General features: G+C 53.6%; 57 protein-coding genes. 50 read left to right on the top strand and 7 right to left on the bottom strand.

Annotation, left to right across the window (positions count from 1 at the left end; all coding sequences use genetic code 11):
- The first annotated feature begins 322 nt into the window (after positions 1–322).
- Genes CO251_RS02135 through CO251_RS02125 form a run of 3 tightly spaced genes read left to right on the top strand, consistent with a single transcriptional unit; the run spans position 323 to position 4,958 of the window.
- Positions 323–1,354: a lysylphosphatidylglycerol synthase transmembrane domain-containing protein gene (locus CO251_RS02135; RefSeq protein ID WP_103374161.1), complete on the top strand. Its 1,032-nt coding sequence runs from the start codon at positions 323–325 to the stop codon at positions 1,352–1,354.
- Between the two features lie 14 nt (positions 1,355–1,368).
- Positions 1,369–2,400, top strand: coding sequence for a glycosyltransferase family 2 protein (locus CO251_RS02130; protein ID WP_103374160.1), 1,032 nt, complete (start codon positions 1,369–1,371; stop codon positions 2,398–2,400).
- Positions 2,397–4,958, top strand: coding sequence for a hypothetical protein (locus CO251_RS02125; protein WP_103374159.1), 2,562 nt, complete (start codon positions 2,397–2,399; stop codon positions 4,956–4,958). Before CO251_RS02130 ends, CO251_RS02125 begins: the two co-directional genes overlap by 4 nt.
- A gap of 13 nt (positions 4,959–4,971) precedes the next feature.
- Here the strand turns inward: CO251_RS02125 and CO251_RS02120 are convergent, their stop codons facing one another.
- Complete coding sequence (locus CO251_RS02120) at positions 4,972–5,865, bottom strand: NAD(P)-dependent oxidoreductase (protein WP_207654601.1); 894 nt, start codon at positions 5,863–5,865, stop codon at positions 4,972–4,974.
- A gap of 98 nt (positions 5,866–5,963) precedes the next feature.
- Positions 5,964–7,064: a DUF763 domain-containing protein gene (locus CO251_RS02115; protein ID WP_103374157.1), complete on the bottom strand. Its 1,101-nt coding sequence runs from the start codon at positions 7,062–7,064 to the stop codon at positions 5,964–5,966.
- A gap of 146 nt (positions 7,065–7,210) precedes the next feature.
- Between CO251_RS02115 and CO251_RS02110 the strand changes: the two genes are divergently transcribed.
- Positions 7,211–7,843, top strand: a complete 633-nt coding sequence (locus CO251_RS02110) for a DNA-3-methyladenine glycosylase (protein WP_369825225.1) — start codon at positions 7,211–7,213, stop codon at positions 7,841–7,843.
- Here CO251_RS02110 and serA read toward each other — a convergent pair.
- The gene (serA, locus tag CO251_RS02105) at positions 7,840–9,399 is read right to left on the bottom strand and encodes a phosphoglycerate dehydrogenase (protein ID WP_103374155.1); all 1,560 of its coding nucleotides are present in this window, start codon (positions 9,397–9,399) and stop codon (positions 7,840–7,842) included. The genes CO251_RS02110 and serA overlap by 4 nt on opposite strands.
- On the bottom strand, positions 9,399–10,550 hold the full coding sequence (locus CO251_RS02100; RefSeq protein ID WP_103374154.1) for an alanine--glyoxylate aminotransferase family protein: 1,152 nt from the start codon (positions 10,548–10,550) through the stop codon (positions 9,399–9,401). Before CO251_RS02100 ends, serA begins: the two co-directional genes overlap by 1 nt.
- A 450-nt stretch (positions 10,551–11,000) precedes the next feature.
- Here CO251_RS02100 and CO251_RS02095 point away from each other — a divergent pair, with 450 nt between their 5' ends.
- The 13 genes from CO251_RS02095 to CO251_RS02035 all read left to right on the top strand — a co-directional run bounded on the left by CO251_RS02095 (position 11,001) and on the right by CO251_RS02035 (position 22,484).
- Positions 11,001–11,531, top strand: coding sequence for a sulfocyanin-like copper-binding protein (locus CO251_RS02095; RefSeq protein WP_103374153.1), 531 nt, complete (start codon positions 11,001–11,003; stop codon positions 11,529–11,531).
- Positions 11,528–13,558 (top strand): molybdopterin-dependent oxidoreductase, encoded by a 2,031-nt coding sequence (locus CO251_RS02090; protein WP_158246128.1) that lies wholly within the window; start codon positions 11,528–11,530, stop codon positions 13,556–13,558. The genes CO251_RS02095 and CO251_RS02090 overlap by 4 nt, the downstream gene beginning before the upstream one ends.
- Before the next feature lies 1 nt (position 13,559).
- Positions 13,560–14,474, top strand: a complete 915-nt coding sequence (gene ftcD, locus CO251_RS02085; RefSeq protein WP_103374152.1) for a glutamate formimidoyltransferase — start codon at positions 13,560–13,562, stop codon at positions 14,472–14,474.
- A 16-nt stretch (positions 14,475–14,490) separates the two neighbouring features.
- Positions 14,491–14,889 carry a holo-ACP synthase gene (acpS, locus tag CO251_RS02080; protein WP_158246127.1) on the top strand — a complete coding sequence of 133 codons (399 nt, stop codon included), beginning with the start codon at positions 14,491–14,493 and terminating at the stop codon, positions 14,887–14,889.
- Complete coding sequence (locus CO251_RS02075) at positions 14,861–16,366, top strand: NAD(P)H-hydrate dehydratase (protein ID WP_158246126.1); 1,506 nt, start codon at positions 14,861–14,863, stop codon at positions 16,364–16,366. Before acpS ends, CO251_RS02075 begins: the two co-directional genes overlap by 29 nt.
- Positions 16,367–16,398: 32 nt before the next feature.
- Positions 16,399–17,505: an alanine racemase gene (gene alr / locus CO251_RS02070; RefSeq protein ID WP_103374149.1), complete on the top strand. Its 1,107-nt coding sequence runs from the start codon at positions 16,399–16,401 to the stop codon at positions 17,503–17,505.
- A 46-nt stretch (positions 17,506–17,551) separates the two neighbouring features.
- Entirely contained in the window at positions 17,552–17,806 is a 255-nt protein-coding gene (locus CO251_RS02065; protein WP_242968231.1) for a CopG family ribbon-helix-helix protein, read from the top strand.
- Positions 17,807–17,818: 12 nt separating this feature from the next.
- Complete coding sequence (locus tag CO251_RS02060) at positions 17,819–18,178, top strand: type II toxin-antitoxin system PemK/MazF family toxin (protein ID WP_242968238.1); 360 nt, start codon at positions 17,819–17,821, stop codon at positions 18,176–18,178.
- Between the two features lie 45 nt (positions 18,179–18,223).
- Positions 18,224–18,967 (top strand): gamma-glutamyl-gamma-aminobutyrate hydrolase family protein, encoded by a 744-nt coding sequence (locus CO251_RS02055; RefSeq protein ID WP_242968218.1) that lies wholly within the window; start codon positions 18,224–18,226, stop codon positions 18,965–18,967.
- Positions 18,960–19,976 (top strand): asparaginase, encoded by a 1,017-nt coding sequence (locus tag CO251_RS02050; protein WP_103374147.1) that lies wholly within the window; start codon positions 18,960–18,962, stop codon positions 19,974–19,976. The genes CO251_RS02055 and CO251_RS02050 overlap by 8 nt, the downstream gene beginning before the upstream one ends.
- 117 nt (positions 19,977–20,093) lie before the next feature.
- The gene (locus tag CO251_RS02045) at positions 20,094–20,516 is read left to right on the top strand and encodes a rubrerythrin family protein (protein ID WP_103374146.1); all 423 of its coding nucleotides are present in this window, start codon (positions 20,094–20,096) and stop codon (positions 20,514–20,516) included.
- A gap of 65 nt (positions 20,517–20,581) precedes the next feature.
- Positions 20,582–21,844: a heterodisulfide reductase-related iron-sulfur binding cluster gene (locus CO251_RS02040; protein WP_103374145.1), complete on the top strand. Its 1,263-nt coding sequence runs from the start codon at positions 20,582–20,584 to the stop codon at positions 21,842–21,844.
- Between the two features lie 64 nt (positions 21,845–21,908).
- Positions 21,909–22,484 carry a DUF3501 family protein gene (locus tag CO251_RS02035; RefSeq protein WP_103374144.1) on the top strand — a complete coding sequence of 192 codons (576 nt, stop codon included), beginning with the start codon at positions 21,909–21,911 and terminating at the stop codon, positions 22,482–22,484.
- A gap of 575 nt (positions 22,485–23,059) precedes the next feature.
- On the opposite strand, the gene CO251_RS02030 is transcribed toward CO251_RS02035, so the two are convergent.
- Positions 23,060–23,770 (bottom strand): alpha/beta fold hydrolase, encoded by a 711-nt coding sequence (locus CO251_RS02030; RefSeq protein WP_103374143.1) that lies wholly within the window; start codon positions 23,768–23,770, stop codon positions 23,060–23,062.
- Between the two features lie 173 nt (positions 23,771–23,943).
- Here CO251_RS02030 and thiL point away from each other — a divergent pair, with 173 nt between their 5' ends.
- The 4 genes from thiL to rimI are packed head-to-tail and all read left to right on the top strand — an operon-like array spanning position 23,944 to position 26,635.
- Positions 23,944–24,990 (top strand): thiamine-phosphate kinase, encoded by a 1,047-nt coding sequence (thiL, locus tag CO251_RS02025; protein ID WP_242968216.1) that lies wholly within the window; start codon positions 23,944–23,946, stop codon positions 24,988–24,990.
- Entirely contained in the window at positions 24,947–25,453 is a 507-nt protein-coding gene (gene tsaE / locus CO251_RS02020) for a tRNA (adenosine(37)-N6)-threonylcarbamoyltransferase complex ATPase subunit type 1 TsaE (protein ID WP_103374142.1), read from the top strand. The genes thiL and tsaE overlap by 44 nt, the downstream gene beginning before the upstream one ends.
- Positions 25,450–26,160 carry a tRNA (adenosine(37)-N6)-threonylcarbamoyltransferase complex dimerization subunit type 1 TsaB gene (gene tsaB, locus CO251_RS02015; protein ID WP_103374141.1) on the top strand — a complete coding sequence of 237 codons (711 nt, stop codon included), beginning with the start codon at positions 25,450–25,452 and terminating at the stop codon, positions 26,158–26,160. The genes tsaE and tsaB overlap by 4 nt, the downstream gene beginning before the upstream one ends.
- Entirely contained in the window at positions 26,144–26,635 is a 492-nt protein-coding gene (rimI, locus tag CO251_RS02010; RefSeq protein WP_369825224.1) for a ribosomal protein S18-alanine N-acetyltransferase, read from the top strand. The genes tsaB and rimI overlap by 17 nt, the downstream gene beginning before the upstream one ends.
- A 3-nt stretch (positions 26,636–26,638) precedes the next feature.
- On the opposite strand, the gene CO251_RS02005 is transcribed toward rimI, so the two are convergent.
- Positions 26,639–27,121, bottom strand: a complete 483-nt coding sequence (locus CO251_RS02005; protein WP_103374139.1) for a hypothetical protein — start codon at positions 27,119–27,121, stop codon at positions 26,639–26,641.
- A 91-nt stretch (positions 27,122–27,212) separates the two neighbouring features.
- On the opposite strand from CO251_RS02005, the gene tsaD reads away from it, so the two are divergent.
- The 8 genes from tsaD to CO251_RS01965 all read left to right on the top strand — a co-directional run bounded on the left by tsaD (position 27,213) and on the right by CO251_RS01965 (position 36,362).
- Complete coding sequence (gene tsaD, locus CO251_RS02000) at positions 27,213–28,205, top strand: tRNA (adenosine(37)-N6)-threonylcarbamoyltransferase complex transferase subunit TsaD (protein ID WP_103374138.1); 993 nt, start codon at positions 27,213–27,215, stop codon at positions 28,203–28,205.
- Between the two features lie 3 nt (positions 28,206–28,208).
- Complete coding sequence (locus CO251_RS01995) at positions 28,209–28,721, top strand: gamma carbonic anhydrase family protein (protein WP_103374137.1); 513 nt, start codon at positions 28,209–28,211, stop codon at positions 28,719–28,721.
- Between the two features lie 63 nt (positions 28,722–28,784).
- Positions 28,785–30,167 carry a UDP-N-acetylmuramate--L-alanine ligase gene (gene murC, locus CO251_RS01990; RefSeq protein ID WP_103374136.1) on the top strand — a complete coding sequence of 461 codons (1,383 nt, stop codon included), beginning with the start codon at positions 28,785–28,787 and terminating at the stop codon, positions 30,165–30,167.
- 64 nt (positions 30,168–30,231) lie between these two features.
- The gene (gene guaB / locus CO251_RS01985; RefSeq protein WP_103374135.1) at positions 30,232–31,698 is read left to right on the top strand and encodes an IMP dehydrogenase; all 1,467 of its coding nucleotides are present in this window, start codon (positions 30,232–30,234) and stop codon (positions 31,696–31,698) included.
- A gap of 30 nt (positions 31,699–31,728) precedes the next feature.
- Positions 31,729–32,991 carry a UDP-N-acetylglucosamine 1-carboxyvinyltransferase gene (murA, locus tag CO251_RS01980; RefSeq protein WP_103374134.1) on the top strand — a complete coding sequence of 421 codons (1,263 nt, stop codon included), beginning with the start codon at positions 31,729–31,731 and terminating at the stop codon, positions 32,989–32,991.
- A gap of 14 nt (positions 32,992–33,005) precedes the next feature.
- Entirely contained in the window at positions 33,006–34,187 is a 1,182-nt protein-coding gene (locus tag CO251_RS01975) for an acetyl-CoA C-acetyltransferase (RefSeq protein WP_103374133.1), read from the top strand.
- 12 nt (positions 34,188–34,199) lie between these two features.
- Positions 34,200–35,054, top strand: a complete 855-nt coding sequence (locus CO251_RS01970) for a 3-hydroxyacyl-CoA dehydrogenase family protein (RefSeq protein WP_173677055.1) — start codon at positions 34,200–34,202, stop codon at positions 35,052–35,054.
- 135 nt (positions 35,055–35,189) lie between these two features.
- Complete coding sequence (locus CO251_RS01965; protein WP_369825223.1) at positions 35,190–36,362, top strand: zinc ribbon domain-containing protein; 1,173 nt, start codon at positions 35,190–35,192, stop codon at positions 36,360–36,362.
- A 131-nt stretch (positions 36,363–36,493) separates the two neighbouring features.
- On the opposite strand, the gene CO251_RS01960 is transcribed toward CO251_RS01965, so the two are convergent.
- On the bottom strand, positions 36,494–37,201 hold the full coding sequence (locus CO251_RS01960) for a polysaccharide deacetylase family protein (protein ID WP_103374131.1): 708 nt from the start codon (positions 37,199–37,201) through the stop codon (positions 36,494–36,496).
- A gap of 128 nt (positions 37,202–37,329) precedes the next feature.
- On the opposite strand from CO251_RS01960, the gene CO251_RS01955 reads away from it, so the two are divergent.
- The 21 genes from CO251_RS01955 (at position 37,330) to CO251_RS01855 (ending at position 57,399) form a co-directional block, all read left to right on the top strand.
- Positions 37,330–38,484, top strand: a complete 1,155-nt coding sequence (locus tag CO251_RS01955; protein WP_173677051.1) for a M20 family metallopeptidase — start codon at positions 37,330–37,332, stop codon at positions 38,482–38,484.
- Between the two features lie 11 nt (positions 38,485–38,495).
- On the top strand, positions 38,496–39,005 hold the full coding sequence (gene moaC / locus CO251_RS01950) for a cyclic pyranopterin monophosphate synthase MoaC (RefSeq protein WP_103374130.1): 510 nt from the start codon (positions 38,496–38,498) through the stop codon (positions 39,003–39,005).
- Positions 38,977–39,456 (top strand): molybdenum cofactor biosynthesis protein B, encoded by a 480-nt coding sequence (locus tag CO251_RS01945; RefSeq protein ID WP_103374129.1) that lies wholly within the window; start codon positions 38,977–38,979, stop codon positions 39,454–39,456. Before moaC ends, CO251_RS01945 begins: the two co-directional genes overlap by 29 nt.
- A 193-nt stretch (positions 39,457–39,649) precedes the next feature.
- Positions 39,650–39,952, top strand: a complete 303-nt coding sequence (locus CO251_RS01940) for a co-chaperone GroES (RefSeq protein WP_103374128.1) — start codon at positions 39,650–39,652, stop codon at positions 39,950–39,952.
- A gap of 37 nt (positions 39,953–39,989) precedes the next feature.
- Positions 39,990–41,636, top strand: a complete 1,647-nt coding sequence (groL, locus tag CO251_RS01935) for a chaperonin GroEL (RefSeq protein WP_103374127.1) — start codon at positions 39,990–39,992, stop codon at positions 41,634–41,636.
- Between the two features lie 115 nt (positions 41,637–41,751).
- A complete protein-coding gene (gene plsY, locus CO251_RS01930) occupies positions 41,752–42,345 on the top strand; it encodes a glycerol-3-phosphate 1-O-acyltransferase PlsY (RefSeq protein ID WP_158246125.1) in 594 nt (197 codons plus the stop codon).
- Positions 42,346–42,435: 90 nt separating this feature from the next.
- On the top strand, positions 42,436–42,927 hold the full coding sequence (locus tag CO251_RS01925) for a hypothetical protein (RefSeq protein WP_103374125.1): 492 nt from the start codon (positions 42,436–42,438) through the stop codon (positions 42,925–42,927).
- A 136-nt stretch (positions 42,928–43,063) separates the two neighbouring features.
- Positions 43,064–43,498, top strand: coding sequence for a MerR family transcriptional regulator (locus CO251_RS01920; protein WP_103374124.1), 435 nt, complete (start codon positions 43,064–43,066; stop codon positions 43,496–43,498).
- Between the two features lie 3 nt (positions 43,499–43,501).
- Entirely contained in the window at positions 43,502–44,044 is a 543-nt protein-coding gene (gene hpt / locus CO251_RS01915; protein WP_103374123.1) for a hypoxanthine phosphoribosyltransferase, read from the top strand.
- Positions 44,041–45,564 (top strand): glutamine-hydrolyzing GMP synthase, encoded by a 1,524-nt coding sequence (guaA, locus tag CO251_RS01910; protein ID WP_103374122.1) that lies wholly within the window; start codon positions 44,041–44,043, stop codon positions 45,562–45,564. The genes hpt and guaA overlap by 4 nt, the downstream gene beginning before the upstream one ends.
- 155 nt (positions 45,565–45,719) lie before the next feature.
- Complete coding sequence (gene purB / locus CO251_RS01905; RefSeq protein WP_103374121.1) at positions 45,720–47,024, top strand: adenylosuccinate lyase; 1,305 nt, start codon at positions 45,720–45,722, stop codon at positions 47,022–47,024.
- A gap of 35 nt (positions 47,025–47,059) precedes the next feature.
- A complete protein-coding gene (purC, locus tag CO251_RS01900) occupies positions 47,060–47,764 on the top strand; it encodes a phosphoribosylaminoimidazolesuccinocarboxamide synthase (protein ID WP_146038955.1) in 705 nt (234 codons plus the stop codon).
- Positions 47,761–48,009 carry a phosphoribosylformylglycinamidine synthase subunit PurS gene (purS, locus tag CO251_RS01895; protein WP_103374119.1) on the top strand — a complete coding sequence of 83 codons (249 nt, stop codon included), beginning with the start codon at positions 47,761–47,763 and terminating at the stop codon, positions 48,007–48,009. The genes purC and purS overlap by 4 nt, the downstream gene beginning before the upstream one ends.
- Entirely contained in the window at positions 48,006–48,689 is a 684-nt protein-coding gene (gene purQ, locus CO251_RS01890) for a phosphoribosylformylglycinamidine synthase I (protein WP_103374118.1), read from the top strand. Before purS ends, purQ begins: the two co-directional genes overlap by 4 nt.
- Complete coding sequence (purL, locus tag CO251_RS01885) at positions 48,686–50,854, top strand: phosphoribosylformylglycinamidine synthase subunit PurL (RefSeq protein WP_103374117.1); 2,169 nt, start codon at positions 48,686–48,688, stop codon at positions 50,852–50,854. Before purQ ends, purL begins: the two co-directional genes overlap by 4 nt.
- A gap of 2 nt (positions 50,855–50,856) precedes the next feature.
- Complete coding sequence (gene purF / locus CO251_RS01880; protein ID WP_103374116.1) at positions 50,857–52,269, top strand: amidophosphoribosyltransferase; 1,413 nt, start codon at positions 50,857–50,859, stop codon at positions 52,267–52,269.
- Between the two features lie 2 nt (positions 52,270–52,271).
- Positions 52,272–53,297, top strand: a complete 1,026-nt coding sequence (purM, locus tag CO251_RS01875; RefSeq protein ID WP_242968213.1) for a phosphoribosylformylglycinamidine cyclo-ligase — start codon at positions 52,272–52,274, stop codon at positions 53,295–53,297.
- Entirely contained in the window at positions 53,294–53,905 is a 612-nt protein-coding gene (purN, locus tag CO251_RS01870) for a phosphoribosylglycinamide formyltransferase (RefSeq protein WP_103374115.1), read from the top strand. Before purM ends, purN begins: the two co-directional genes overlap by 4 nt.
- Positions 53,884–55,407: a bifunctional phosphoribosylaminoimidazolecarboxamide formyltransferase/IMP cyclohydrolase gene (gene purH, locus CO251_RS01865; RefSeq protein ID WP_103374114.1), complete on the top strand. Its 1,524-nt coding sequence runs from the start codon at positions 53,884–53,886 to the stop codon at positions 55,405–55,407. The genes purN and purH overlap by 22 nt, the downstream gene beginning before the upstream one ends.
- Positions 55,408–55,437: 30 nt before the next feature.
- On the top strand, positions 55,438–56,712 hold the full coding sequence (gene purD / locus CO251_RS01860) for a phosphoribosylamine--glycine ligase (RefSeq protein WP_242968210.1): 1,275 nt from the start codon (positions 55,438–55,440) through the stop codon (positions 56,710–56,712).
- A gap of 54 nt (positions 56,713–56,766) precedes the next feature.
- Positions 56,767–57,399, top strand: coding sequence for a hypothetical protein (locus CO251_RS01855; RefSeq protein ID WP_242968207.1), 633 nt, complete (start codon positions 56,767–56,769; stop codon positions 57,397–57,399).
- Positions 57,400–57,671: the final 272 nt, after the last annotated feature.

The following is a 57,671-nucleotide window of genomic DNA, read 5'->3' as shown; positions in this document are numbered from 1 at the left end:
TATGAGTGTATTATAACCTGTTTCCTAAAAAATGTTTGCGTAAATGGATACGTCATGATTGCAGTATGCCAACGTGAGCAAGGCGGGTGGAGGACCTTGGGATGTATGGTTGGGTACACTATGAGCGGGGAATTTATGGCTTGATTTTGGGTTTTTGGGAGAAAAAATTCGGTTGTCGCTTCCAAACGATGTCCTTTGGATTGTGGAAATTGAAAGTTCAGCTATGCTTCAGCTTGCTTTCGCAGGAATCAGATATGATAGGGATAGTGCGATCGGCAAGGGATTTGAGCCTTATTGGACATTAGGGTAAAGGAGGAACAGCATGCAGGCATGGAAGCAGCAAGGCGTGCGGATCAGCCGTTCCAAATGGTTGGGGGCGCTGATTGTGCTCTTGTTGACAGGAATGGCTGTGGTGCTGTTCTTTCACAAAATTCCTGTGCATGCCATTGAGGCAGCATGGGACCGTCTGTCCTGGCCGGTGCTCCTGTGGGCGCTTGGATGCCAGATCGTGTTTGTCGAATTGCGTACGTTGCGTTTTTCCAGGATGGCAGGGTCTTTGCAGGCCACAGCCCAAGAGGTGGCGGCGCGACCGTACCAGTGGTTTGGGCCCACCGCCGCTTATTCCATGACGTGTAGCGTGTTTCCCGGGGGCGTGGGGGAACTTCTGTTGCCGCTCTATTTGAAGCCCTATGGAGTGCCAGGAAGCGCCAGCCTAGGGCTGGCGGTGGGTGGACGGCTATTTGACGTGGGATGGTCGGTTATTCTCGCCTTCGTCTTTAGCCTGTGGCTGTTGCCCCAACATGGTTGGACAACCGTTCGGTTCTCTCTTATTGTAGGGGCCATCGCCATGCTTGCGGTGATTCTTTTGATCCGGTTGGTTAACGGGGAACGCATGATCCAACGAGTGGAACAGCGTCATTTGCCGCACTGGATGGGGAAAGTCATCACCGCGACGTTTCGCGCTCAAGCGGTGATGACGCGCTTATCGTGGATTGACATGGTGGTCTTGTCTTTAATCACGATCGGCATGAAGATATCGAGCACGTTGTTTTATCAAGTGATTGCCCATGGTTTGGGGTATTCTGTAGGGTTTTTCCATATTGGAGCTGCCATGATGTTTTTTTCTTTGTTCATGGTCTTTCCTTTGCAGGGCGTGGCGGGATTTGGCACCACCGAAGCGTGGTGGATGTTAGCATTAACGCTCGTGGGAACGCCGCTGAAAGAGTCTATAGTTTTAGCGCTAGCGTTTCATGTGCTAAATCTTCTTTACGTCTCAGGTCTAGGCGGCATTTATATGCTAGCGCGCTTGCGTCCTGCTGTGGGTATGATCCACAGGAATGCCAAAGTTAAATAGGAGGGTTTGTGGTTATGGTCGCTGTTCGGGTGGTCTTCGCAGCTTTTCTTGTGATGACGTTGGGGTTAATGGGATTTTTAGAGAATTGGCGCAGCAAAATTGGTTGGAGTTTGGCGGTCGTATTTGGTGTTATTGCGTTTGAACCGGCGTTAGTTGCCCCGATTGGGCGTCTTTTACGGAATCATAATCTCACCATTATTGATGGCGTCGCCATTTTGCTTGTGCTGATGGTGGTGTTGCTATTTGGAGCCTTGCGTGCGGCCAATGGGAAATCCGCCAAGTCTTTAAATATTATCAACCAGCTCGTAGACGAACAAGCGTTTGACGACTTTGATAAGGATTATGGCGCGGTTCAATTTAATCCCATTACCGTGGTCATACCGGCTTACTACGAGGCGGCGAATATTGGCAAGGTCCTCGAAAGTATTCCCCGTATGGTGCATAACACGGCGGTGTCTGTATTGGTTGTGGTCGATGGAAGTCCTGACGGGACAGATAAAATTGTCAAAGAACATGGAGATTTTGCGTCTTATGTACGGGTCAATCGGGGGCAGGGTGCAGCGTTGCGGGTGGGCTATCACCTGGCTATTGAACATGGCGCGCAATATATCGTGACTCTCGATGCCGACGGGCAGTATGATCCCGAAGAAATGCGCGACTTAGTCGAACCCGTGTTAAATGACGAAGCCGATTACGTGCAAGGCTCACGCCGTATGGGTAATTATGTAACAGATGATATGATTCGCGTGTTGGGAGTTTATTGGTTTAACTGGCTCATCGGCATATTGATTAAGCAAAAGATTACGGACTCGTCCAATGGATTTCGGGCCATTAAAGCGCAAGTGCTTAAAGATTTGTCGTTAAGCGAAGATCAGTACCATGCGGCCGAACTGCTCATTTTATCCATGCGTAAAAATTACCGAGTCATTGAGCGTCCAGCGTCTATGTATCCACGGACATCGGGTCATACCAAAAAAGGTCATAATTTGACCTATGCTTACCATTATGCGCGTGTCATTTTCAAAAGCTGGCTTCGCGCCATATGATATCAAGCCCCATTCGGTCCCAGCAGTGGGACCGTAAAGACATTTGGGCTTTGGCGTTCTTGGTAGGGTTTCCTATGTTGGTGGCCGTCGGTCTTGAGCCGGGACTTTTGACGCTACATGGGGACAACCTCATTCAAAACTATCCCTTGCGGACTTTGGTGGGTAAAATCCTCCGCGAAGGGCATTTGCCTTTGTGGGATCCATATATTTGGAGTGGCACGCCGCTTTTAGCGGGGTTTAATGCAGGCGCAGCGTATCCTTTGACGTGGCTTTTTGCGCTATTGTCTGGACCTTGGGCATGGACGTTGACCATTGGCATTAGTTACGCGGTCGCCAGCACCGGCTTTTACACGTTTTTGCGCGTACTCGGTCGCAGTGTGTGGGCCAGTTTGTTAGGGGCATGGGCTTTTGCGTTCGGGGGGTTTATGGCCGCCCAAATGGTGCATCTCGAAACCTTGCAAGGGGTCGGATGGTTGACCTGGGTGGCCGTGGCCTTATATCAAATAGCCCACGCCTCGACGCCTCGGATGAAATGGGCCTGGGTGTTAGCGTTAGGGGTGTTTGCGGGGGCTGTCATTTTGGCGGGCAGCCCCGAACCCATGGCTTATGGCGCAATTTTTTCTGCCATTTTGGCCGCGTTTTTTGTTACCAGCACGGCTTACAAGGGAGCGACGATGGCCGGATATGGTGTGGCCGCCGCCATTGCTTTATTGCTGGGGGCAGCCCAGTGGGTGCCTGGGGAGGCTTTTATTCATCTATCGCAGCGGTCCCACGCCAGTTTTCAATTTTTCGGGTCCATGTCCGTTCCTCCCGCTGATGCGGTGTTATTGTTCTTTCCCTATATTTTAGGTGGGTATCACCGTTTTCTTGCGATGATGTACTATGCTGGGCGGTTTAACTTGCCCGAGGTGTCCAGCTACGTGGGAATTTTGCCGCTGTATGCCGCGCTACGGATGTTTCCTGTATGGGCACCACCCGCGGTAAGACGTCTTGTGACCATGTTCTATACGCTCGCCATCGTGGGGGCTGTCCTAGCGCTGGGGAAATATACGCCCATGAGCCACCTCCTGTTTCATGTGCCCGTGTATAACGGGATTCGCGCCCAAAATCGCAATCTCTTTATGCTTGATTTTGCGCTGGCGGCTCTGTTTGCTTTTTGGATTGACAACGTCCGTAATACGGCTTTTGCGGCGGACCGCCAACGCCTGGCCAAAGTCTTTGGGGTGGTACTCGCCAGTGTTTTTGCGTGGGGCTTGTGGGAGGCGACGTCTCGCCTTTTTTCCTTCATGGTGCCGTATTTGATCGTGAGCGTATTGCTGGGCGCCGCCGCGGTGGCTGTGATAATAGGGTTGCCGCGCGTGCCCGAGCGTTGGCGGATTGGGATTTTGGCTCTGTTTACCGCTGTGGATTTGGGATTGTATGATGCAGGACAATATTGGCTCAATGTACCCAAACCGTCTGTCGCCACGGGGACCGGATATCTCGTGGCCAAAGCCCGGGCTGAAGTTCCGGTAAGGACCCGTTATGCTCTGTATAATCCGGACCTGAATGACTACCGGCAGGTTGATGCTATTGGGCAGCCTGACCTCAATATTTTAACGGGGCTGCCCAGTTTTCAGGGCTATGGGTCACTCGTATCCAGCCGTTATAACAATGCGACCGGAGCGCATTTGCAAGCGACGTTTTCGCCTACGGTTCTGAATCTGCCCCTTATCAATCAGTTGAATGTTAGTACGTTGTTTACGGTTCCGTCGTCGTTTATTCAGAGGGTACCTTTATCATGGCATCCCCGTACACACGTTGCAAAGCCCTTGGCAACCGCCGAGAAGCCATGGTTTTTTGGGAAAACGCTTGACGTGACGGCGCTGCACTTGGACATGGTAAAGCCCTTAACAGCGTCAAAAGGACGTTGGCGAGTGGGACTTTTGGTATCTGGGTCTGATAAAGAAAAGTGGCTGACACCGCAGGTACGGTTCTCAGGGCAAACCGTCACGTTGTCATGGCAAGCGACACCTATGGCCGGACTGGCGATTCATAGTCCTGGTCATCGACCGATTGATGGGGCCATGATTGTAACGTCCGAGGGCAAGGCCTACCGGATTACGGGGCCTCTACAGAATATGATAGCATTTCCCAAGTGGCGATTTGTGGGTACCATTGGGGCGTTTGGGGTGTTCCGCAATACAAAGACTCAGGGCATGGTGTGGCTTACAGGGCCAGGCAAGGCGGAAATCGTTCACCAAACGCTTCAAGCTCAAGATACTGTCGTAGTGTCTGCGCCGCGGGCGACGACGTTAATCCGTAGTGAAGCGTATCAGCCCGGTTGGACGGCGACCATCACGGGGCCCCATCTCGATAAAACAGAGCGTGTAGAGCCCGAAGGAGTGATTCAGGCCGTGGCGATACCAAAAGGCCGATACCAAGTCATCTTTCGGTATCGGCCCCGCAGTGTTCGTATAGGGCTATGGGGTTCTGGCGTGGGCATTGCGGTGGTCGTGCTAGGCGCTCTTACGCTATGGGCTACACGCCGCCGCAACATGTCACGTACGATGATATGACGCATAGTCTCGATTACGAAAAGGTTTGGAAGTCTTCCCACACGGCTTTGAGGCCCTCAGGTAAGTCTACTTGAGGTGCCATGCCTAAGCTTTTGAGACGAGCAGTATTGACGATTACCGCGGGCATTTCGCCAGGCATCGCGGCAATGTGGTCGACCTCAATAGGTCGTCCGACGGCTTCAGAGGCCAGTTCACACAAGGTGTTGACGCTGACGGAACGGCCAAAGCCCGTCGTCAACGGGCCTGTAATATTCTTGGTTAGGGCGTTGACAAAGACCTCAACCACGTCGCCTAAGTAAATATAGTCGCGTACTTGCTCACCATCTCCATAGATATGCACGGGGGTTTGTCCCAGCGCTGCGCGCATGAGGCGTGGGATCATACTGTCTTTGTGCATCATCCCGGTCCCATAAACATTGGTCAAACGTACGGCACACCCGTAAATACCGTAGGAAGCCGTGTAAGCCGAGATGAGCATTTCCGAGGCAGCTTTGGTGGCCCCATAGGGTGTTAGGGGCTGCAAAGGCATGTCCTCATTGATGAGGCGAGAGCCTACATTGCCAACCACGGCATTGGACGAGGCAAATACGAAATTCTTGACGCCAAGTTGACGGGAACGCTCTAGCAAGTCGGCCGTCATCTTTAGGTTTGTTTCATAGACTTGATATGGAATGGGGATGGACTTTAGCACGGAGGTAAACCCAGCCAAATGGATCACGGCGTCCGTCCCTGGGGTTAAACTTTGTTCGAGAATAGTGCGGTCAAGAAGGTCCCCTACGACTTGTTGCACGTTAGGGTGTCGGGATGGGACCAAATCCGCAACGACCACGTCCATCCCCATCGCCATAAGGCGGGCTACTAGAGCGTGCCCGATAAAACCTGAGCCACCAGTCACTAAAATGCGCAAATTTATCGCTCCTTTAACATAACAACCTTGCCTAGCACATTCGACGGGCGGATGCTAGGGAATAATACACGGCGAATCATAGCACAAGCCAGCGAATTTTACGATTCAGGGGTATTTAAAATGTCTAGCCGGGCGAGACGGCGCAAGCTGTCCATTTTCGTTCGATCCTCGACTTTTGCGCGAGAAATGGCTTGTTCGAGTACGGCCAGCGATGTCTCATAGTCATGGCGATCTACGGGGAAGGGAATACCGTCTTTCCCGCCATGCGCAAAACTGTAGCGCACGGGATCGTGATAGGTGAGGGGCGATCCGAAAACGACCTCGGAGACCATGGCTAATGCGCGCATGGTACTGGCGCCGACGCCAGGGATACGGAGAAGATCTTCGTAATTGTGCGGTGCGTGGTCATAAATTTGGTACAAAATTTTGTTGAGGTATGACGCAGACGGAATGTCGTGATGGGCAGGCATGACCAATTCGGCCTGTCCTTGTTCCCGGCGCAACTCGCGCAGTGCCAATAACACCTCTTCGGGATGCTGCGTCAATTCGACGCAATGCCCTTGTATCTCCTGGTTATGGCGGTCAGTCAAGTCCAGCACGTATGGCAGGCTTCGCCCCACAATGCCATGATGCGGCTCCACTGTGTAGGCCGTGACGGTTTGACTGAGCCAATGGTAACGGCGGGCCGTTTGATTGTCGGCGTTCATGCCTTGTTGGATGACAGTCCATTGGCCCGTCTTATCAAATAGCATGACATGATGATAGAGTTGATATCCATCTTGCACAAGCGCATTATCGACTTTCGCCACCATGCGGCTTACATCGGTTAATGGATGAATCGTAGTGGGGAGGCCTAACGCATCCCCAATCTGCTCAATTTCCTGGGGCGTGTTGCGCGACGCTTTACCTTTTCCCCCAACAACAAACAGTCCCAGGTCATGTTGTTTGGCGGCGAGCCCTTCCTTGAGCGCTCCAAGGCCGACGGTCGTGAGGCCCGATGAGTGCCAGTCAAACCCGATAACGCTGCCAAAGGCTTGAAACCAAACGGGATCTGCCATGCGCCGCAAGGCTTCGGCCGTACCAAATTCGTAGGCGACAGCTTCGATGATCGCGGCACTAAGCCGGGTCATTTTCTGGAATAACCAAGGGGGACAATGCCCACCGTGTAGCGGTGACATCGCTGTTCCCATTTTGGGCATGTGAAAAAACGCCTCCTTATTTTGATTGTAACAGGTAAGGCGGTGCTGGCAGCACGACGATTTTTTGTGATTGGCGTTGCAATATTTGGCATGGTTTTGGGCAAGTCATTACAATGAATTGAAGATGAAATGGACGTTGGAGGCGCATGATGCCCTTTCCTTGGCGAGGACCAGTGGATGTCTCATTCTTTTTACAGCCCACAAACGTGTTAGCGAAGGCGTTATTAGGAACGGTTTTGGTGCATGACACACCCGAAGGCCTAACGGCTGGACGCATTGTCGAAGTCGAAATGTATCAAGGGCCGTGGGATAAAGCGGCGCACAGCTATGGCGGACGGATGACCGAGCGCACTCGCATTATGTACGAAGACGCGGGGCATGCGTATGTCTACTTCATTTATGGCATGCACTATTGCTTAAACGTCGTGTCGGGGCCGCATGGCGCGCCTGAGGCGATTTTAATTCGGGCGTTGGAGCCATTGGAGGGATTAGAGCTGATGGCGCAGCGCCGCAGATTGGCTTGGCCGCGGAAAGGTCTTTGTGAGCTCACCAACGGACCTGGTAAATTGGCCCAAGCTATGGGAATTACCAAAAGACAATACGGATGGCATCTGGCTCATTCGGCTTTGCGCCTGTATCACGATCAGGACCCGTTGCCAGACAATCAGCTGGCAACGGGTCCGCGCATCAATGTGAATTATGCCGAGGAGGCTGCCCTCTATCCGTGGCGCTTTTGGGTGGCTGGGCATGCTTGCCTATCGGTTAAAAACCGCGCCTAGAAGACAAATACGTGGTGGATATCGGTAATTTGATTTAAATCCCGGACCAGGTCATCGGGGACCGTCTGGTCAAGCGATAAAATCATCAGGGCTTGGTGATTATTCTCCTGCCGGCCCAAATGCAAATTACCGATATTGATGCCGTACTGACCGACTAGGGTGCCTACTTTGCCGACTACGCCGGGCGCATCGTCATGCACCGTCATTAGGGCAATGTCTGGCCATGGCAGATCAACAGCCACCCCATTAATGCGCCGCAGACGGGGTACGTGATTTTCTAAAGACACTTCGGTCGTGGTTTCAGGATGGCCCTCGAGCCGGAGTGCCAACGTCGGCAATGCGTTTGCGTCGCGTTCTTCGACGAGCAGTTTGAGACCTTGTTCTTCAGCTTTGACGAGTGCGTTGACAGCGTTCACACGGTCGGCTAGCTGTTCGTTTAAAATTGCGGCCAAAACCGTTTGCTTGAGCCATGGCAACGCATTCTTGGGAATAGGGCCTTTTAAGCTCAAAACAATAGGCGCATGCAAGGTGCGATGCATTTGGGCAAAAATGCGGCCGACAATGCGAGCTCCCTCATCAAGCATGCCGAACTCATCGGGGGTTAAGGGAGGCACAGGCACATTGACGATATTGGGGGGGGTTAACCCTTGCAAGGCGGCGATAACCCCTTGCGCTGTCATCACGGCCACGCCAGTCATGGCTTCATGCGTGCTGCCTCCAAGGTGGGGCGTTAACACCGCCCGGGGATGACGGAATAGAGGAAAATCGGCGGGCGGCGGCTCTTGGCTGAACACATCCAACCCGACGCCAAGCAGGTGACCGGTGTCCATTAAGGTCGCTAAGGCTTCTTCATCAATCATTCCACCGCGCGCCACATTGATGACAATAGCGCCAGCGGGAAGAGTGGACAACAAGTCAAGGCCGATTTGAGGTCCTGACTTCGGGGTATGCAAGGTCAGGATATCGGAGACCGGCAGAAGCTCTTCGAGGGTTTCCATACGGGTAACATTGTGTGCTTGAAAAATCTCATCGGCGACAAAGGGGTCATAGGCATACACCTTCATGCGGAAACCATTGGCAATGCGAGCGGCTTCACGGCCAACCTTTCCAAATCCGATAATGCCTAAACGCCTTTCATGGAGCTCGCCTCCTAGAAATTTCTTTCGGCTCCACTCCCCGCTGCGAACATGAGCATCACCGAGGTGGACGTTGCGCAAGATGGCAAGCATGTGTGCGAAGGCCTGTTCGGCGGCCGCTACCGCGTTAGCGCCTGGGGCATTGATGACGGCAATGCCCAGTTCAGTGCAAGTCTTTAGATCCACGTTGTCGACACCCGAACCTGCCCGTGCGACGACTTTGAGCCGAGGATGACCGATTAGGGTCTCACGGGGGAGGCGATGTGCACTGCGCACAATCACGGCATCATAGTTGCCGATGATTTCGGGAAGCTGTTCTTTGGGGAGCAGGTCATAGGCATCGACATCGGCTACTTCGCGCAGGAGATCAATGCCTTCTTGACCAAGGGTTTCGGTAATTAAGATGCGGGGCCTCGTCATTATCGGTACGCCTCCTTTTGAATGGCCAGATTGTCGTGCCATACTTTCCAAGCTGCCTGCACCCCGTCAAGACCGCGGGGGAGAAGATGGGCTAGGGTGCTGAGTCCCTCAAACAATTGATTGGGCATCAGTGCGCCTACGTGGCCGATACGCACCATTTCATGATGCCATGGACCCATGCCACCGGCGATTTGTAGACCTAATACGGCTGTCTGATTCCGGAATTCTTGAGGCTCAAAGCCTTCTGCAACGTGCAGTGCTGTCACGGTGGGAGACGCGACTGCGGGGTCTACGGCGGGCTCCATGCCAGCGGCCGCACCAAAAGCATGGGTCATCTGCGCCATAAGGCGGTGCCGCGCGAGACGGGCCTCGACGCCTTCTTGTTCGAGCAGATTAAGGGCCTCTTCGAGGCCGTTCCACAATGAGACGGCGGGAGTGTAGGGGAATTGCCCGGCCAAATATGGTTGCAGGTCAAAGAATAGCCGACCCGGCCGGTCTTTTAACACGTGCTCACGAGCCCGAGCTGAGAGCGCTAAGATGCCGAGACCGGGAGGGCACATAAAGCCTTTTTGAGAGGCGGCGACAATGACGTCCACATCGTCTTGCTCAATCGTCAGGGGCACCGATGGCACACCACTGATGCTATCGACAATTAATAACGGGCGATTGGGGTGGTGTTTGAGCAGTTCGGCTAATTGTGTCACGGGATTCAACACGCCCGTCGAGGTTTCATTATGCGTCACGAGGATCCCTTTGATGTGGTGTTCTTCGTCAAGCGTTTCGATAACATGCTGGGGGTCAAACGCTTGCCCATAGGGCACGCGGATATGACGCACCTCGACGCCCATTTTCTCGGCGATATCGACAAAGCGTTCACCAAAGGCGCCTGTGCTCACGCCAATGACACGGTCGCCGGGATTAAAAAAGTTTTGGACAGCGGTTTCCAACGCACCCGTGCCGGTGGTTGGTATTACCGCGACGCCTCCATCTACTCCGACCTTAAAGAGGTCTTGAAGCTGCGCGGTGACATGATTCTTGACCCGTGTAAAGACCGCGCCACGGTGATCTGACATAGCTTGTTGCATGGCGAGGTTAACACTAGGGGGGACAGGGGTGGGGCCTGGTAAAAGAATTTGTGGTGGATACATCATTGGGGATTCCTCCTTAAGATTATGGGGTTTATTTTTATCACGCAAAACAAAAAACGCCCCTAAATTATTAGGGACGGTAGTCACCGCGGTGCCACCCTATTTGGCAGATCGATAGATTCTGCCCGCTCTTTGGCTTTTAACGCAGCTCCGCGATCAACTCATCGCTGATGTCCTCCTGGGTGGAATCGGGTTCGGGCAGCACATCGGGTTCCATCCTACCGACTTTCTAGAGAACCGCCCGGCTCTTCCCATTCATTGGCCGTTTGTGAAATTATAATCACAGGAGCGTGAAGCTGTAAAGAGTTTTGGCAAAATAAATTTGAGCGAGACAATACCAACCCCAACTTCCAGGAATTGTCCGCGGCGTTTTCTTGTCATTTTGTCAGCTAACGCATAGGATGAAGGAGATAAGGTTGGAGGTTGGACTACGAAACGAAAGAGGACAAGCACGTGAGAAAATGGTCATTCCTAGTTGCAGGGATTGCCTTGGCAGGTACGATGTCAGGGTGCGGACTCTTTGCAGGTCCCCCTCAGCAAAAAGTTCCTGCCATGGTGATACCGTCACCAAGTCATTCCCAAAGTGTGTGGATGCACGCCAATGCGGCACAACACACCGTGGATTTGACGGTGATTGCCGGGTATGCCAGTCAGGGCTTTAATCTTAATGGTACGGCCAACGGCGCGATGTGGGTCACAGTGCCAGAAGGCTGGCATGTGGTGATTGAATTTACGAATGATAGTGGGCTTGCCAATTCATGGGCGGTTGTGCGGGGACCGCAAAGTACACAAGCGCTGTTTCCCGGTGCAGGAACACCGCCGTTGGCGAAAGGAATTTCCCAGGGCCAACGGCGAACATTGAGTTTTGTGCCGACCATACCTGGCTCATTTCGTTTGGCCAGCTTAGTGCCAGGCCATGAATCATCAGGGATGTGGGCTCATTTCGTTGTGACACCATCGGGCCAACCCTCGTTGCGGCTGTGAACACGCCACACGACGAGGTCGTGCATCAAGTCTGCCCGCATGACTGTTATGACACGTGTGGTCTCGATGTCAAACGCGTGAACGGGCGCATTATGCGCATCACAGGGGCGAAAGACCATCCTATCACGCAAGGTTTTGCCTGCTTAAAAGTTAATCGCTATCTTGAACGACTGAACCATCAAGATCGCGTGCTGTTTCCCTTGAAACGCACTGGCCCCAAGGGGTCAGGGAATTTTCAGCGTGCCTCGTGGGATGAGGCCCTCGATGCGATTGGCACAAAAATGCAGCATATCGTTCAAACATATGGTGGCGAAGCCATTCTTCCTTATAGTTTTTCAGGCAACATGGGGGTGTTGAGCGAGGCGTCCATGGATCGGCGCTTTTTTAACGCCTTGGGTGCCTCACAACTGGCGCGGACGATCTGTACAGCCTCAGCGGATATGGCTTTGCGCTGGGTGTATGGGCAAAGGCTAGGGCCTGATCCAGAAACCATTGGGCGGGCTGCATTAATCCTCTTGTGGGGAAGCAACCCGGTTGTGACTAATGTTCATGAAATTCCTTTGTTAGATCAGGCGCAATCGCAAGGCGCTGACATTTATGTGGTCGATCCGCTTTACACGGACACCGCCGCCCGTTATGGTCACCATATCGACCTTAACCCTGGCAGCGATGTTGCTTTAGCGTTAGGTCTCGGTCGGTATTTAGTGGCCACGGGACAATATGACAAATCCTTCGTTGCCCAGTATGCGCAAGGATTCGACGCCTATCTCGAACGCGCGTGGCCGTGGACCTTGGATGAGACAGCCCGGGTTACTGGTGTGCCTGTGGCGACCATAGAGCGTTTAGGCGAGCGCCTGGCGAGCGTGCGTCCTTTGCTCTTGCGTACCGGGTATGGTGTACAAAGACAGGAGCATGCGGGAGAAGCTGTCTGGGCGATTTCTGCGTTGTCCGTGATCACCGGATCATACCGGGATGTGGGGGGCGGACACTTGCTAGGGAATGGCGATGCTTTTCCCCTTAACTGGGACCGATTAACACGCCCAGAATTGCGATCGGGAAATCCCCGCACAATTAATATGGTACAGTTGGGAGATGCCTTAACCCAATTGGATGATCCCCCTATTAAAGCTTTGATTGTGTATAACAGCAATCCCGCAGCGACGGCGCCGGATCAAGGGCGGGTTCTAGCGGGACTACGGCGTGAGGATTTGTTTACGGTCGTGCACGAGCAAATGTTGACGGACACGGCTCAGTATGCGGATTGGATATTGCCCGCGGCGATGGCCTTTGAAACCCTCGATCTCCATACGTCGTATTGGCACCGTTATATTCAGTTAAGCCCGCAAGCTGTATTGCCGGCAGGCGAAGCGGTATCGAATACCGAATTTTTTCGGCGTTTGGCTAGAGCCTGTGGATTTAAGGACGCTCCATGGTGTCAGGATAGTGATGAAGATCTGATTCGGCAAGCCCTTGATACACAGCATCCGTGGCTTCATGGCATTACGTGGGAAAGTCTGCAAAAACGTCCGGTGCAAAAAGTCAACCTTAAGGTGTCGGACCGTCCATTTTTAGATACTAAGGACCACAACGGTCCTCTCTTTAGGTTGTACCCTTTACCTGTGTTGCCGTTTACTCCACCTCAGACGCCAGCAGAATATCCTCTTGTTCTGATTACGCCTTCGCGCCAAAATACGATTAAGTCGAGTTTTGGTAATAATCCCCGGTTGCTTATTCGAGAGCCTAATCCCACCATTTATGCGCATCAAGAGGATATAGAGCACTTGGGATTGCAAGATGGGCAGCGCGTACGCGTCGAAAGCCCGACAGGCCATGTAATTTTGCAGCTGCGCGGCAGCAAGCAGGCACGACCCGGCGTCGTCTTGAGTTATGCCGTACGTTGGAACCAAGACGGGGGAGGCGTCAATATTAATCAGTTGACGAGTCAAACGCTGTCAGACTTTGGTGGGGGGGCCACGTTTTACAGTACGCGGGTGAGGATAATTCCCTGGGAAAATGAGGTCGAGTGATATGTGGATAGAATGTGTGCCCAATTTTTCAGAGGGTCGGCGTCTGGACGTCATGCAAGCCATCGCGGAGGCGGCCGCTAGTGCGGGAGCTCGGGTGTTGGGAATGGAAGGGGATTATGACCATAATCGGTCGGTGTTGACATTAGCCGGGGAGACCGCGACTGTCGAAGAGGCCGTACTGCGTGCGGCGTTTGTGGCGGTGTCGCAAATTGATTTGCGTCGGCACGTGGGAACTCATCCGCGGATGGGAGCTATCGATGTCATTCCTTTCATTCCCTTAGAGGGTACGAACATGGCGGATGCCGTCCAGGCGGCGCAGAGGGTGGGGGAGCGGTTGGGGCGTGAGCTTGGACTTCCCGTGTATTTGTATGAGCACGCGGCGACGATTCCACAGAGGCGTAACTTGGCCGATGTGCGGCGCGGAGAATTTGAGGGTCTGGCAGCGCGAATGTCCAGTGATGTGCCGGACTACGGCCCCTCGTCTCCCCATCCGAGCGCGGGGGCGGTAGCAGTGGGGGCGCGCAGGCCGTTGATTGCCTTTAATGTTTTTTTAAACACGACGGATATTCAAGTCGCGCAGGCCGTAGCTAAAGCAGTGCGTAATTCTAGCGGAGGGCTCGCAGGGGTCAAGGCATTGGCCATGGATACCGTCTCGCAAGGACAGGTACAGGTATCGCTCAATTTGGTCGATTATCCTAAGACATCTTTGCCGCGGGCTGTGGAAATGGTCCGGCAAGAGGCGCAGCAGTATGGCGTTAGTGTGGCCCGCACGGAATTGGTGGGGTTGATGCCCGTCCAAGCTCTATTGGATACGGCACGGTATTACTTGCAACAGCCCGACTTAACTTTAGAACGGATTTTAGAATGGCAATTAATGGAACAAATAGATGATGCGGGGCGGGTTGACAAGCCATGAGGAGAACGGGGCGGGCATGATTCACGGAATAGGCGTCGATGCGACGGAAATTGCACGGATTGCGAAAGCATTGGAAAACCCGCGTTTTTTACCGCGCATCTTTACCCCCGCCGAATCACTGAGCGTTGGGGACGGACCCGAAGCGGTTAGGCGTTGGGCGGCTCGGTTTGCGGCAAAAGAAGCGCTCATTAAGGCTTGCGGAGGGATTCGAGGTAGCCGCTGGACTGATATTGAAATCGTGCGCCAAGAGCATCATGAGCCTTTGGTGAGGGTTAAAGGTCCTTTAGGCGTGTGGTTGCAAGAGCGCCAATTGCACATCTGGATGTCTTTTACCCATGAAAGGCTTTATGCTATTGCCATGGTGGTGCTGGAGAAGAGGGAGGACTATGCGTCACAACCAGATATGGAGCGTTGAAGAGGCCAGGCATTATGACCGCCGGGCCCAAGACTTTGGGGTCGGGTTTCTGTCCTTAATGGAAGTGGCGGGCGCCAAAGCCGCAGCACGGTGGGGTACGCAACTACCGAAAGGTCGAGGACTCGTACTAGCAGGTCCTGGGCATAATGGCGGCGATGCGTTAGTTGTAGCACGCTACCTAGCCCGCGACCATGATACCGACGTTTGTTTTCCTTTGGCGGAGCCGCAGTTTGCGGGAGCAAAGGGTCTGAAACAAGCGGCTATTGCGCATGGTGCTAGGGTGGTGGAGGTTGATGACGTCATACCGTCGGTCGCGCACTATGCCTGGGTAGTGGATGGAATTTTTGGCACGGGTTTTCACGGGAATCTTGATCCAACCGTCGCGCAAATTTTTGAGGCAATGTCCGCAGCCGGTACGGCGATGTATGTGTTAGACATCTTGTCTGGCGTTGATGCCGATAGTGGGGCATATCAGGGGCCGCCATTGGCTATCGCGAGTACAGTCACCTTTGGCGGTGCGAAATGGGGCCACTTCGGGTATCCGGGTGCCCTCTACACGGGGCCATTGACGATCGCGGATATTGGATTGGAGTGGCCAACAAACGGTGACGGGTGGATTAGTCCCAAATGGGCGTATGGTCACAGACCTGTGCTTGCCGTGGGGGCTCACAAGTATCAGCGTGGACGAGTGGCTGTTGTCGGAGGCTCGGTGGCGATGACGGGCGCTCCTGTCATGGCGGGAATGGCGGCCTTGCGGGCGGGCGCAGGTCTTGTGCAACTCATTGTTCCGCACAAAGCCCGTCGACGCATGGCCGTACCGGAGCCGTTGATGGTATGGCCGTCGACGGGACGCGGATTATTGACCACCCAGGATTTAGAACAACTCATGCGTGCCGACGTCATTATCTTTGGACCGGGTATGGGGCGTGAGACGGGTGTTTTAGCGTTAGAACAGGTCGTGGGCTTGGGTAAGCCGTTAATCGTGGATGCGGATGGGCTATACTGGCTTGCCAAACGGCCGGACTTGAGGTTACCCGCGCGGTCGTTGTTAACCCCACATAGCGGGGAAATGGGCATGCTGTTAGGGATCAGTGCGGCGGTGGTCGATCATAATCGGGTCAGTGCATTTCACCAAGCCTATCGTCGGTATCAGACGACGTTGGTGCTCAAAGGGCTTTATACGCTCACGGGGGATGCCCAGATCCTAGTGAATACGGCGAATACGCCGGCGTTAGCCACGGCTGGGTCCGGGGACGTGCTAAGCGGTATTGTGGCGGGGATTTTAGCCTCAGCACCTCAAATGTCTAGTGCACAAGCGGCGGCGCTGGCCACGTATGTGCATGGGTGGAGTGGCATTCATGCCGCACGCCACCATGGCCGTAGCGTTGTGGCAACGGACCTGATTGAGTGCTTGGGGCAAGCGTGGCACAGTGTGGAAACCGAAGAGGAGCCTCCACAGTTGCCGCAGTGGATATAGCCTCATAGCCCAAGAGAACAGGGGGACCACCAGTGAGACCAACAATTGCGCGCATTTATTTAGACCGTTTGCAGCATAACGTGTCATGGATTTTGAACCGGTTGAATCCGCATGTACAACTGATGGCCGTGGTCAAGGCAGACGGGTACGGCCACGGAGCGGTTCCGGTGGCCCAAGCGGCCTTAAGTGCGGGAGCTTCGTATTTGGGTGTCGCTCTCGTGGGAGAGGGCGTGGCTTTGCGTAACGCTGGCATAGACGCTCCTATTTTAGTGCTGGGCCAACCGGCCGCCCAAGAAGTTACGGAGGCGCTGGACAATCAGCTGGATTTAGTGGTCTTTGACCCTGAGCGATTTGCGCAAATCGAAGAGGCGGCCAAAAAGCGTCAGAGGCCAGCACGGGTGCACTTGAAGATGGATACTGGGATGGGACGCATTGGTATGCTTCCCGCACACTTGGATGATGCGTGGATTGAACGTCTGCGCTCGCCCCACGTGATATTGGCAGGCCTTATGACGCATTTCGCGAATGCGGATGCGTCTGACCCGCTATTCACCCAGCATCAAGTGGCGGTGTTCTTGGATATTGCCGAACGTCTGCGACAAGCCTCTATCGAGCCATTACTGATGCATGCCGCTAATTCGGCTGCGGCACTAAAATATCCAGGAACGCAATTTAGCATGGTGCGGGTGGGGATTGCGATGTATGGTCTTGAAGCATACCATCCGATGCCTAAGGGATTACGGCCTGTCATGGAGTTGATCAGTACAGTGACCTTTGTCAAAGACGTGGACGAAGGGTTTGCTGTAGGCTACGGGAGCACATTTGTGACCGACCGTCCCATGAAAATTATCACCGTCCCCATTGGCTACGCGGATGGATACCGGCGTGCTCTCTCTAACCGTGCCCATGTATTGATTCGAGGTCATCGTTACCCGGTGGTTGGCCGCATTTCGATGGATCAGTTGTCCGTCGGGGCAGATGCCGCTGCACCCATTAATGTAGGGGATCCGGTGGTGCTGATAGGCGAGTCGGGGGGCCTCACCGTAACGGCTGATGACTTAGCCCGAGAAGCGGATACCATTGGGTATGAAATTGTTACCGGAATTTCGGCGCGAGTGCCCCGTGTTTACGGTGATTGACAGCGATTTTTTGCGCAGACTATAATGAAGAGCATCAGGGAAAGAGGTGGGCATTTTGGAAGAAAACCGTCGGGTGATAGTGCGCATGCCCCATCATTTGGTGGACGCACTGGACAAAGTGGCGGATGGCGAAGGGCGTCACCGGAGCGAGGTCATTCGCGAAAGTGTCGAGTTTTACATCGCCGAACAAAGAAAACGGCAACTCCGGCAAGAACTGATTCAAGGATATCAAGAGCTTGGCGCGCTCAATGCGTCCTTGGCAGAAGAACCGTGGGAATATGCCGGGAGCCCTCAGGAGTAAATGACGGTGGCCATATCTGATGTAGTTGTAAAACGCGGCGATATTTTTTTTGCGGATTTGTCTCCCGTGGTCGGTTCCGAACAGGGAGGAATCCGCCCAGTTTTAATACTGCAGAATGATATTGGCAATCGCTATAGTCCCACGACGATTATCTGCGCGGTCACATCGCAAGTCTTCAAAACGCGGCTGCCCATCCACGTGGATGTCAAGGCCCACGAATCCAACCTCGATCGGGATTCCGTTATTCTTCTCGAACAAATTCGGACGATTGACAAAAGACGACTGAAAGAGCGCATTGCGCACTTGAATCCTGATATTATGAATCGTGTCAATCAAGCGATTGTCATCAGCCTGGGGCTTACTGACCTCTAAACAGGCTGATTACGTATTTTCGTCTTAATAAGGAGCGAGAGTTTATTGGAAAGCAAACCCCTCATAGCGATTTCCATGTCTCGTGAGTTAGGACCGGATAATGTCTATCGGGACTTTTTACGGGCGCCGTATTTGCATGCCGTTGTTCAAGCGGGAGGCATTCCTGTGTTATTGCCCAATGTTCCCGAAAGTCAAGAAGCATTGTTGCGGTGCGATGGGCTATTGTTAACGGGAGGCGGCGATTTTGATCCCGCAGCCTACGGGGCTCTGGATGCGGGAACGAACCAAGCTAGTATCTCAAAAGACCGTGACCGTACAGAAATCGCATTAGTGCGCGCGGCCCTCCAACACAAAATGCCTGTGTTTGGCATTTGCCGCGGTGTGCAGGCGATTGCGGTGGCTCAAGAGGGGACGTTGGTTCAAGATATCCCTCGTGTGTATCCTACGTCTGATATTCACCATAATCAGTCGCAGCCGCGTCAACAGGCCACCCACGGTGTCACGGTATTGCCGGGTACGAAACTTCACCATGTTACGGAAACAACGGATTTGCGGGTTAACTCCTTTCACCATCAGGCTTTAGACAAGGTGCCCAGTGGATGGAATGTGGCCGCCCATGCAGAAGATGGACTCGTTGAAGCGATTGAATATCCGGGAAACTCATGGGGCATTGGCGTTCAGTGGCATCCTGAGGACCTTGTCGATTCCGAGACTCATGCCCGCAAACTGTTTGCGGACTTTGTTGATGCCGCACGGCAATATATGGAACAGGAGAGGCATAATGTCTGAACTGGCAGTAGAAATTACGCGGGGCGGTCATGTAGAAAGTCGAGCCTATGCCGACGTGGCGGTGGTGGATAGTCTTGGGCATATTCGCTATTGGCTCGGAGATCCACAACGTCCCACGTTTTGGCGCTCTAGCGCCAAACCCTTTCAAGCGTTGCCAGTGGTGTTGGCCGGGGGAACAAGCCAATACCACTTCACCACGGAAGAGGTGGCCATGATTTGTGCGTCACACGGTGGAGAGCCCGAGCATGTGAAGACGGTTGCAGGTTTGCTGTCTCGTATCGGGGCAACGCCGGAGGATTTAGCCTGTGGCGTGCATGCGCCAAGCTATGGGCCCGCAGCGCATGATCTCGAGGCCAAAGGGATAGCGCCCAGTCCGCTCCACAACAATTGTAGTGGCAAGCATACGGGAATGTTGACCTTAGCCAAAGTCTTGGGTGTACCCTTTGAGGGCTATGAAAATCCGAGTCATCTTGTGCAACAAAAGATTCGTGAGAGCATCGCAAAGATGACCGGCGTGGACCAGTCTGCGCTCCAGACGGGTATCGACGGCTGTAGCGTGCCCACATTTTTTCTCCCCTTGGCACGTATGGCGTACGCTTATGCACGATTGGTCGACCCGCGGGGACTGGAAGAGCCTTGGCAGGTGGGCTCGACCCTTATCGCGGAAGCAATGCGGCTTCACCCCTATTTAGTATCGGGAACGGGACGTCTCGAAGTCACTTTAGCGGAGGCCACAGCGCACCGGTTTGTTGCCAAAGGCGGAGCCGAGGCGGTATTTTGCCTTGGAATTCCAGAACGAGGCTTGGGGCTTGCGGTGAAAATGGACGACGGCATGTCCCGGACCGTGCCGACCGTTGTCATTCAAGCCTTGCGTGACATGGGGGCCCTTAGTGATAGCGAAATGGCGGCGTTAACAGACGTCATGGCGCCCATTTTGCGTAATCACCGTGGGGTGGAAGTGGGTCAGATTCGTCCGGCCTTTCACTTGCACTCAGGAAAATTAGCCTAGGCTTAGATTGCTGGATAAATAATATCCGTTACATGATTGAAAAGAACATCCTCTCTCATTAGAATAATTCTTAGGTAATCTCGGTTACCGAAAAAATCTAACGAGGGGGGTTTTCTTTTGCCGTCACTGCTGAATACCCAGACTCACAGTAATCTTAAAGAAGCTTTTGCCGGAGAGTCGCAAGCTAATCGGCGTTATCTGTATTTCGCGCAAAAAGCCGACATTGAGGGGCGTCCCGATGTCGCAGGACTATTTCGTGATGTTGCTGAGGGAGAAACGGGTCATGCTTTTGGGCATTTTGAGTTTTTAGAGGAAGTGGGCGATCCCGTGACTGGGGTACCTGTGGGCTCAACCGAGGATAACTTGAAAAGCGCTATTGAAGGCGAAACGTATGAATACACCCAAATGTATCCTGGGTTTGCTAAAGTGGCCCGTGAAGAGGGCTTCGACGACATTGCTGAATGGTTCGAAACCTTGGCACGCGCTGAAAAGAGCCATGCAGGACGATTTACCAAAGGCTTGGCGGCACTAGACGATTAAGTCACCGCACATCAAGGGGCCTTTAAGGCCCCTTGATGGCGATGAGGCGAAAAGGGGTGTCCTGTATGGAATATAATCCTAATCACGAGCGTTATTGGGATGAGACGGCCTTATCCGAAGATATGAAGAAAGCCTTTGATATTTGCAATGGCTGTCGGTTGTGCTATAGCCTTTGTCCTTCCTTTCCTGAACTCTTTCGAGTGGTCGAGTCTCATGAGGATGACGTCGATCTGTTGACAGATGAGGAAATGGCCAAGACCGCAGACCTCTGTTATCAATGCAAATTATGCTATCTCAAGTGTCCATACATTCCGCCGCATCGTTTTGATTTGGATTTTCCCCGTTTGATGCTCAGATCCAAAGCGGTCCGCGCCAAAAAGCACGGAATTAAACCCGCCGATCGGTTTTTAGGGGACCCCGAGCGCATTGGGCGATTGGGCACAGCAGCGCCTACGTTATCCAATTGGAGCAATCTTCAGCCGGTGATGCGACAACTCTTGGAAAAAACCGTGGGCATTGACCATCGCCGACATTTGCCTAAGTTTGCGCTTATGAGGTTTTCACAATGGATTGAAAAACACCAAGAGCGCACCAAAACGGCGGATGTGGCAATCTTTTCGACGTGCACAGTGGAATATCATGAACCAGGCATTGGGCAGGCAGCGCTTAAAGTGTTAGCGCATAACGGTATTCAAGCGGAAGTGCCAGCTTTTCAACAATGTTGTGGCATGCCTGCTTTAGATGGTGGGGATATAGCCGGGGCCACCTTGCGTGCGCGCCAGAATGTGGCGGTCTTGAAACAATTCGCCCGCGACGGCAAGCCTATTTTAGCGTTACAGCCTACCTGCGCATACGTTCTGAAGAAGGAATACCCGCTGCTCCTCGGAACCGAAGATGCGGAATTGGTAAGCCGTAACACGTGGGACGTGACGGAATATTTGGCCCAGATGGCGCGAAAAGGCGAATTAAAGAAGGATTTTGCGGAAGCCTTGGGTACAGTCACCTACCACTTATCATGTCATACAAAGGCTGAGGGGCTCAAGCGGCAAGCTCGGGATCTGCTCACTTATGTAGACGGCACGACAGTCAATGTTGTCGATCATTGTGCCGGGATCGATGGAACATGGGGGCTGAAAGCGGAATTTTATGATGAATCACAGAAGGTGGCCGCCAAGTTAACGCAGGCTTTTCACAAAGCCCATGATACCCAAGCTTGCTCAGATTGTGCTTTGGCAGGATTGCAGATTGAAACGGTCACCGATCAGCCACCGCGTCATCCTGTCGAGCTTTTAGCTCAGGCCTATGGATTGCACAAAGCCCATGACTAACGTGGTACAACGCAGCAGTCTGTGCGAAGTAAGCGTTTAATCCTAAGAATAGGAGGGAAAGCCATTGAAGCCATTGACTTTGGCAGACATCGCGTCGGCTGAACAATTTGCCAAAGAACGCGATGCATTGCGGAAGCGTCTGATTGCGCTTAAGAAGATTCGTCGTGTTGACGTCGGACCGCGCATCGCCATTGTGTTTGAAAATCGCGAGACGATGCGATTTCAAATCCAAGAAATGTGCCGCATTGAACATATTACAGATCCGCGTTTGATCCAGCAAGAAATTGACATCTACAATGAGCTATTGCCCCTAGGTCACGCGATTGGCGCGACCTTACTGATTGCCTTGACCCAAGAGGATGATATTGCGCAAGTCTTACAGCAACTGTCGGGCGTCGAGGAACACGTCTTTTTAGTGGGTGAGGGATTTCGTGTGCATGCGCAAGCCGAAGCAGGACGATCCACCGAAGAGAAGACCAGCGCAGTGCACTATCTTACTTTTAATTTTACGCTCGATCAAATTAATGCGCTCGCGTTGTCACCGCGAGTGTCCTTGGCCATTCATCATGCGGGATATGATTTTCAAACGGTTCTCGAGGACATGACGAAGGCATCATTGTTAGCCGATCTTATCCACTAACTCCACTAAGGGGTGAAAGCCCTTTGTCGGACGGTTGCCGATAGATGTCGCACTGAGGAGTCCAGGTCGGGGCTCCTTTGTTTTTTAAGTGGACAAGTGTAAAAACCGCTTGTAGACTAAATGCTAGAGTTTTTAATTCTTCCTAAATTGGCTATCATCCTTGCATGCGGCTCTTGTCACCATGACCGGGAATGAGGTGGTTTTTTTGTGTGGTAAGAGCCTATTTAGGGTAAACTTGACTCGTATTCGTAGGAACAAGGGCCCGCACGTCATCAGATGAAGAAAGGAGGGAAGCCCGTTTCCGTTCCTGGGGCTTTTCGGGTTCGAGGATTCCAGCGGGCGCGTTGATGTCAAATCCTATTTGCCCGCAGTGCGGAAATCGCTGGCTGGGACGTCTTAGAGGGCCTGGATGGTTTTATTGCGATATTTGTATGGTGGAATTGCGTTGGGAAGCTGGTGCTATGGCCGTGTATATGATTACACCAGAAGGTGACCGGGATCGGGTCGTGAATGACATCGGTCAATCTGTCTGATTTTCGCAGGGATCCCCTTCCCGAAGGAAGGGGAAAAGGTTGCTAAGCAAGCAGGTTGGCATGGCGTGATAAAAAGTCGGCCATAGTGCGGCAAGTCATTTGCGGTTCTTCGATGTGCGGCAGATGACCGACATCATCAATGATGAGCAACTCAGCATCAGCTAAAGCCTTTTCGAGTTGGCGGCCGTACTCGACCGGCACGATGATATCGTCACGGCCCCAGAGCAACAATGTGGGCATGTTGACCCGGGTTAAATCGAGGGACGGATCCGAGGCAATGCCGTCATTCCCTAAATATTGCGCAAAGACATGGCGGCCATGATTTAATTCTTGGGCATCAGACAGTGTTCGGTAGGGCGTCAGTTTACGATATCGGTCGGGATGCTTGACGAGCCCCGACATAAACTGGTCAGGAGGCAGGGTCAGCGGGTTGACAATGGGGACATCTTTAAGATTCACACCCACGGCATCTAATAACATGAGGGCTCGCACTTGCGTGGGCATTTGGGCTGCAACGCCAAGAGCAACTCGTCCACCCATGGAGTTGCCGCCAATGGCGAATCGCTCAATATTCCACACACCCAGCCAGCCTTGGATAGCGACGACGATGTCACTCACCCGTTCAATTCCCGGCACTTTTTCAGATTGCCCGAATCCGGGCATATCGGGGGCGATCACGCGGAAATGGGTACTGAGACACTCTAACTGGTACCACCATGCTTTGCCAGTGCCTCCGCCACCGTGTAGGAGGATAATGGGGAACCCTTGACCGGATTCAAACCAGCTAAACTGCTTGCCACGCCATGTACCATGCTGGCGTATAATGTCTGTGGGAATGGTTGTCGCCTCCTAATAAGTATGCTGTCGTTATTGTAAACTTGTCGCGGCCGAAGGCCAAGGGAAGGAAGGACGTTACGAAACAGAAGATGATACGGACGTCGACCGTGCGTAAAGATCAGGAGGCGGTGAAGGTCAGCGACGTCGGTGAACGGGCGCTGATCTCAGTGATACACCGCTTACAAGCGATTGTACCAATGGGCTATTTGGGCATTGGAGATGATGCGGCATATCTTCCGCCATCGGATCTCGGATGGTTAGTAAGTCAAGATATGCTGGTAGAAGGAGTGCACTTCCGCTGGGATTGGATGACGCCGGAACAGTTGGGAGAAAAAGCGGTAGCGGTCAATATTAGCGATATTGCGGCAATGGGGGGCGTACCCAAGGCTATTTTAACCAGCATTGCCTTACCAGCGGATACTGAAGTCGAGCGGGTCGAACGGCTCTACCGTGGCATGGCTAAGGCATTAGACCGTTATGGGGCCGTGCTGCTGGGAGGAGACACGGTGCATTCGCCGAGTGAGATGTCTCTGGACGTGGCGGTGTTTGGACAGCCTAGTGTAACCGGCCCTATCTTGTTGAATGGTGCAAAGCCCGGAGATCGGCTTTTCGTGACGGGACGACTGGGTGCAGCTCATGCGGGCTATACGTTGTTATCCCATGGCGTGCGGTGGCCGAGTACTTCGATTCAGCATCGCAGTGTACTCCAAGCGCATTTGGCGCCGGTAGCCCGCGTAGAAGCGGGAAAGCAATTGGGGGCCCTCGCTCATGCTATGACCGATATATCCGATGGATTGCTGTCGGAAATTCGGACCATGACGCGTTTTGGAGGGATTGGTGTCCAAATTGATGCCGATAAGATGCCTATTGACGCGGCGACGAGGTCTGTAGCCAAGGAGTACGGTGAGGATGCGTTGGATTTTGCATTGTACGGTGGTGAGGATTACGAATTATTAGCGGCGATTCCGCCGTCCCGTGCCCAACAGGCGGAACAACTCTGTTTGCAGTGTGGGGTGCCAATTACCGAGATTGGCGTCGTAACTGATACCTTAGGCATTCGGGTGATACGCGCGGGAGAGGAGATAGCCGTCGATGAAGGAAAATCCTATCATCACTTCACCGTGGACCCGGATTAGCCATAGTCCCGAGGAGACGGCCGAGCTTGCCAATGAACTAGCGGGATTGTTCGCCCCTAAGGGATTAGTGATGCTGTCGGGAGACCTTGGGTCCGGCAAAACGACGCTGACGCAGGATCTGCTGAAAGCCTGGGGATATAAGGGATCGGTAAAATCGCCAACGTTTGACTTGGTCCATGTTTATCCGCTTCCGGCCTTTACCGTGTACCATGCAGACTTATACCGATTGCAGGGCGATGATGGGTTGGACATTTTAGACTTGCCGTCGCCGCACGATGCGCATAGTATCATTATTGCAGAATGGGGCGAAGCCCTGCGGTCGCTTTATCCTGAAGGGTTTGCACTGTCGTTAGAGGCTTGTGGGGAAAAATGCCGGCAAGTAGAACTGACGGCTTACGGCCCTGGGGCGCAACAGCGATTGCAGCAGTGGCGAACGTCGCAGTCCTTAAAGAGGCGGTCATGAGTCATAAAGTATTAGGATTTGATGCATCGGGACCTGGTTTGTCGGCTGGGTATCTGATAGAGGGAGAGGTGGCCGCGGATTTGTCGTGGCGCCGCTCAAAATCGGCAGGCTCGCATTTAGTCCCGTGGCTTGACATGCTCATTCAGGAATTTGGGACGCCTACCGTCATCGCTGTGGGAATTGGCCCGGGATCTTTTACGGGCGTCCGGATTGCTGTGACGGCGGCCAAGGCCTTAGCTTATGCCTTGCATGTTCCCGTTGTTGGGGTGTCGTCTTTGCAGGCTTGGGCCTATTCACCGCATTTGCAAGGGCCGGTCCTTGTCAGTAGTGAACGACGCGGTCCAGCCTTTTATGCGGGGTTGTATTATTGTGGGGGAAGCGTGCCCGAACCGCTGGTACCAGATTTTGCTGCCAATGGCGCCTTGCCCGAACAATTTCCTTGGTCCGGCCCCGTTGGGGTGTTAGGGCCTTTGGCAAGCGACAGCGAGATGCTAAAGGCTATTAGCCCAGAAGCTTATCGTTTGGATCTGCCCTTATTAGGGAGCCAAGTAGCAAGACTGGCTGAGTTCACAGTACAATATGGAGATGGGGTGGGGGCGTTAAACCTGTCGCCCGCCTATTTGCGAGCACCAGCTATTTCAAACCTGGGCCAAGCGTCGGCCGTGGTGCATGGAAAGGAAGAGAGCAGCCGTGGCAGTGAGCGATGACAAAGCCAAAGCCGGACCGGATGGGTCGCCAGAGGTTGTCGTGCGGGATATGTATATGGCCGATTTGGATGCGGTCATGGGGATTGAAGCCCATTCCTTTCCCACACCATGGTCACGCAATGCGTTTCAAACAGAATTGCTGGAAAACACATTTGCGACCTATTTAGTGGTTGAGTTCCACGGGCAAGTGGTGGCCTATGGTGGAATGTGGGTCATTTTAGACGAAGCCCATGTAACGAATATCGCTGTTCATCCAGACTTTCGGGGCCATCATTTAGGCGAAACGATTATGACAGGATTAATGGCTCGCGCCAAGGCCTTGGGTGTCGTGCGCATGACCTTGGAAGTGCGGCGAGGTAATATCGTCGCGCAAAATTTATACAACAAGTTAGGGTTTGTTCAACTAGGTGTACGGCGGGGCTACTACACCGATACTCACGAAGATGCGTTTATTATGTGGAAAGATCCCATGTAGGAATTAACTGGCCTTGGGATCTTGGCGGGCAGGCGCTTCGGGGGGCGGGAGTTTGGGCACGGTGCGTCCGCCCCACCATGCGGCGAAGCCTCCCAAGACGCCATAGAACACGGCGGCGAACCCTCCCGTAATAAGGGCGCTGGATACGACGTGCAGGTGTAGCATGGTGCGAGCGGCTGCTACGGGTACCCCATGCAACTGCGCAATGAAGGCTTGTTCGGCGGCGGGCAACCGGATCACATACTGACTGATGAGGGTGCCGGCAAAAGCGGTTACAGCGCCGATAACAGCGACTGGCCAAAAAGGCCGTCGCCCATGGCGTTTTATCGTGCGTCCTAAGAGGACAAAAAGGACAACACTGGCTAAAAAGGTGAATAGATGCCCCAGCGTCATCAACGGATATGTGGTTGGAGAAAGGGCCAAACTTGAGGGGCCCGCAAAAACAATTAACAAGACCATCCCATAGAGTATTATAATCCACCCCATAACAAACCCTCCCTAACAGTCATGGGAGTAGTTTTCCCAGATCGGCCAAAGATATTTCGCGCAACCAAGGAGAGGAGCATAGCCTACGAAAATCCTCGGAATCGAATCATCTTGTGATGAAACGGCGGCCGCTGTTGTTGAAGATGGCACACGTCTTTTAGCGACCAGTTTGGTATCATCTGCGGCCATTCAGGCCCAATACGGAGGCGTGGTGCCGGAAGTGGCGGCCAGGGAGCATGCGATGGCCATTTTGCCAGTCGTCGATTGGGTTTTAAAAGAGGCAGGGCTGGACTTAGCGGACATTGATGCGGTGGCGGTGACGCAAGGACCTGGCTTGTTGGGCTCCTTGCTGGTCGGGGTGACTTTTGCCAAAACGTTGGGAGCGAGTTTGCATGTGCCGGTAATCGGAGTTCATCATCTGGAGGCGCATTTGTATGCTAATGCGCTCATGGCTCCCATTGAGTTTCCCGCCTTGGCTTTGCTTGTCTCTGGCGGGCATACTAGTCTTTTTTACTGGCAAGGCCATCGGGATTTGCGGCTTCTGGGAGAAACGCAAGATGATGCGGCTGGGGAAGCCTTTGATAAAGCGGCACGTATTCTTCACATGACCTATCCGGGAGGACCGCAAATTGAACGGTTAGCGCGCCAAGCGCGTAAGAAGTCGTTCAAGCTACCCGTGGCCGATATGCATGGCCGGTTGGACTTTAGCTTTAGCGGGGTGAAGACAGCGACCGCCGCGTTATATCGCGAGCATCCTGACGAACCGGAAGAAGTGGCTTATGCATTGCAAGAGGCGGTCGTGCGCGCATTGGTCCAAACCGTCAAGAGGGCCCTTGCACGTTATCCGGTGGGCGATCTCTATCTTGCGGGTGGAGTGACAGCCAATGAAGCCATTCGCGAAGCGTTTTTGCATCTTGGCGCGGAGCTGGGCATAAGGATCCACATACCCCCGGTGTCTTACTGCACAGATAATGCGGCGATGGTCGCAAGTTTGGGATATTACCAATGGCAAGCGGGAGAGACCATGGGGGCTTTTGAAGGGCCCAAAGTGCTTTTTCCGCTCGGACAACGGGAGGGAGAATAAGTATTGCTGCTCAAATTTGGAGACTTTTATCCTCAAGTTGGCCATCCGGTGTTTGTGGCCCCGGGTTCTTATCTGATTGGCCAAGTGACGCTTGGGGATTATAGCTCGGTATGGTTTAATGCCGTGATTCGCGCTGATAGCGCGCCTATTACCTTGGGCGAGGGATCCAATGTCCAAGATAATGCCACACTGCATGCAGACCCTGGGTTTCCTTGCATGATTGGTGCGGGGGTCACGATTGGTCATGGGGCCATTGTTCATGGAGCGCAGGTGGACGATGATGTGTTAATTGGGATGGGAGCTATCATTATGAACGGATCCCATATTCACCCCGGCACCATCATCGCGGCGGGTTGCTTGGTTCCCCAAGGCATGGAAATTCCTGCGGGTGTTTTAGTGATGGGATCGCCCGCCCGCATTGTTCGTGAGTTGCGGCCCGAGGAACATGAACAAATTCGGTCAGCAGCCCTGCACTACCGCGCACTATGGGTGGAACAGGGATGGCAGTTTCGTTAATAAATAGAGGATGAAACGGCTGTGCTTGGCAAATCCTACCCATAAATGGCTGGAGGGACAAATGTGACGCATGTGCATTTTATAGGAATTGGCGGATACAGCATGAGTGGTCTGGCGCTGTTGCTAAAGCATCAAGGATATGAGGTCACGGGCTCCGATGTCAATCCATCAAGCCGAACGGAGCGCGTCGAACGTCAAGGCATCACGGTGCAATATGTCCATCGGCCAGAAAATGTGGCGGGAGCAGATTGGGTGGTATATAACACGGACGTGGCGGAGGACAATCCGGAGCGGGCTGAAGCGGTGCGGTTGGGGATACCCCTGTATCATCGGTCGGAAATTTTAGCCCGGGTGCTTGAAGGGTTTGAGGCCATAACGGTGAGCGGCACGCATGGCAAAACCACCACGACCACCATGATTGGCACTATTTTGCAAGATGCGGGGGCAGATCCGGCGGTCTTAGTGGGGGGAGAGGTTGCGCAATTTGAGGGGAATGTGCGCGTCGGTCATGGCCGTTATGCCGTGGCAGAAGCCGATGAAAGTGACGGCACGTTCTTGCGATATCATCCGTGGGTTGCGGTGGCAACCAATGTGGAGCCCGAGCATCTCGATCATTATGAGGGGTCTTTTGACGCGCTGCAGCAAGCATTTGCGGTCTATTTAAATAAAGTGCCGGATACGGGCTTAGCGGTCATTGGTGTAGACAATCCTGTGTTACGGACTATCAGTCAGACTCTGGCAGTACCTTTCGTCACGTATGGCCTGACGGAAGAGGCGATGCTTAGGGCAACCAATATCCAATTGACGCCCGCTTTAACGCGGTACACGGTAATGTGGCAAAACCAGCCGGTGGGAACCGCGACGCTCGCGGTGCCGGGGGTGCATAACGTGGTCAATAGCTTAGCGGCGCTGGCGGTAGCCCACCATACGGGGATTGCGTGGGATGATGCCTTACAATCTTTGGCCACATTTTCTAATGCTCAACGCCGGTTTCAGGTTATTGTGGATACCCCTGTCATGATTGTCGATGATTATGCGCATCATCCTACCGAGATTCGCTCGACCCTCCAAGCCTGCCGGCAGCGCACACCAGGGCGCATTTTTGCTTTATTTCAACCGCAAAGGTATATTCGAACCAAGAACTTGTGGACGGAGTTTACCCACGCTTTTGATGATGCCGATGAGCTCTATTTGACCGAGATTTATGCACCTCCGGGAGAAGCGCCCATTGCGGGCGTATCAGGAGAACGATTGGCCCAAGCGATTGCCGACCAAGGGAAAACCGTACATTTTCGTCCGGATATGTTTTCTGTTGTGGAGGACGTCTTGGGGCGCATGGTTCCGGGCGATACATTTATCACCATGGGAGCTGGGAATGTCTATATGGTCGGACGAGAACTTGCGAAGAAATTAGAGGCAAGCGATGTCGCGGGCTCAGGGTTGTGATAGACTGATGAGAAATTCCCTGGATGCCCCGGGGTGGTGAGTCAATACGAAGGAGAGATTAGAAGTGGAGTTTCAGGAAAAGTTTGGGCCCGAGGCCTTGACTTTCGACGATGTTTTGTTAGTCCCAGGACATTCAACCGTTCTGCCTAAGGATGTGAGTTTGACGACGCGCTTTACGCGTAATGTGTCGCTCAATATTCCCTTGGTTTCGGCCGGGATGGATACCGTCACAGAAGCGCGAATGGCCATTGCAATGGCGCGGGAAGGCGGGATCGGCGTGATTCATAAAAACATGTCGATTGAACGCCAAGCCGCAGAGGTGGACAAAGTTAAGCGGTCTGAACATGGGGTCATTATTGACCCAATCTTTTTGGGTCCGGATAATTTTGTGCGCGACGCTTTGGAAATGATGCGTCACTACCGTATTTCGGGCGTTCCGATTGTCCGAGATGGCGGATATTTGGTGGGTATTCTCACCAACCGGGATTTGCGGTTTGAGACAGATTTCGGTCGGCCGATTCATGAAGTGATGACGAAAGATAGTTTAGTCACGGCGCCTGAAGGAACCACGTTGGAAGAGGCCAAAGCCATATTAGGCCGCCACCGCATTGAAAAACTTCCCTTGGTCGATCGCATGGGTCGGTTGCGTGGCTTGATCACGATTAAGGACATTGAGAAAGCCAAAAAGTTTCCCCATTCCGCGAAGGATCAGAATGGACGGTTGCTGGTCGCGGCAGCTGTTTCAGTGGGGCCGGAAACCATAGCGCGCGTCGAAGCGCTCGTCGCGGCACGGGTGGACGTCATTGTCGTGGATACGGCGCATGGTCATTCGCAAGGGGTTATTGACACCGTGCGTCAAATTAAACAACTGTTTCCTCATGTAGATGTCGTGGGCGGTAACGTGGCGACACCGGAAGGAACCTTAGCGCTTATTGAAGCAGGGGCGGATGCGGTCAAAGTCGGGGTGGGTCCTGGGTCCATTTGTACAACCCGTGTGGTAGCCGGAATCGGCGTGCCGCAGGTGACTGCGGTCTTCGGGGCTGCGCAGGTGGCACAGTCTCATGGGGTGCCTATTATCGCCGATGGTGGTATTCGTTGGTCTGGCGATATCGTGAAGGCCCTAGCCGCCGGAGCATCAACGGTCATGATTGGCTCTTTGTTTGCAGGGACGGAAGAGAGTCCAGGCGAGATGGAAATATTTAAGGGCAGGTCGTTTAAAGTTTACCGGGGCATGGGGTCTTTGGCGGCCATGAAAGAAGGCTCGCGCGACCGTTATTTTCAGGACGATCAAGACGTGGATAAACTGGTGCCGGAGGGGATTGAAGGGCGTGTGCCTTACCGCGGATCCACAGCGGATACGGTGTATCAATTGGTTGGGGGCATTCGCTCAGGGATGGGCTATTGTGGCACACCGACGGTCGAGGATTTGTGGAGTCGTGGAAAGTTTATCAAAATCACTAACGCGGGCTTGCTCGAAAGCCATCCCCACGACATTCAGATTACGAAAGAGGCGCCGAATTACAGCTTATAGGGGTTTGCCCGATATGAAAGGCGGATTAGTGTGGCACGGCTTGTCATCGAAGGCCAGCACCCACTGGCTGGGGAAGTAAGTGTAGAAGGGTCGAAAAACAGTGCGCTGCCCATTATTGTGGCAGCGGCGCTGGCGTCAATAGGGACCACCATTTTAGATAATGTCCCGCGTTATACCGATATTTTGGACTTATGTCAGATATTGCGGGAATTAGGAGCCCGCGTGGAATGGACTGGTGAAACCCAGCTTGAAATTGATGCCACAAACTTGTCGGGATATCATGCGCCGTATGAATTGGCGAAGAAGTTACGAGGATCGACCTATGTGGTGGGCTTGCTGTTGGCACGCATGGGGCAGGCCGATGTGGCTTTTCCGGGCGGGTGTCAAATTGGATCACGCCCCGTGAATTTTCATGTACGGGGTTTTGAAGCACTAGGGGCTCATATGTGGCTGGAACACGGATCGATTCACGGCGAAGTCGGATCCCAAGGACTGCAGGGCACGCGCATTTATATTGAGCGGGCGTCTTTTGGCACCACCATTAATTTAATGATTGCCGCGTCCTTGGCGCATGGAACGACGATATTAGAAAATGCGGCCATGGAGCCAGAAACCGTAGATTTGGCCAACTTTCTCAATGCCATGGGGGCGGTTGTGAGGGGAGCTGGGACAAGCCTTATACGCATCGAGGGTGTGACAACGCTGCATGGGACGCGTCATGAAATCATTCCGGACCGTTTAGAGGCCGGGACATATTTGTTGGCGGCAGGGGTTGCTGGAGGTTCAGTAACTGTAACCAATGTGATCCCGGAACACTTGCGGACCGTTTTGTTGAAACTGGAGCAGGCCGGTTGCCACATCGAAGAAGATATGGACTGGATTCGTATTAGCGTCGAGGGACGTTTACGTGCGGTCGATATTGAGACCCTACCGTACCCCGGTTTTCCGACCGACCTCCACCCTCAAATGGTCAGCGTTTTGAGCCTATCTGAAGGGGTTTCTGTCGTCCAGGAGACGGTGTTTGAGAATCGCTTTGGCTATACCAACGACCTTGTGCGCTTAGGGGCTGATATTAAATTGGACCGGGAAACGGCGATTGTCCGGGGTGTTGACCAGTTGACGGGGGCCCCCGTGCAAGCTCAAGATATTAGAGGTGGAGCTGCGCTGGTTTTGGCAGGGTTGGGAGCGTTAGGCACTACCGTCGTCGACGGTCTGGAATATATAGACCGGGGTTATCATGCCTTGGAATATAAACTAAGCAGGTTAGGGGCCCGGATTATCCGGGAAGGATGAGGAGATGAGGAGCAATGCCAGAAACCGTGGTAGTGAGTCTAGCACGGACACCCTTCACGCCCTTTGGGGGCGCACTCAAAGACGTCAAAGCAACGGATCTAGGAGCCCATGCTATTCGTGAGGCGCTAAAACGGGCCATGATACCAGGCGACGCCATCGACTATGTTTTTATGGGCCAGGTCCTTCAGGCGGGAGCCGGACAGATTCCCTCGCGACAAGCCTCGATGGGAGCGGGAATGCCGGAGACGGTGCCATCGGATACGATAAACAAAGTCTGTGCCTCGAGTCTTAGAGCCGTGAATTTAGCAGATATGGCCATCAGGGCGGGCGAAATTCAATCGGCTGTTGCCGGGGGGATGGAATCGATGAGCCGGGCGCCATATTTGGTGGATGGGGCTCGCTTTGGTTTGCGGATGGGAGATGGGGCTCTTGTCGATGCCGCGGTGCACGACGGATTGTGGTGTAGTTTTGGCCAGTGTCATATGGGCGTTTATGGCAGCGAAGTTGCGAAGGAATTTGGCATTAGCCGTGAAGAACAAGATGAGTGGGCCTACCGCAGTCACGTAAGGGCGATTCTAGCGACGGATTCAGGGCGATTTGCCAAAGAAATTGCGCCATTGACATTGACGGGGCGTCGCGGTGAGCAGTCGGTCATTGATCACGATTTAGGCCCCCGGCGTGATACATCACTGGAGAAAATGCGGGCCCTTAAACCAGTGTTCGTCGCCGACGGGACTGTGACGGCGGGAAATGCGCCTGGGTTGACAGACGGAGCCGCCGTATTGGTCTTGATGGAGCGCACACAAGCAGAAAATTTGGGGTTGCCGATATTAGCGACGATCGTGAGTTCGGGATTCGTGTCGCGCGCTCCTAAATACTTGCATACCGTGCCCGCTTATGCGGCTGAAATGGCTTTGGCAAAAGCGGGGATTGACAAATCCCAACTCAAACTCATCGAAATTAATGAGGCCTTTGCGGCGGTGACGTTGACGAGTATTAAAGTTGGAGAATTTAATCCCGAAATTGTCAATGTCAATGGGGGTGCTGTCGCGTTAGGACATCCGATCGGCGCGTCGGGGGCACGCATTTTGATGACGTTAATTGTCGAACTGCAAGAACGGGGCGGCGGTTACGGTGTGGCCGCGATCTGCAGCGGAGGTGGCCAGGGGGAAGCGACGCTGGTCAAAGTCGGGTAGGGGGTCAATATGATGGAAAATCAGCGCCTGTTAGTCGTAGGGGCTGGACAAATGGGAGCCGGCATTGCGCAGACTGCGGCGACTCAGGGCTTTGAGGTGTGGTTGACGGACAATGCCCCGGAAAAAGTGCAAAAAGCCCTCGGTGGCATGCAAGCGCGACTGAGCCGTGCGGTTGAGACGGGTAAATTGACCGCCGATCAACAAAGGGATATTTTGTCTCGCATTCATGCCGTGCCCACGGCCCAGAGTGTTTCTTCCGTTGATCTTTGTATTGAAGCGATTGTTGAAGCGGAGGCCGTCAAAGTGGGGGTGTTTCGTGAGCTGGGCGAGCACTTCGGTCCCGACACGATACTGGCCTCCAATACGTCATCCATCTCGATTTCTCGTATTGCCCGTGACACCCGGTATCCGGAACGGGTTATCGGCATGCATTTTATGAATCCGGTTCCCGTAATGCGTTTGGTTGAAGTCGTGGAGGGAGCTCTTACAAAGAGCGATGTCACCCAGCACGTCATGGCGGCAGCCGAAGCCATGGGGAAGGTGCCCGTCCTAGTGCAAGATTACCCTGGTTTTGTCTCCAACCGCATTTTGATGCCGATGATTAACGAGGCGATCTTTGCGTTGCAAGAAGGCGTGGCGAGCCGTGAGGCGATTGATACGGTGATGAAATTAGGCATGAATCACCCCATGGGGCCTCTGACGCTAGCAGATTTTATTGGACTTGATACCTGTTTATCTATTATGGAAGTGCTTTATCAAGGTTTTAGTGATTCCAAATATCGGCCAGCGCCCTTACTACGGAAAATGGTGGATGCAGGGCTTTTGGGCCGGAAAAGCGGACAAGGGTTTTATCACTATGACAAGTAGGAAAAACGAGGCGGATTCCCGCCTCGTTTTTCTTTTTCATCAAAATACCGCGCGGCGGAGACCTCGGCCTTCAGGCCGGGGAGGAGCCGCGTCAGAGAACCCCCCCCTTCTTCCCATGTTGTGGTCTCACTAACATTGCGATATGATAGGTCTCGTGAATGTTGGGGGGCGTCTGCGACGGTACTGACCTTGACCGCGAAAGTGCCATGGTATCCGAACCCGGATCAGGCGACGTTGCTCCAGCAGACCGTCGAGGCCTACCGTCAGGGGTGCCACGGGGTCTCCGGGGTTGTCGATACCACGCACTGCCTTCAGCAAGCCGATCTCCACACCGAGACCTACCGGCCCTTGTGGGCGCCGTTTGGCTTGCGATCCCAAATGGCGCAATCGGTGATCAAAACCGTGATGGCCCGCTACAACAGTGTGCTGGCCCACGGGCATCCCTGGACTCGGGTGCCGTTCACCAAACCGGCCTTCGATCTCGTCTGTAATCGCGACGATTCCTTGAAGGCCGGCGCATTCTCTCTCAATACGCTGGCAGGCCGCGTGCCGATCCCCTTCGCCCGGCAGGGCATGGAACGCGTCTTCGACGGGACTTGGCAGTGTGGCACGGCACCTCTTGTGCACCGCCATGGGCGCTGGTTTCTCCCTGTACCGATGACGAAAGACGTGGCCGAGACCGATTGGGCGGAGATTCGTCAGGTGGTCGGGCTCGACTTCGGCATCAACGTCCTGGTGACGGCCTACGATTCCCAGGGGCAGACTACCTTTTTCCCCGGCCGCGCCGTCAAAGTGCGGCGTGACCACTTCAAGATCCTCCGGCAGACCCTGCAACGCCGGCAGACGCCGTCCGCCCGGCGGCGCCTGAAACGCTTAGGACAACGAGAAAACCGTTGGATGACCGATGTGAACCATCAGGTCAGTAAGGCACTCGTGGTCCGCTATTGGGGCCCAGACGCTATTCGTCCTGGAGGATCTGACGGGGATGCGGGGGGCCACGGAGCGGGTCCGGCGACGGGATCGGTATACGTCCGTGTCGTGGGCCTTTTACCCACTCCGCTAGATGCTCGAAATAAAGCGACCCTATATCAGTCCCGCACGATCGCGGTGGATCCGCGCTATACCTCGCAAACCTGTCCCCACTGTGGGCACGTGGCCCGAGGAAATCGCGATAAGCGCCGACACCGCTTCGCGTGCCAACAATGCCACTACCGGTCGAACGATGACCGGATTGGCGCCATGAACCTGCACCGTCAGGGAATTGAGTACCGGGTGACAGGTGCGATCGCGGCGGGCCCGCGGTCGTGAGGGCGACGTCAACCGCCCTACGAAGCGACCCCAACCCAAGGAAGGAGATGGCGTTCAGCCATCGGACGCACTTCCGGGGAGTCGCAAGCTCCGGCCTTTAGGCCGGGGTAGTTGACGGGTCTAATAGCGCGTTAAATGGGAGAAGAGTGGGGTACTTGGTCTTGTATGAGTTGAGGCAAAGTGACCGCTTGGTAGCCCATCTGCTTTAGTTGCTCTAAAATGGCATTGAGGGCAGTCGCGGTCTGCGAACGATTCCCGCCGCCATCGTGCATGAGAATAATGGAGCCAGGTTTTACTTGGGTTGCGACTTTGTTAATAATAGAGCCAACCCCGGGGCGAGCCCAGTCTCGCGTGTCGATAGACCATAAGACAACGGTGTACCCGTGATCGGCAAACAAATGTATCATGGGTTGGCTGACTAGGCCATAAGGGGGCCGGTAGAATAATGAGGGGTCGACGCCTAAGGATCGGACAAAATCTTGCGATTTGCTCGCGTCTTGCCATAGCGCGGCGGCGCCGACGCGGCGTAAATTCAAATGCTGCCAGCCATGATTTGCGACTGCCGAGCCTTGACGGGCGATGTCGCGCACCAGTTGTGGAAATCGCTCGGCCTCACTACCGACAACGAAGAAAGTGGCGTGCGCATGATACCGTGTCAGGGTACTGAGAATTAAGGGTGTGTATTTGGGTGATGGTCCATCATCAAACGTAATCGCCACGATTTTTTTGTTGGTGGGGACATGGGTTAGGACATTTTGGGAAACGGGCTGAGTGACCAGAAGAAAGGCTAACGCGATTAAGACGAATGGACTGATGACGAGCCATCGCCAACCATTCATGGGGCAATCATCTCCTTGGGCGGTGCTAAAGCCCGTCCGGCGTGTTTGTGAATATGTACGCACTGCTTGCCGCGAATATGCGGCGGATGAGACACAATGAAGATATGCGAGAAAGGGGAGAATAATCGGTGGCAGAAAACCTTTGGCAAACCATCGAGCCTTGGATGGTCGACGTACGAAGACAAATTCATCGTTTTCCAGAATTAGGGCTTGAAACACCCCATACCCAACAAGTCGTGGAAGAGGCTTTAGATTTCTTGCAGATTTCGCATCACCGCTTAATTGGCACGGGGGTGGTGGGCGTGATTGCCCCCCATGCACAAGGTCCTGCCATGTTATTGCGCGCGGACATGGACGCTTTGCCGATTTTAGAGGCCACCGGCCTGCCTTTTAGCTCAGAAATCTCTGGCCGCATGCATGCATGTGGTCATGACATGCATACGGCCATGCTATTGGGCGCCGCATATTACTTAAAACATCACGAGGCGCAATTAAGCCACCCGGTTATTTTAATGTTCCAACCAGGAGAAGAAGGACCGGGAGGCGCTTTGCCGATGATCGAAGCGGGCATTTTAGACAATCCTCCGGTGAGTCGGGCCGTAATGGTGCACGTGGATAGCGATCTTGCCGCAGGAGTTGTTGGCCTGTTCAGCGGTCCCGCCATGGCCTCACCGAATGATTTTTCGATAACGGTTAAAGGCCGGGGCGGGCACGGGGCTCATCCGGATAAAACGGTGGATGCCATTATCGCGGCAACGGCGATTGTGCAAGCGTGTCAGACATTAGTGAGCCGCGAAGAAGATCCCACCGAGCCTTTAGTGGTGACGTTTGGCACAATTTGTGGGGGTTACCGGGAAAATGTGATTGCAGATACGGTAGAGATGACGGGTACGATTCGTATTTTGTCACCCAATAATCTCGACGGGACTCTTGAGCGCTTTGACAATTTGGTCCATCAAATCGCGCAAGCATACCGCGCGGAAGCTGTCATTTCTATGCACCGAGGATATCCTCCGCTGGTGGCTGATCCCGCCTTTACGGGTTTGGTGCAGCAGGTCTTGACACAGGAATTGGGAGAGGCTGCTGTCGTTTTACTGCCACGGCCATCGATGGGTGCGGAGGATTTTGCCTATGTCGCACAAAGAGTGCCCGCCACAAACGTGCATGTTGGCGTCGTGGGCCCGGATTTCGTCACAGGAATTCATTCGGCAGCGTTTAATCCCGATGAGCGCGCATTGCGAACAGGTGCCCAGGCGTTTGCGGCGATTGCGATGCATTTGTAGGAGGGTCATACGTGGGTACCCAACCAAACCATCTTAATGAACGTGGAGAAGTACATATGGTGGAAGTGGGCGAGAAGCCGGCAACCCGGCGCCTAGCGCGTGCCGTTGGGTATTTATCGGCGCGCCCGGATATTTGCCAAGCGGTTAAGAACGGCCAGATCCCTAAGGGTGACGTTTTGGCCGTCTCCCGCGTGGCGGGAATTATGGCGGCCAAAAAGACCAGTGACATCATTCCATTGTGTCATCCTTTGCCATTAACTCATATAGACGTCCAGATTGAAATTGAATCAGAAGCTTTTCGGGTGGAAGCGGTGGTGGAAACAACGGCTCCGACGGGCGTGGAAATGGAAGCGCTAACCGCGGTATCAGCGAGCCTTCTCACGCTTTATGACATGCTTAAAGGGATGGACCGAACCCTGGAGATTGGGCACATTGTCTTGTTGGAAAAGGCCGGAGGCCGTTCCGGGCATTTTCTTCGGGAAGGAGCTTCTCATGTGGACCATAGCGATTCTCACCAGTAGTGATCAAGGCGCTACGGGGAAGCGCGCAGACGAATCGGGGGCAATTTTGGCGACCCATTTGGAACAAGTTGGCAAAGTTGTCGAACGCAAGATTCTGCCCGATGAAGAAGAGCTGTTAGCTCAGCAGATGCAGAAGTGGATAGACCAAGGCATTGATCTGATTCTGACCACAGGGGGCACCGGGTTAGGGCCCAGGGACGTGACGCCCGAGGCTACAAGACGAGTCATCGACCGCGATATTTCGGGTATCGCGGAGGCCCTGCGACAAGAGTCGATGCGCCACACCCCCATGGGCATGCTGTCTCGAGGGATAGCGGGCCAGGCCAAGATGACGCTCATCATCAATCTTCCCGGCTCTCCTCGTGCGATTGAGGAACTCTTGCCAGTCATTTTTCCTGTTTTAGACCATGCGATGCACCTCATTCATGGGCAAACCACTCATGAAAAATGATGTTTAGGGTAGAACTAAAAAGATTTTACGAGATTGGTGGCCGTAAAGGGCCATATTTCCGGTTTCTGCCGGGAAGAGAATTATTTGACGTGTTTCGGCCTTTTGAGTAAACTGCTCTATGGGTACGTTAGCACTCGCTGAGCGTGAGTGCTAACAAAAAACATAGTTAGCTATTACTGAGGAGGGAACATCTGTGGAGCTTCGTCCTCTGGCAGACCACTTGGTAGTGGAAATGACAGACGACGATTCACTGCCTTCGGGGATTGTGTTGCCCGACACCGCGAAGGAGAATCCGCAGCGGGGACGTGTTCGAGCGGTTGGCCCTGGCCGACTCTTGAATGATGGTACCCGGGCACCTTTGGAGGTCGGACCCGAAGATGTCGTGCTGTTCGACTTGGAAGCAGCAAAGAAAGTTAGAGTGAACAATCATGATTACTGGTTGCTGCGGGAACAAGATGTTCTGGCAGTAATCGTGCCGGCAATGGTTCACGCCTAACCACATGCACCATAAACGCTTAGGAGGGTAACAGTTAATGGCGAAGCAAATCATTTATGAAGAGGAAGCCCGTCGCGCTTTAGAGCGGGGTGTTGACAAGCTGGCCAATGCTGTCAAGGTCACGTTGGGACCCAAGGGACGCAATGTTGTGTTGGAGAAGAAGTTTGGAGCCCCTTTGATCACCAATGACGGAGTCACCATTGCACGCGAAATTGAACTGGAAGACCCATTTGAGGCGATGGGCGCTCAGCTCGTGAAAGAAGTCGCCACCAAGACCCAAGATGTTGCAGGGGATGGAACGACCACGGCGACCGTGTTAGGTCAGGCCATGATCAAGGAAGGATTGAAGAATGTTACCGCCGGGGCAAATCCCATGGGGATCAAGCGGGGCATTGAGCGGGCGGTCGCGGTTGCAGTTGAAGAGATTCGCAAGATTGCTACCCCGATTGAAGGTAAAGAGGCGATTACCCAAGTGGCTTCCATTTCGGCCAACGACGAAGAAATTGGGCGCCTTATTGCCGAAGCTATGGAGAAAGTGGGCGCTGATGGCGTCATCACCGTCGAGGAATCCAAGACCACGGGCACGACCTTAGAAACCGTGGAAGGCATGCAGTTTGACCGTGGTTACATTTCGCCTTACATGGTCACAGACACGGAGAAAATGGAAGCCGTCTTGTCCGATCCGTACATTTTGATTACTGACCGCAAGATTTCTGCTATTCAAGACTTGCTGCCTGTGTTAGAGAAGATCGTTCAGCGTGGCAAGCCCTTGGTTATTATTGCCGAGGACGTTGAAGGGGAAGCGCTTGCGACGTTGGTCGTCAACAAGCTGCGTGGAACATTGACGGCCGTTGCCGTGAAAGCTCCGGGATTTGGTGACCGCCGCAAGGCGATGCTCGAAGACATTGCCATCTTGACCGGAGGTCAGGTCATTTCTGAGGACATCGGGTTGAAATTGGAAAATGTGACGCCAGAGATGCTCGGTCAGGCACGTCAAATCAAGATTGCTAAAGAAGAGACCACGATTGTCGAAGGTCATGGCTCTGCGGAAGACATTAAGAAGCGGGTCGCAGTGATTCGCAAGCAAATTGAAGACACGACCTCTGATTATGACCGTGAGAAGTTGCAAGAGCGCTTGGCCAAATTGTCTGGTGGAGTAGCGGTCATTCAAGTGGGAGCAGCCACCGAAGTAGAACTAAAAGAAAAGAAACTGCGTATCGAAGACGCGCTGTCCGCAACCCGGGCCGCTGTTGAGGAAGGTATTGTAGCTGGCGGTGGCACCACCTTGTTGCGCGCCATTCCCGCAGTAGACGCCATTGAGGCATCGGGTGACGAGCGCATTGGAGTCAACATTGTTCGCCGTGCGTTAGAAGAACCCGTGCGTCAGATTGCTCACAACGCCGGTTTGGAAGGTTCCGTCATTGTTGACGCCATTAAGAAGGAAAAGGGCAACATGGGTTATGATGCGGCTCACAACCGAGTGGTTGACATGGTCAAGACAGGGATTGTTGACCCCGCTAAAGTCACGCGGTCGACGTTGCAAAATGCAGCCTCCATTGCGGCGATGTTGTTGACCACTGAAGCGTTAGTGGCTGACAAGCCCGAGAAGAAAGACGCGGCTGGAGCCCCTGGCGGTATGGGTGGCATGGGCGGTATGGGCGGCATGGGCGACATGATGATGTAAGTCGTTCTTGCTCAACAAAAGAGGGGAGCCTTGAGGCTCTCCTCTTTCTTTTTGCGGCTCGGACAGGAATAATAGAGAGCACAAGATGATGAGGAGCGACGTAGGAGGGAATGAAATGGGGGCATTAGCTATTGGCATCGTCATCGTGGCATTTTTCTTGGGAGCCATACCTTTTGGGTACCTCCTCGCACGTCTCCGTTTTCAAACGGACATTCGCCAACATGGCAGTCAGAATATCGGTGCGACCAATGTGGCGCGGACTTTTGGACTGAGTACAGGACTCATCGTGTTGGGCTTGGACGCCTTAAAGGGAATTCTAGCCGTGCAACTGGCCTATTGGGTCACGCCTGCGCATCCGGCATGGGCGGCATTGGCAGGGTTTTTTGCTGTTTTGGGCCATGTGTTTTCCCCGTTTATGCGATTTAAAGGCGGAAAGGGCATTGCGTGCGGCTTGGGCGTTGTCATCAGTTTATTTTGGCCTGCGGCATTGGGGGCGGCCTTGGTCTTTGCAGGGGTTGTCCTGATCTTTCGCATTGTCTCCGTTGCGTCATTGATGGGCATGATTGCTGCCCTGGTGACGCTATGGGCGGCTGGCCGTTTCGTGGATCTCTGGTATTTTGCCGTTCCCACGGTGATTTTGGCGTTATGGGCCCACCGCAAGAATTGGGAGCGCTTGATTCAGGGGAAGGAACCCCGTTTCGGTCGATAAAAATTTTTTAGGAAAGTATGGCAATGGATTGAAATGGGTAAAAATGGGAAGGCTGAAGATAGACGAATCGCTGTTAAGGAGGCCTAACCAGTGGAAGTGACATTATCTCAGCTTATTGAAGCGGCTCCAGAATTGGCTGTCGCGTTGCGCACCGATATTCGGCGAGGAAAGCTGCCGGCGAAACGGCAAGAAGGGGTGGCCGGTCGTCCCTACCTCGTGGATACCCATGCGCTGTTACAATCGGACCGCGAAGGATTTCGTCAGTTAGCCCAGGATTTAGAAGCCGGTCGGGAAATTATCCGGACCAAATCGGATAAAGGAAGCGCTGGCGTGTCGCATTCTCGCCGCATTGGGGAAGAAATTTGGCCGCCTTTCATGAAGATTATGGAGTCTCAGCAATCGATGATGAATCAATTGTTGGATGTCTTTACGGAAGAGATGCGGCGTCGGCAGGACCGTGTCGACCGTCAGGCACGGGAGATGCAGGAGTTGTCGTATAAACTCGGGCAATCGCATCAACAAATTGAGCGATTGGAACGTATCCTCAAAGAACGAACAGAAACCCGACTTGAACAGGCGTAAAACGATTATAGAAAGTCGAAAATGATGGCAGGGGTTTTGGACCCCTGCCAAATTCTCGTCAACGGGTTTAGTTTGTTGTTAAAGTTCGGTAAGATATTGACAGGAACACAGGGGTTTTATCACGAGGAGATGTTTTATGAAAAGTGGCAGCCATTCCGACCAGCCATCTTTCTCTATTGGGGTTGTCAAAGAGGCGACCGGCTTGACAGAAAGACGCATCCGCTATTATGAGACGCTGGGGATGTTAGCGCCGGGACGTACTCAGGGTAATCAGCGTCTTTATAGCCAGGGGGATATTGACCGCCTCAAATATATTAAAGCGTTGCTTGATCACGGGGTCACCTTGAAAGAGGTGCGTGCTCAACTGCAACAGGAAGATACGGCCACGTACCGCCACGACTTTGACGAGGTGGAACGGGATGCGGAGAGTTACTTTCAGGGGAAGCTGATTGCGCGGCGGGCCGATGTCCACCGCGATTCGCTGTACCCGTTGATTAATCGCCAAGACATTATGCGCCGTTTGGCTCGTGAGCACAAGGACGGGCAGGGAGATACGAAGGGAGACCATTAAGCATTGCAAGCCGCGCAAGGAGAACGATTAGAAGTGTTGTTATCGGCTCAGCAGATCGCTAGCCGAGTTCAGAACCTCGGCAAGCGGATTACGCTGGATTATCAAAACAAGCCGTTGATTTTAATTGGGATTTTAAAGGGCTCTTTTATCTTTTTGGCCGACCTCGTCCGCTATATTGATTTGCCCATTTCTGTGGATTTTATGGCGCTGTCTTCCTACGGCAGTTCAACCAAATCTAGTGGAGTTGTACGCATTATCAAAGATCTTGATCACAGCATTGAAGGCCACCACGTGTTAGTCGTGGAAGATATTGTGGATACAGGTCTTACGCTGAACTATATTTACGGCCATGTGAAATCGCGCGGCGCTCTCAGCGTGAAAATCTGCTCATTGCTAGACAAGCCGGATAGACGGCAGGTGGCGGTGCCCTTACATTACAAAGGATTTGAAATCCCCGACGAGTTTGTTGTGGGATACGGACTTGATGTGGGCGAGCGCTACCGTAATTTGCCCGATGTCTGTAAGTTGGTGAGGACAGACGCATGAACTCTGGAGTGTTAGTGTTAGATTTTGGAGCGCAATATAATCAACTTATTGCGCGGCGGGTACGCGAAGCCCATGTCTTTTGTGAAGTCGTGCCTGGAGACATTGCCTTGGACGAGTTAAAAGCCAAGCAACCGCAGGCGATTATTTTGTCGGGCGGGCCCGCGAGTGTTTTTGAACCAGGGGCCCCGACCATGGATCCGCGTATTTTGTCCTTGGGGATTCCCACGTTAGGCATTTGTTACGGCATGCAATTGATGGCCAAGCTGTTGGAGGGCGGAGTTGAGCCGGCAGCTCAACGAGAATATGGTCGCACGATGATGGAGCTGGACGTCGACTCTAGCCCACTGTTTACGCATATTCCCGCCCAATCGACGGTTTGGATGAGTCATGGAGATCATGTATTTCGTGCTCCTCCCGGGTTTCGTGTGTTAGCACATACCGCGACGACGCCTATCGCAGCGATGGCCGATCCAGCACGGAACTTATGGGCCGTACAATATCATCCCGAAGTTCGCCATACAGAGGGCGGATTTCAAATGCTAGAGAACTTTTTATTTGACGTAGCTCACTTAACCCCTTCTTGGGAGCCTGCTCAATTCATTCCGGAAGCGATTGCGCAAATTCAACGGGAGGTGGGCGCGGGACGTGCGCTCATTGCATTGTCCGGCGGCGTGGATTCGGCTGTGGCGGCGGCTTTAGCACATGAAGCGCTAGGCCCGCGATTAAGCGCCATTTTGATTGATCACGGCCTGATGCGCGCGGGTGAGATTGAAGAAGTGGTGCGTGCTTTTCCAACCTTGGACTTACATGTCATCAACCGTGCGGATGTATTTTTTGACGCGCTCAAGGGTGTCACAGATCCGGAAGCCAAAAGGAAAATCATTGGACGCGAATTTATTGCGGCGTTTGAATACGCCAAGCGCACTGCCGGACATGCTGACGTGTTGATTCAAGGCACTGTCTATCCCGACGTTATTGAGTCCGGAGGGAAAAATGCACGGACGATTAAATCCCATCACAATGTTGGAGGACTACCGGAAGAGGTGGGTTTCACCATCGTTGAACCCTTGCGCTGGCTATTTAAAGATGAGGTACGCAATGTCGGATTAGCCTTAGGGATGCCGGAGAGTATTGTCTGGCGTCAGCCATTTCCGGGACCGGGTTTGGCGGTGAGAATCGTGGGCGAAGTCACCCGGGAAAAAGTGGAGATTGTGCGTCAAGCGGACGCGATTGTGCGTCAAGAGATTGAGGCGCGTGGACTGCAGCGCGCGATTTGGCAGGCGTTTGCCGTGTTGTTGGACGTGCGGTCGGTGGGGGTTATGGGCGACCAAAGGACTTATGGCTATCCGATTGTTGTGCGCGCGGTGCAAAGCGATGACGGGATGACGGCGGATTGGGTGCGCTTGGATCCGGACTTGCTGGAAACGTTAGCGCACCGGATTATTGGAGAAGTGCCGAATGTAAACCGGGTGGTCTACGATGTGACCTCAAAGCCCCCGGGGACCATTGAATGGGAATAAGTCCTAAAGGATGAGGAATAAGGACAGTGGCCATAGAGGACATTAGCTATGGCCACTTTTTTTTGGAAAGGCGGACGGGAAGGGTCGACATTTCCGAACAATTTATATAAGATTACCGTGTAATGTTCGGTTACTGTGAGAGAGGGGATCCCAAGGTGATTAATCGGTATGCGCGGCCCGTGATGCAGGAGTTGTGGTCGGATCAAAATCGCTATGACCGCTGGCTGGATGTGGAACGCTATGTCGTAGAAGCATGGGAGACACTGGGAAAGATTCCCCATGGTGTGGCGGCAAGACTTTCTAAGGCTACCGTCGATCCCAAACGGGTGGATGAGTATGAAAAGACATTTCATCACGACATGATTGCTTTTATTAATGCAGCAGGTGAAACCGTAGATCCTGAAGACGCGAAATACATTCATTTTGGTTTGACGTCTACGGATGTGGTCGACACGGCGTTGGCATCCTTAACGCGCGATGCGCTTATGATTGTCCAAGAGGGCGTGTCACGATTGTCGCAGGCCGTGCGAAAGCTGGCGCTTGAACATCGCCACACGCCGGTGATGGGGCGCACCCACGGGATTCATGCTGAACCCACCAGCTTTGGTCTCAAACTTGCGTTATGGTGGTTGGAACTTGAACGGGATAGAGAACGCATTGTGCATGCCACAGAGAATATCAGCGTGATAAAAATATCGGGGGCGGTTGGCAATTATGCCAATATTCCTCCGGTCATTGAGGCCCAAGTGGCAGAAAAAATGGGGATGAAACCGGCGCCATTGTCGACCCAAGTTCTGCAGCGGGACCGCCATGCCGAAGTCATCACGGCTTTAGCGATTTTAGCGGGGACGTTGGATAAAATGGCTACGGAAATTCGCCATATGCAGCGCACCGAAGTGGGGGAATTGGCCGAACCCTTTGGCGAAGGCCAACGGGGATCATCGGCCATGCCGCACAAGCGAAACCCGGTGATGGCCGAGCAAGTGTCAGGACTGGCGCGCGTGTTGCGTGGTTATGTGGTGCCGGCTTTGGAAGATATGGCATTGTGGCATGAGCGCGATATATCGCATTCGTCGGTGGAGCGGGTCATCTTGCCCGATGCGACAACCTTGGCGGACTACCTGCTCGATGTGATGGGCCGCATTATGGAAAACTTGACCGTGAATACCCGTAGGATGCGACAAAACATCGATATGACGGGCGGTTTGGTGTTTTCCCAGAAACTGTTGTTGGCGCTGGTCGAGGCGGGGATGACGCGCGAAGAGGCTTATAAACGAGTGCAGCACCACGCCATGGAAGCGTCCGCAGATCCGGCGGTCAGCTTTCGCGAACGGGTCCTTGCAGATTCTGTGATTGCTAGCTACTTGACTCCTGAACACATTGCCAGCTTGTTTTCAGTTGACCCTTATCTCAAGGAAGTCGACGCCATTTATGAGCGTCTGGGACTTACCCAAGCCTAAGCGGTATTCGAGTTATTCAAGGAGGACATGCGATGTTGACGGCAACAGAACTGCTTTATGAAGGCAAAGCCAAGAAAGTGTATGCGACAACCGATCCCCGTGTGGTGATTGTAGATTTTAAGGATGATGCGACAGCCTTTAATGGCGAAAAAAAGGGCCAAATTGCCGGTAAAGGCGAAGTCAATGCGGCGATTACCACCCGATTAATGACATATTTAGAAGCGCATGGCATTCCAACGCACTTTCGCGAGCAACTAGATGCACGGCGGCTTGTCGTGTCCCATTTGCAAATGGTGCCTTTAGAAGTCGTGGTACGCAACCGGGTGGCGGGTTCACTTGAGAAACGGTTGGGCCTGGCGGAAGGCACGGTTTTGGATGAACCCGTAATCGAATTGTATTACAAGAATGATGCTTTAGGAGATCCTTTGTTGAATGACGACCACATTCGGGTTTTACAGGCGGCGTCACCTGCCGTGGTTACCCAACTCAAGCAGCAAGCCCGCGACATTAATCGGTTACTGCAGAATTTTTTCGAAGAGCGCGGCCTAATTCTTGTGGACTTTAAACTGGAGTTCGGCATCCAAGAGCATGCTTTGGTCCTGGGCGATGAGATCTCTCCCGATACCTGCCGGCTCTGGGACAAAGAAACGTTGCAAAAAATGGACAAAGATCGGTTTCGCCGCGACTTAGGTGGCGTGGAAGATGCGTACCAGGAAGTCTTGAAAAGGGTGATGTCATGACGTTTGATCTCATAGTCAATGTGGCCTGGAAAGAGGAAATCTTAGATCCGGCCGGGCAATCGACGACGAAAGTGCTCCAACAAATGGGGTATGCCGTAGACAACGTGCGGATTGGCAAACAAATCAGATTGCAAGTCGAAGCCCAAGACCAGGACAGGGCCTTAGAAGCTGGGCGCGAGATGGCGAAACGATTGCTCGCCAATCCTGTTATGGAGACGTATACCGTGCAGGTGGTGGAAGCATGAGAGTCGGTGTCATTTCGTTTCCTGGCTCGAATTGCGATGATGATACGTTGAACGCTTTGGCTGCGCTTGGGGTGGAGGGCGTGCCGTTATGGTACCAGCAGACGGAATTGCCCCCGGTTGACCGTCTGATTTTACCTGGAGGCTTTTCTTATGGCGACTATTTGCGCAGTGGCGCCTTAGCAGCGCAAGCCCCGATCATGGCCAGTGTGGAGCAGGCCATCGCCACACAGGCGATGCCGGTTTTAGGCATTTGTAACGGGTTTCAGATTTTATGTGAACGAGGACTCTTGCCAGGCGCATTGCGTCCTAACGTGTCTGGAGAATTTCTTTGCACATGGGAAACGCTGCGAGTCGTCTCTGTGCCCCAGGGGTTTGTGGGTCTTAAAACGGGGGATTTGTTACGGATGCCGATTGCCCACCATGAGGGAGCCTTTGCGGTGGAGCCCGGTTTTCTTTCCACACTTTTTGATCAGGGACAGGTTTTTTTGCAGTATAGCGACCCCGACGGACAAGTGCATGCCCTGACTAATCCTAATGGCTCGGTGGCCAATATTGCTGGGATTAGCCAAGGAAGTGTGACGGGACTAATGCCTCATCCCGAACGGGCCATGGCCCAATATTTAGGCTCGGTGGATGGCCGTAGATTCTTAAAGGCCTGGCTTGGGGAGGTAGACCAATGACGTACGAAGAGGTAGGGCTGACGGCCGAAGAGTTCACGCATATTTGTGATCAGATGGGCCGCGTGCCCAATGACCTGGAGTTGGGATTGTTTGGCGTATTGTGGTCGGAGCATTGCAGTTACAAAAGTTCCAAAAATTTGCTGGCGTGGTTGCCACATGACGGCCCGGCTGTTGTCCAAGGCCCCGGAGAAAATGCGGGTGTGGTGCAATTGGACGACAAAGTTCATGTGGCGTTTAAGGTCGAAAGCCACAACCATCCCTCGTACGTGGAGCCAGTCCAAGGGGCAGCGACAGGGGTTGGGGGCATCTTACGCGATATTGTGGCCATGGGGGCAAGGCCGGTAGCGTTGGCGGATTCCTTGCGCTTTGGTACCGATGACCCATCCCAGCACTTGCAACACGCGGTGGTCGAAGGGGTGGGGGCCTACGGCAATGCTATCGGAATTCCCACCGTGACGGGTGAGGTCGGCTATGGGGCGGTCTACGATAAAAATCCTTTAGTGAATGTGATGGCCGTAGGATTATTGCCGGCTCAACGTAAGATTAGTGCGCGCGGGGCAAGACCGGGATCGTATCTTCTGTTAGTAGGACAGCCCACGGGCCGTGACGGTATTCATGGCGCCAGTCTTTTAGCATCGCAGGACTTTGGCGAAGGCACAGAACACATGCGGCCTACCGTCCAAGTGGGGGATCCGTTTATGGGCAAGCTGCTTATGGAAGCCACCTTGGCCGCTGTGGAAACAGGCTTGTTGGACGCTGTGCAAGATCTGGGCGCGGCCGGCTTAACGTCAGCTATTGCGGAATTGGTTTATAGGTCGCAGGTGGGAGCTCAAGTTTGGCTCGACGACGTGCCGTGTCGTGAACCGCATATGACGCCTTATGAAATTATGTTGTCCGAAACCCAAGAACGCATGCTGTTGATTGTGGCTCCTCATCATTTGGAAGCCATCGAGGCCATTATGAACCACTGGGAGTTGCCGCATCGTGTCATTGGCGAGGTGACGGAGGAACCCTTGTTAGTGATTGGGACGCGGGACAACCCTCGGCAAGCCGTTTTGCCACCAGAAATTCTGGCCGGCGCTTGTCCGCTCAAGCCGGTACCGGCTAATGGGCGGGATAAAGGGCGCCAGCTTGTGCCGTCCATGCCAGCCTTTAAGCCGCTGACACTTGAGCGCGAATGGGGTTTGAACGTTTTGGGCGCTCCAGAGTGTAAAAGCCGCGCGCCTATTTATCAGCGATATGACTCCATGATCTTGACAAACACCGTTTGGGGGCCTGACCATCCTTTGGCAGTGTTGCGGGTGAAAGACTCTACCGCTGGGTTGGCTATAGCAGTCCGGGGCCCTGGACGCTATGCAGCGCTCGACCCCTACAGCGGGGGGATGGCGGCCGTGGCTCGCGTTATATCGCTGCTCGCAACGCAAGGCGCGCAGCCCCTTGGATTAACCGATGGGATCAATGCGGGCAATCCAGATCGAGAGGACGTATTTCAAGACCTTATGGCCTTGTTGGCCGGGATTGCTGATGCGAGTCAAGCCCTAGGTGTGCCGGTAACCGGAGGCAATGTGTCGTTGCATAACGAAACCAGTGGTCATCCAATTTGGCCAACGGCGGTCATTGGTGCGGTAGGACGCCATTCTTGTCCTCTTGAACCCGTTCCCGATGCGCCTATGGCGGCGGGCATGGATATCTTGTGGGTTGGTCCTGAGGATTTAGGGCTTGGCGGTAGCATTTTTGAATCGCTATATAGTCCGCGCCTGACTCCCTACCCGCGGGCGAATCTTACCCAGCTTGCCGAGGTATTGGCATGGGTGACAAGCCTGGCACGCACGGCACCTGGTATAGCGCTTCGAACCATTGAAGAGGGGGGGCTTTTTGTCGCGATGAGTCGGGCCTTCATAAAGGCACCGGAAAAGCTAGGGATCACGGTGAAAGCTGACGACCCTGTAGTAGAATGGTTGTTTTCTGAAGCGGTTGGCCAGTTTTTGATTTTTTCAACGCCGGAGTCAACGGCACGCCTTTTGGAGGAGAGCCCAAAGTCGGTTACAGTGCGGGTTATTGGTCAAACCACGCTAGATGGGGCACTGCAATTCAGAGCGCACAAGACGTTACACTATAGCCGGGAAGAACTCGAACGGACGTTTGCACAGGGTTATAGGGGGTAGACATGGCACAGGAGTTGCACGATGAATGCGGCGTGTTTGGCATCTATGGCGATCCTCAAGCCGCGCTGAAGTCCTATTGGGGGACATTTAGCCTGCAGCATCGGGGCCAAGAAAGCGCAGGATTGGCCGTCTTGCATGAGGACGCCATTACCGTGAATAAGGGCATGGGATTGGTCACCGAGGCGCTAAAGGTCGAGCAAGAAAGCCAGCGCATTGGCCACGCGGCGATTGGCCATGTGCGCTATTCCACGACGGGAGAATCTTCATTAGTCAATGCCCAGCCGTTGCTGATGAAGACCCGATTTGGTTTGTTGGCATTGGGGCAAAATGGCAACTTGGTGAATGGGGAGTCCTTGCGGGAACGTCTTGAAAGCCAAGGAGCGATCTTTCAAGGGACAACGGATAGTGAAGTGTTGGCTCATTTGATTGCCAGGAGTGCTGAGCCGTCTTTTTATGATGCACTAAAGGAGTCATTGCGCCTGTTAGAAGGAGGCTTTGCGTTTACCGTGTTAACGCCACAAGCCCTGTATGGCGCGCGCGATGTCCACGGCATCCGGCCCTTGGCTCTGGGACAGACCAAAGAAGGGGCCTATATTTTGGCGTCGGAGTCGTGTGCTTTTGATGTGGTTGGGGCTCGTTACGTGCGCGATATCGAACCCGGGGAACTGGTGCGTATTAATGACGATGGGATAGAGACGGACCGTTTCGTCGAAAAAAAGTCGGAACGGGCCTTATGTGCGTTTGAAATGATTTATTTTGCCAGACCGGATTCCCGTATGGAAGGACAAAGCACGCACGTTGTGAGGCGACGCCTAGGACAGATCTTGGCGCAAGAAGCCCCAGCCCGGGCCGATGTCGTCGTAGGGGTGCCGGACTCTAGCATTCCTGCCGCCATGGGATATGCCCAAGCGTCGGGGTTACCCTTTGATTTTGGGTTGGTCAAAAACCGGTACGTGGCAAGGACGTTTATTGCACCCAGTCAAGCCTTGCGTGAATCGGCTGTGCAAATGAAGTTGTCGGCGGTTCGTGATGTGGTATTTGGCAAACGGGTGATTTTGGTGGACGACAGTTTGGTACGAGGTACCACATCTCGCCACTTAGTGCAACTCCTGAGGCAAGCGGGAGCTACGGAAGTCCATATGCGGATTGCGTCGCCGCCTTATACCGATCCGTGCCACTATGGGATTGATACGTCCCGGGCTACAGAACTCGCCGCTCGCAATATGAACATTGAAGAGATTCGTACGATGGTAGGGGCCGATTCTTTGGCCTATTTGTCGCTTCAGGGACTAAAAACCGGTCTTGGGCAACAGGGCTGGTGCATGGCGTGTTTCGGGGCAGGCTATCCCGTTCCTTTAGAGGAACAGCCAGTTTTGCCGCTGATGCAACGACCTATCGGGGTGAAGGGAGATTAGTGATGCCGGAGCCAAAGCGGCCCATGAATTACCGTGACGCGGGTGTGGATATTGACCAGGGTAACGAAGCGGTAAAGAAAATCCGGCCCTGGGCGGAAAAAACCCAGCGTCCCGAAGTGTTAGCGGGTGTTGGAGGATTTGCGGGCGCCTTTGCGTGGAATCAGGCTGGAGTCCTGTTAGCCGGGGCTGATGGGGTGGGCTCGAAATTATTATTGGCCCAGCAGCTCAACAAGCTAGATACGATAGGCATAGACTTGGTGGCCATGAATGTCAACGATATTCTCGCCCAAGGGGGTGAGCCGTTATTCTTTCTCGACTATATTGCTACGCACCGGGTCATTCCCGAGGAAATTGAAACGGTGGTGGCGGGCATCGCTCAGGGGTGTTTGGAAGCGGGCTGTGCGCTTTTGGGAGGCGAAACCGCTGAATTGCCGGATTTATATGCCCCAGGGCATTTTGATTTAGCGGGCTTTGCTGTGGGTCATCAGCGCTATGTACCGCCTGCTCTCCCTGAGCCGGGAGATGTCGTTTTGGGCTTAGCTTCCAGCGGTTTTCATTCTAACGGTTACCAATTGGTCCGGCGCATCATTGCGGACAACGGCGTCGATTTGAACGCCCCTCTGTTTGAGGACAACGGCGTCTCATGGGGCAGTGCGCTCTTAACCCCAACTCGCATCTATGTGAAGGCCGTTCGGGCCTTATGGGATCATGCCATCGTCAAGGCTATGGCGCATATTACGGGGGGCGGTTTAGTAGACAATCTTCCTAGGACCTTGCCCGAAGGGGTCGCGGCCGTTATTCGCAAACAGTCATGGCCGATTTTACCCTTGATGAGTCGCGTGGCCGAAATGGGCTGCCTGGAGGATCAGGAGTTTTATCGGACCTTCAATGCGGGTATCGGCTTTACGGTTGTTGTGGCGCCAGACCGAGTCGGTCAAGCCCAGACCATCCTCGCGCAGCACCAAGTGGCGTCCTATCCCATTGGGCGGATTACCCAAGGTCAAGGTCAAGGGGTGGTATGGGAATGAAATGGGCGGCACTTGTGGGGGGATATGGAAGCAACTTAGAAGCCATGTTGGAATATGGCAATGCGGTGCATTTGGTCATTTCGCATAAGGCCAACGTCCGGGCGCTCGAGGTAGCCGAAAAATATCACGTGCCTCAGGTTGTTTTACTTCCGAAAGCGTATGAAAGTCGACAAGCTTTTGATGCAGCTTTGTTAGCGGTTTTGCAAAAAGAAAACATTGAGGCATTGGCGTTGGCAGGGTACTTGCGTTGGTTGGGCCCTGAAGTCATCGCCCACTACAGGGGGCGGGCCGTCAACTTGCATCCCGCCTTGCTGCCTTCGTTTCCGGGTCTTAATGCCATCGAGCAAGCTTTTGCTCATGGCGTGTTTTGGACCGGGGTTACAGTCCATTTTGTGGATGATGGCCATGACACGGGCCCAATCATCGCACAGGCGGCGGTACCACGGTACCGCGAAGATACGTTGGACGACTTGCGGGAACGTATTCAGCATCATGAGCACCGTCTGTATCCTCGAATTGTGGAGGCGGTCGACAAGGGGATCGTTCATCTTGAAGGAGAACATGTAATCTGGGAGGAGTCTAAATCGTGGATCAATGGGCATTATTAAGCGTTAGTGATAAGACGGGTATCGTGGAATTAGCCCAGGGGTTTGTGGATCAAGGCATTGGGTTGTTAGCGAGTGGCGGAACTTATCAATACTTACGAGATCACGGCTTAACCGTCAAGTCGTTGGAAGACCTGACGGGTTTTACAGAGATATTAGGCGGCCGCGTGAAAACACTGCACCCGCGCATTTATGCGGGAATTTTATCACGGGAAACCCCTGACGATGTTACCGACCGTCAAAAAGTTGACGCACCCCATGTGGTGGCGGTCGTTGTGAACTTGTATCCCTTTGAGGCATTTCTCAACCAAGGGGCGGATCAAGCCACCCTAATTGAAAAAATTGATATTGGTGGCGTCGCTTTGATTCGGGCTGCGGCCAAGAACTTCCAGCACGTGGCCGTGGTGGTTGATCCTAGTCAATATGCCACCGTTCTGGCCAAGCCGCTTCATGCCGTGACAGTGGAAGAGAGGCGGCGGTGGGCCTATCAGGCCTTTAACCATGTTGCGTACTATGATGCTTTAATTGCGCAGAGTTTTGGGGATTGGGAAGGCCACCAAGCGGAGCTACCGGAACTATACGTCGTGGCAGGCCGCAAATCGGGCATGTTGCGTTATGGAGAAAATCCTCATCAACGCGCGGGGTTTTATGCCCAGACACGGGACGTCGGATTTCAGAGTGCAAAGCTTCATCAAGGGAAAGCCTTGTCTTATAACAATTTAGCGGATGCTGACACCGCTTGGCGTCTAGCCGCGACGTTGACGGCACCGGCTGCGGTGGCGGTGAAGCATCAGACGCCCTGCGGCGCGGGGGTGGGGCAAAGCCTCGCTGAGGCATATGAGAAAGCGTATCAGGCCGATCCGGTATCGATCTTTGGAGGCATTGTGGCCTTAAATGGCATCGTGGATGCGCCATTGGCCAACCGCCTCACGGAGATTTTTTTGGAAGTTATCATTGCGGAAGGATTTACGGATGAGGCTTTAAAGGTGTTGAGCGCCAAAAAGAATGTGCGAGTACTGGAGATGCCCTTTGTGTTGCCCGAGCAGTCAGAGGAAATTCGCACGGTAACCGGTGGATTTTTGGTCCAGGAGCGCGACCGTATTACCGTTCCGTGGCAGTCGCTAAAGCAAGTGGCGGGACCGGCGGTATCACTGGCAGAATACGAACAGGATATTACGCTAGCTTGGGCAACTGTGGGATTTGTGAAGTCGAATGCGATTGTTGTTGTGAACGAGGGCATGACCGTGGGAATAGGTGGAGGGCAAACGAACCGCATTGATGCGGCCAGGCAAGCACTGGCTCAAGCGGGTGATAAGGCCCATGGCGCCGTTTTGGCATCCGATGCCTTTTTCCCGTTTGGGGATGTGATGGAAGAAGCCGCGAAGCACCGCATTGGGCTTGTAATTCAGCCAGGTGGCTCGGTGCGGGATAACGAGTCCATTGACGCCGCTAACGCCCATGGAATTCCCCTGTTCTTTACGGGAGAGCGCCATTTTCGGCATTAAAAAGTGCGCAAGGAACAGGAGGCGATGGTCATGCTAGCTTTACGCGATATGCAAGGGATTGTGGTGATCGGATCAGGCGCTCGCGAGCATGCGATTTTGTGGGGGTTAGCGCAACAAGCGCCCCAGGTGCCGTTGTATGCAGCTCCCGGGAACCCGGGTATGGAACAGTGGGCTTCATGCCTCGGATTGGACACCGTAGCCGATATTGTGCAGTGGGCAAGTCAGCAGTCCGGGCCGTTGTTGGTCATCATTGGACCGGAAGGCCCTTTAGCCGAAGGCTTGTCGGACCACTTGCGAGCTCAAGGCCATGTTGTGGTGGGGCCTTCCAAAGAAGCAGCCAGACTGGAGAGCAGCAAGGCGTTTGCTAAAGAGTTTATGGACCGTCATCACATTCCAACTGCTCGTTGGACATTATTTCATGAACCTAGCGCGTTGGCCGCCTACACTGCGCAATATGCTGAGTGGCCCTTGGTACTTAAGCAAAGCCGCTTGGCGCAAGGCAAGGGGGTCGTGGTAGCGGCTGACGAGACAGTGGCCAAAAAAGCTATTGCGGAGTGGTCGGAGGATCCGACGGTTTATGACGATGGGGTGATTGCCGAAGCTTGTCTTGTCGGACGTGAGGTCTCGGTGCATATTTTGACGAATGGCCAAGACTATGTATGGATGCCATTAGCCCAAGATTATAAGCGCTTAAGCGAAGATCCGCAGAGTCCCAATACCGGCGGCATGGGGGCGTATGCGCCCGTCACGTGGCTGACGGATGCAGACCGAAAGGCGATTCAAACCGCCGTGCTCGACCCCTTGATGCAAGCAATCCAAAAAGACCATTTACTTTACCGCGGTGTGTTGTACGTCGGTATTATGATGACGGCGCAAGGTCCCATGGTGCTCGAGTTTAATGTGAGGATGGGCGATCCCGAAACGGAGGTTATTATTCCGATTTTGGATGTGGACTGGATTCAGTGGTGGTGGGAATTGGGCCAAGGGCACTTACATGCTCAAACATTGCCCGAACCCGCCCGTGCGGCCGTCGCGGTCGTGCTAGCCTCTGACGGCTACCCGAAAACCCCTCGGCGTGGGCAGCCGCTCGCGATAACGCCGACAGAAGAGGCGATTGTCTTCCAAGCGGCGACTCGCCGTGATCCGAAGGGACAACTTCAAGCGAATGGTGGGCGGGTATTGACGGTTGTAGGACTTGGAGCCAGCATTTCCGAGGCGCGGCGCCACAGTTACCAGCAAGTGACCGCCATTGATTTTCCTTTCAGCTGCATGCGGCACGATATTGCGCTTGAGGCGTTAGAGTAAATTTTAGGTTAATGGGGCATTCTGAACACATGAAACTGTTCGGAGGTGCCACTAGTGCACAATGGGCTTCGTAAGACCTTCATGGTAACGGCTACGGGATTGCTGCTGTGGACTGCTGCGGGCTGCAGCTTTACCATGGGAGCTCCCGCCCCAGAACATGGCAGTACAGCCTCAACGAATCAAACGGAGGGCACTGCTAGCTCGGGCAGTTCCTCGTCTGCGAGCGGTGCGTCATCAGGGAGCTCGGGGGGAGCATCTGGGGCTTCAGGCGGGACGGAACCCTCTATGCAAATTCAAAAAGCTGTTCGCGATGAGATGGAAACACCGAAAATGCAAAAAATGATAGCGGAAACGGTTTCCACGTCGCAGTTGCAACAAGCGTTGATGACGCCGGCTGGCCAGTCCACCATGGAGAAAGCCTTACTCATGGTGGTCAATAGTCCTACGTTTCAAAAGACCTTGGAAATGGATGTCACAAAGGCCATGAGTACATCTAAGGTGACACAGATTATTGATACCGCAGTAAAGGCGAGTCTTATGAAGATGGCGACGAGTTCATCCAGCAGTGCGTCAGGAGGTAATGCATCAGGCGGCACGAGTTCTTCCTCCACGTCCAGCGGGGCGTCCTCTTCGATGAGTGGGGGGCAGGGGTCCTCTGCGACAAAAAGTGGGTCGGGAAGCGAATAAGGCTGGGGTCGATATCGCGAGCCCATGTTCGGGCAGAACCCCGTCAGCAACCAGGATACGGCAGGCTGGTGTTTCCATACGGAAAAGGAAATAAAAATTTTCTTTAGTACCACAGGGATGGAATCCCAAATTCATGAACGTCCTCAGTCCTGGTTAAAAAAACCTACGATAATCTCTTTTGGGCTTTTCTCGGCCCCTAACGGGACCCGCAGTCCTCACAGGATTCGTCTGCTCGGGGGTGGCTTCCGCCCCATCGCGTGGGGATGTTTTCC

It is taken from the genome of Sulfobacillus sp. hq2, assembly GCF_002903155.1.
In the GTDB taxonomy this organism is placed as follows: domain Bacteria; phylum Bacillota; class Sulfobacillia; order Sulfobacillales; family Sulfobacillaceae; genus Sulfobacillus; species Sulfobacillus thermotolerans.
Note: the sequence above shows the minus strand (reverse complement) of the source record. Positions and strands in the feature narration are given on the sequence as shown.

Excerpts from the sequence above, each read along its gene's own strand:
- CO251_RS02135 (WP_103374161.1), top strand. The coding sequence starts at position 323 with ATGCAGGCATGGAAGCAGCAAGGCGTGCGGATCAGCCGTTCCAAATGG.
- CO251_RS02130 (WP_103374160.1), top strand. The coding sequence starts at position 1,369 with ATGGTCGCTGTTCGGGTGGTCTTCGCAGCTTTTCTTGTGATGACGTTG.
- CO251_RS02125 (WP_103374159.1), top strand. The coding sequence starts at position 2,397 with ATGATATCAAGCCCCATTCGGTCCCAGCAGTGGGACCGTAAAGACATT.
- CO251_RS02115 (WP_103374157.1), bottom strand. The coding sequence starts at position 7,064 with ATGCCCAAAATGGGAACAGCGATGTCACCGCTACACGGTGGGCATTGT.
- CO251_RS02110 (WP_369825225.1), top strand. The coding sequence starts at position 7,211 with ATGATGCCCTTTCCTTGGCGAGGACCAGTGGATGTCTCATTCTTTTTA.
- serA (WP_103374155.1), bottom strand. The coding sequence starts at position 9,399 with ATGACGAGGCCCCGCATCTTAATTACCGAAACCCTTGGTCAAGAAGGC.
- CO251_RS02100 (WP_103374154.1), bottom strand. The coding sequence starts at position 10,550 with ATGATGTATCCACCACAAATTCTTTTACCAGGCCCCACCCCTGTCCCC.
- ftcD (WP_103374152.1), top strand. The coding sequence starts at position 13,560 with ATGTGGATAGAATGTGTGCCCAATTTTTCAGAGGGTCGGCGTCTGGAC.
- acpS (WP_158246127.1), top strand. The coding sequence starts at position 14,491 with ATGATTCACGGAATAGGCGTCGATGCGACGGAAATTGCACGGATTGCG.
- CO251_RS02075 (WP_158246126.1), top strand. The coding sequence starts at position 14,861 with ATGCGTCACAACCAGATATGGAGCGTTGAAGAGGCCAGGCATTATGAC.
- CO251_RS02050 (WP_103374147.1), top strand. The coding sequence starts at position 18,960 with ATGTCTGAACTGGCAGTAGAAATTACGCGGGGCGGTCATGTAGAAAGT.
- CO251_RS02040 (WP_103374145.1), top strand. The coding sequence starts at position 20,582 with ATGGAATATAATCCTAATCACGAGCGTTATTGGGATGAGACGGCCTTA.
- thiL (WP_242968216.1), top strand. The coding sequence starts at position 23,944 with ATGATACGGACGTCGACCGTGCGTAAAGATCAGGAGGCGGTGAAGGTC.
- tsaE (WP_103374142.1), top strand. The coding sequence starts at position 24,947 with ATGAAGGAAAATCCTATCATCACTTCACCGTGGACCCGGATTAGCCAT.
- tsaB (WP_103374141.1), top strand. The coding sequence starts at position 25,450 with ATGAGTCATAAAGTATTAGGATTTGATGCATCGGGACCTGGTTTGTCG.
- CO251_RS02005 (WP_103374139.1), bottom strand. The coding sequence starts at position 27,121 with ATGGGGTGGATTATAATACTCTATGGGATGGTCTTGTTAATTGTTTTT.
- CO251_RS01975 (WP_103374133.1), top strand. The coding sequence starts at position 33,006 with ATGCCAGAAACCGTGGTAGTGAGTCTAGCACGGACACCCTTCACGCCC.
- CO251_RS01970 (WP_173677055.1), top strand. The coding sequence starts at position 34,200 with ATGGAAAATCAGCGCCTGTTAGTCGTAGGGGCTGGACAAATGGGAGCC.
- CO251_RS01960 (WP_103374131.1), bottom strand. The coding sequence starts at position 37,201 with ATGAATGGTTGGCGATGGCTCGTCATCAGTCCATTCGTCTTAATCGCG.
- CO251_RS01945 (WP_103374129.1), top strand. The coding sequence starts at position 38,977 with ATGTGGACCATAGCGATTCTCACCAGTAGTGATCAAGGCGCTACGGGG.
- groL (WP_103374127.1), top strand. The coding sequence starts at position 39,990 with ATGGCGAAGCAAATCATTTATGAAGAGGAAGCCCGTCGCGCTTTAGAG.
- plsY (WP_158246125.1), top strand. The coding sequence starts at position 41,752 with ATGGGGGCATTAGCTATTGGCATCGTCATCGTGGCATTTTTCTTGGGA.
- CO251_RS01920 (WP_103374124.1), top strand. The coding sequence starts at position 43,064 with ATGAAAAGTGGCAGCCATTCCGACCAGCCATCTTTCTCTATTGGGGTT.
- guaA (WP_103374122.1), top strand. The coding sequence starts at position 44,041 with ATGAACTCTGGAGTGTTAGTGTTAGATTTTGGAGCGCAATATAATCAA.
- purS (WP_103374119.1), top strand. The coding sequence starts at position 47,761 with ATGACGTTTGATCTCATAGTCAATGTGGCCTGGAAAGAGGAAATCTTA.
- purQ (WP_103374118.1), top strand. The coding sequence starts at position 48,006 with ATGAGAGTCGGTGTCATTTCGTTTCCTGGCTCGAATTGCGATGATGAT.
- purL (WP_103374117.1), top strand. The coding sequence starts at position 48,686 with ATGACGTACGAAGAGGTAGGGCTGACGGCCGAAGAGTTCACGCATATT.
- purF (WP_103374116.1), top strand. The coding sequence starts at position 50,857 with ATGGCACAGGAGTTGCACGATGAATGCGGCGTGTTTGGCATCTATGGC.
- purM (WP_242968213.1), top strand. The coding sequence starts at position 52,272 with ATGCCGGAGCCAAAGCGGCCCATGAATTACCGTGACGCGGGTGTGGAT.
- purN (WP_103374115.1), top strand. The coding sequence starts at position 53,294 with ATGAAATGGGCGGCACTTGTGGGGGGATATGGAAGCAACTTAGAAGCC.
- purD (WP_242968210.1), top strand. The coding sequence starts at position 55,438 with ATGCTAGCTTTACGCGATATGCAAGGGATTGTGGTGATCGGATCAGGC.